General features: G+C 65.2%; 52 protein-coding genes and 1 pseudogene (2 of these 53 running past the window's edge). 26 read left to right on the top strand and 27 right to left on the bottom strand.

From position 1 onward, the window contains the following. From CIT37_RS38955 to CIT37_RS38990, 8 genes are all read right to left on the bottom strand, one after another. Positions 1-119: the start of an AraC family transcriptional regulator gene (locus CIT37_RS38955; protein ID WP_038970764.1), read on the bottom strand. 763 nt of this gene lie to the left of the window's left edge; only the first 119 of its 882 coding nucleotides appear in the window; its start codon is at positions 117-119; the stop codon falls past the left edge of the window. Between the two features lie 138 nt (positions 120-257). Further along, complete coding sequence (locus CIT37_RS38960) at positions 258-971, bottom strand: ABC transporter ATP-binding protein (protein WP_028139757.1); 714 nt, start codon at positions 969-971, stop codon at positions 258-260. Then, positions 964-1,731, bottom strand: a complete 768-nt coding sequence (locus tag CIT37_RS38965; RefSeq protein ID WP_018316880.1) for an ABC transporter ATP-binding protein — start codon at positions 1,729-1,731, stop codon at positions 964-966. The genes CIT37_RS38960 and CIT37_RS38965 overlap by 8 nt, the downstream gene beginning before the upstream one ends. After that, a complete protein-coding gene (locus CIT37_RS38970; protein ID WP_028139756.1) occupies positions 1,724-2,668 on the bottom strand; it encodes a branched-chain amino acid ABC transporter permease in 945 nt (314 codons plus the stop codon). Before CIT37_RS38970 ends, CIT37_RS38965 begins: the two co-directional genes overlap by 8 nt. Further along, on the bottom strand, positions 2,665-3,582 hold the full coding sequence (locus CIT37_RS38975) for a branched-chain amino acid ABC transporter permease (protein ID WP_028139755.1): 918 nt from the start codon (positions 3,580-3,582) through the stop codon (positions 2,665-2,667). Before CIT37_RS38975 ends, CIT37_RS38970 begins: the two co-directional genes overlap by 4 nt. Before the next feature lie 420 nt (positions 3,583-4,002). After that, positions 4,003-4,221, bottom strand: a complete 219-nt coding sequence (locus CIT37_RS38980) for a hypothetical protein (protein WP_038946890.1) — start codon at positions 4,219-4,221, stop codon at positions 4,003-4,005. Between the two features lies 1 nt (position 4,222). Further along, positions 4,223-4,882, bottom strand: a complete 660-nt coding sequence (locus CIT37_RS38985) for an acyl-homoserine-lactone synthase (RefSeq protein WP_161966290.1) — start codon at positions 4,880-4,882, stop codon at positions 4,223-4,225. A gap of 82 nt (positions 4,883-4,964) precedes the next feature. Then, complete coding sequence (locus tag CIT37_RS38990) at positions 4,965-5,693, bottom strand: helix-turn-helix transcriptional regulator (protein WP_028139752.1); 729 nt, start codon at positions 5,691-5,693, stop codon at positions 4,965-4,967. 165 nt (positions 5,694-5,858) lie between these two features. Here CIT37_RS38990 and CIT37_RS38995 point away from each other — a divergent pair, with 165 nt between their 5' ends. From CIT37_RS38995 to CIT37_RS39040, 10 genes and pseudogenes are all read left to right on the top strand, one after another. Then, positions 5,859-6,035 carry a hypothetical protein gene (locus CIT37_RS38995; RefSeq protein ID WP_085968000.1) on the top strand — a complete coding sequence of 59 codons (177 nt, stop codon included), beginning with the start codon at positions 5,859-5,861 and terminating at the stop codon, positions 6,033-6,035. A 381-nt stretch (positions 6,036-6,416) separates the two neighbouring features. Then, positions 6,417-7,355, top strand: a complete 939-nt coding sequence (locus CIT37_RS39000; protein WP_028139751.1) for a LysR family transcriptional regulator — start codon at positions 6,417-6,419, stop codon at positions 7,353-7,355. A 143-nt stretch (positions 7,356-7,498) separates the two neighbouring features. Beyond that, positions 7,499-8,365 (top strand): annotated as a pseudogene (locus CIT37_RS39005) (shikimate dehydrogenase); the annotation flags it as partial. Positions 8,366-8,413: 48 nt separating this feature from the next. Further along, entirely contained in the window at positions 8,414-9,544 is a 1,131-nt protein-coding gene (locus CIT37_RS39010; protein WP_018316871.1) for an ABC transporter substrate-binding protein, read from the top strand. A 188-nt stretch (positions 9,545-9,732) separates the two neighbouring features. Beyond that, positions 9,733-10,608, top strand: a complete 876-nt coding sequence (locus tag CIT37_RS39015; protein ID WP_028139749.1) for a branched-chain amino acid ABC transporter permease — start codon at positions 9,733-9,735, stop codon at positions 10,606-10,608. Then, complete coding sequence (locus CIT37_RS39020) at positions 10,605-11,603, top strand: branched-chain amino acid ABC transporter permease (RefSeq protein WP_095425022.1); 999 nt, start codon at positions 10,605-10,607, stop codon at positions 11,601-11,603. The genes CIT37_RS39015 and CIT37_RS39020 overlap by 4 nt, the downstream gene beginning before the upstream one ends. Further along, the gene (locus CIT37_RS39025) at positions 11,600-12,343 is read left to right on the top strand and encodes an ABC transporter ATP-binding protein (protein ID WP_095425021.1); all 744 of its coding nucleotides are present in this window, start codon (positions 11,600-11,602) and stop codon (positions 12,341-12,343) included. Before CIT37_RS39020 ends, CIT37_RS39025 begins: the two co-directional genes overlap by 4 nt. Positions 12,344-12,354: 11 nt before the next feature. Then, the gene (locus tag CIT37_RS39030; protein WP_038946883.1) at positions 12,355-13,092 is read left to right on the top strand and encodes an ABC transporter ATP-binding protein; all 738 of its coding nucleotides are present in this window, start codon (positions 12,355-12,357) and stop codon (positions 13,090-13,092) included. After that, positions 13,089-14,147, top strand: a complete 1,059-nt coding sequence (locus tag CIT37_RS39035; protein ID WP_095425020.1) for a Gfo/Idh/MocA family protein — start codon at positions 13,089-13,091, stop codon at positions 14,145-14,147. The genes CIT37_RS39030 and CIT37_RS39035 overlap by 4 nt, the downstream gene beginning before the upstream one ends. Continuing rightward, positions 14,144-16,015, top strand: a complete 1,872-nt coding sequence (locus tag CIT37_RS39040; protein ID WP_095425019.1) for a bifunctional sugar phosphate isomerase/epimerase/4-hydroxyphenylpyruvate dioxygenase family protein — start codon at positions 14,144-14,146, stop codon at positions 16,013-16,015. The genes CIT37_RS39035 and CIT37_RS39040 overlap by 4 nt, the downstream gene beginning before the upstream one ends. Before the next feature lie 290 nt (positions 16,016-16,305). Here CIT37_RS39040 and CIT37_RS39045 read toward each other — a convergent pair whose 3' ends face one another. Then, positions 16,306-17,478: an ABC transporter substrate-binding protein gene (locus CIT37_RS39045; RefSeq protein ID WP_026201746.1), complete on the bottom strand. Its 1,173-nt coding sequence runs from the start codon at positions 17,476-17,478 to the stop codon at positions 16,306-16,308. Positions 17,479-17,778: 300 nt separating this feature from the next. Here CIT37_RS39045 and CIT37_RS39050 point away from each other — a divergent pair, with 300 nt between their 5' ends. Next, on the top strand, positions 17,779-19,041 hold the full coding sequence (locus CIT37_RS39050; protein ID WP_028139743.1) for an NAD(P)/FAD-dependent oxidoreductase: 1,263 nt from the start codon (positions 17,779-17,781) through the stop codon (positions 19,039-19,041). A gap of 204 nt (positions 19,042-19,245) precedes the next feature. Here CIT37_RS39050 and CIT37_RS39055 read toward each other — a convergent pair whose 3' ends face one another. From CIT37_RS39055 to CIT37_RS39065, 3 genes are read right to left on the bottom strand one after another with little or no spacing between them, the layout of a single operon-like run. Next, on the bottom strand, positions 19,246-20,457 hold the full coding sequence (locus CIT37_RS39055) for an ABC transporter substrate-binding protein (protein WP_028139742.1): 1,212 nt from the start codon (positions 20,455-20,457) through the stop codon (positions 19,246-19,248). Between the two features lie 56 nt (positions 20,458-20,513). Beyond that, on the bottom strand, positions 20,514-20,837 hold the full coding sequence (locus CIT37_RS39060) for a 2Fe-2S iron-sulfur cluster-binding protein (RefSeq protein ID WP_028139741.1): 324 nt from the start codon (positions 20,835-20,837) through the stop codon (positions 20,514-20,516). Positions 20,838-20,849: 12 nt separating this feature from the next. Continuing rightward, positions 20,850-22,070, bottom strand: coding sequence for a cytochrome P450 (locus CIT37_RS39065; protein ID WP_095425018.1), 1,221 nt, complete (start codon positions 22,068-22,070; stop codon positions 20,850-20,852). Positions 22,071-22,153: 83 nt separating this feature from the next. On the opposite strand from CIT37_RS39065, the gene CIT37_RS39070 reads away from it, so the two are divergent. Beyond that, positions 22,154-22,660, top strand: coding sequence for a MarR family winged helix-turn-helix transcriptional regulator (locus CIT37_RS39070; RefSeq protein WP_028139739.1), 507 nt, complete (start codon positions 22,154-22,156; stop codon positions 22,658-22,660). 342 nt (positions 22,661-23,002) lie between these two features. On the opposite strand, the gene CIT37_RS39075 is transcribed toward CIT37_RS39070, so the two are convergent. Then, positions 23,003-24,853 carry a feruloyl-CoA synthase gene (locus CIT37_RS39075; RefSeq protein WP_095425017.1) on the bottom strand — a complete coding sequence of 617 codons (1,851 nt, stop codon included), beginning with the start codon at positions 24,851-24,853 and terminating at the stop codon, positions 23,003-23,005. 152 nt (positions 24,854-25,005) lie between these two features. On the opposite strand from CIT37_RS39075, the gene CIT37_RS39080 reads away from it, so the two are divergent. Both CIT37_RS39080 and atzF read left to right on the top strand, forming a co-directional pair. Further along, positions 25,006-25,500 (top strand): MarR family winged helix-turn-helix transcriptional regulator, encoded by a 495-nt coding sequence (locus CIT37_RS39080; RefSeq protein WP_028139737.1) that lies wholly within the window; start codon positions 25,006-25,008, stop codon positions 25,498-25,500. 207 nt (positions 25,501-25,707) lie between these two features. Next, a complete protein-coding gene (atzF, locus tag CIT37_RS39085) occupies positions 25,708-27,504 on the top strand; it encodes an allophanate hydrolase (RefSeq protein WP_095425016.1) in 1,797 nt (598 codons plus the stop codon). A gap of 110 nt (positions 27,505-27,614) precedes the next feature. Here atzF and CIT37_RS39090 read toward each other — a convergent pair whose 3' ends face one another. The 10 genes from CIT37_RS39090 to ugpB all read right to left on the bottom strand — a co-directional run bounded on the left by CIT37_RS39090 (position 27,615) and on the right by ugpB (position 39,181). Continuing rightward, positions 27,615-28,337 carry a GntR family transcriptional regulator gene (locus tag CIT37_RS39090; RefSeq protein WP_095425015.1) on the bottom strand — a complete coding sequence of 241 codons (723 nt, stop codon included), beginning with the start codon at positions 28,335-28,337 and terminating at the stop codon, positions 27,615-27,617. Positions 28,338-28,341: 4 nt separating this feature from the next. Continuing rightward, positions 28,342-28,734: an oxalurate catabolism protein HpxZ gene (hpxZ, locus tag CIT37_RS39095; protein WP_095425014.1), complete on the bottom strand. Its 393-nt coding sequence runs from the start codon at positions 28,732-28,734 to the stop codon at positions 28,342-28,344. 1 nt (position 28,735) lies between these two features. Then, the gene (locus tag CIT37_RS39100; RefSeq protein WP_161966292.1) at positions 28,736-30,130 is read right to left on the bottom strand and encodes an AtzE family amidohydrolase; all 1,395 of its coding nucleotides are present in this window, start codon (positions 30,128-30,130) and stop codon (positions 28,736-28,738) included. 7 nt (positions 30,131-30,137) lie between these two features. Beyond that, a complete protein-coding gene (locus CIT37_RS39105) occupies positions 30,138-30,317 on the bottom strand; it encodes a DUF4089 domain-containing protein (RefSeq protein WP_018316853.1) in 180 nt (59 codons plus the stop codon). Between the two features lie 81 nt (positions 30,318-30,398). After that, positions 30,399-32,222, bottom strand: a complete 1,824-nt coding sequence (locus CIT37_RS39110; RefSeq protein ID WP_028139732.1) for a dipeptide ABC transporter ATP-binding protein — start codon at positions 32,220-32,222, stop codon at positions 30,399-30,401. A gap of 289 nt (positions 32,223-32,511) precedes the next feature. After that, entirely contained in the window at positions 32,512-33,411 is a 900-nt protein-coding gene (locus tag CIT37_RS39115) for an ABC transporter permease (RefSeq protein WP_028139731.1), read from the bottom strand. Positions 33,412-33,420: 9 nt separating this feature from the next. Next, on the bottom strand, positions 33,421-34,434 hold the full coding sequence (locus tag CIT37_RS39120; RefSeq protein ID WP_028139730.1) for an ABC transporter permease: 1,014 nt from the start codon (positions 34,432-34,434) through the stop codon (positions 33,421-33,423). A gap of 230 nt (positions 34,435-34,664) precedes the next feature. Next, positions 34,665-36,287, bottom strand: a complete 1,623-nt coding sequence (locus CIT37_RS39125) for an ABC transporter substrate-binding protein (protein ID WP_095425013.1) — start codon at positions 36,285-36,287, stop codon at positions 34,665-34,667. A 359-nt stretch (positions 36,288-36,646) separates the two neighbouring features. Then, positions 36,647-37,606 carry an aminoglycoside phosphotransferase family protein gene (locus tag CIT37_RS39130; protein WP_095425012.1) on the bottom strand — a complete coding sequence of 320 codons (960 nt, stop codon included), beginning with the start codon at positions 37,604-37,606 and terminating at the stop codon, positions 36,647-36,649. Positions 37,607-37,840: 234 nt separating this feature from the next. Then, a complete protein-coding gene (gene ugpB / locus CIT37_RS39135) occupies positions 37,841-39,181 on the bottom strand; it encodes a sn-glycerol-3-phosphate ABC transporter substrate-binding protein UgpB (RefSeq protein WP_095425011.1) in 1,341 nt (446 codons plus the stop codon). Positions 39,182-39,365: 184 nt separating this feature from the next. Between ugpB and CIT37_RS39140 the strand changes: the two genes are divergently transcribed. From CIT37_RS39140 to CIT37_RS39185, 10 genes are all read left to right on the top strand, one after another. Continuing rightward, on the top strand, positions 39,366-40,361 hold the full coding sequence (locus CIT37_RS39140; protein WP_095425010.1) for a TRAP transporter substrate-binding protein: 996 nt from the start codon (positions 39,366-39,368) through the stop codon (positions 40,359-40,361). A 6-nt stretch (positions 40,362-40,367) separates the two neighbouring features. Beyond that, the gene (locus tag CIT37_RS39145; RefSeq protein WP_244611340.1) at positions 40,368-42,446 is read left to right on the top strand and encodes a sensor histidine kinase; all 2,079 of its coding nucleotides are present in this window, start codon (positions 40,368-40,370) and stop codon (positions 42,444-42,446) included. After that, complete coding sequence (locus tag CIT37_RS39150; RefSeq protein ID WP_095425009.1) at positions 42,416-44,161, top strand: ATP-binding response regulator; 1,746 nt, start codon at positions 42,416-42,418, stop codon at positions 44,159-44,161. The genes CIT37_RS39145 and CIT37_RS39150 overlap by 31 nt, the downstream gene beginning before the upstream one ends. A gap of 10 nt (positions 44,162-44,171) precedes the next feature. Then, positions 44,172-44,909: a response regulator gene (locus CIT37_RS39155; RefSeq protein WP_028139723.1), complete on the top strand. Its 738-nt coding sequence runs from the start codon at positions 44,172-44,174 to the stop codon at positions 44,907-44,909. 432 nt (positions 44,910-45,341) lie between these two features. Further along, a complete protein-coding gene (locus CIT37_RS39160; RefSeq protein ID WP_018316842.1) occupies positions 45,342-45,953 on the top strand; it encodes a sigma-70 family RNA polymerase sigma factor in 612 nt (203 codons plus the stop codon). A 433-nt stretch (positions 45,954-46,386) separates the two neighbouring features. Further along, positions 46,387-47,085, top strand: coding sequence for a cytochrome c biogenesis CcdA family protein (locus CIT37_RS39165; RefSeq protein WP_095425008.1), 699 nt, complete (start codon positions 46,387-46,389; stop codon positions 47,083-47,085). A 31-nt stretch (positions 47,086-47,116) separates the two neighbouring features. Continuing rightward, the gene (locus CIT37_RS39170; RefSeq protein WP_095425007.1) at positions 47,117-47,680 is read left to right on the top strand and encodes a thioredoxin family protein; all 564 of its coding nucleotides are present in this window, start codon (positions 47,117-47,119) and stop codon (positions 47,678-47,680) included. Between the two features lie 82 nt (positions 47,681-47,762). Further along, positions 47,763-48,737, top strand: a complete 975-nt coding sequence (locus tag CIT37_RS39175; protein WP_095425006.1) for a hypothetical protein — start codon at positions 47,763-47,765, stop codon at positions 48,735-48,737. Between the two features lie 363 nt (positions 48,738-49,100). Further along, on the top strand, positions 49,101-49,694 hold the full coding sequence (locus CIT37_RS39180; RefSeq protein ID WP_028139719.1) for a L,D-transpeptidase: 594 nt from the start codon (positions 49,101-49,103) through the stop codon (positions 49,692-49,694). Positions 49,695-49,781: 87 nt separating this feature from the next. After that, positions 49,782-50,819 carry an amino acid ABC transporter substrate-binding protein gene (locus tag CIT37_RS39185; protein ID WP_028139718.1) on the top strand — a complete coding sequence of 346 codons (1,038 nt, stop codon included), beginning with the start codon at positions 49,782-49,784 and terminating at the stop codon, positions 50,817-50,819. 196 nt (positions 50,820-51,015) lie between these two features. On the opposite strand, the gene CIT37_RS39190 is transcribed toward CIT37_RS39185, so the two are convergent. After that, positions 51,016-52,155, bottom strand: a complete 1,140-nt coding sequence (locus CIT37_RS39190; RefSeq protein WP_095425004.1) for an acyl-CoA dehydrogenase family protein — start codon at positions 52,153-52,155, stop codon at positions 51,016-51,018. Positions 52,156-52,325: 170 nt separating this feature from the next. After that, a complete protein-coding gene (locus CIT37_RS39195; protein ID WP_095425003.1) occupies positions 52,326-53,540 on the bottom strand; it encodes an acyl-CoA dehydrogenase family protein in 1,215 nt (404 codons plus the stop codon). A 138-nt stretch (positions 53,541-53,678) separates the two neighbouring features. On the opposite strand from CIT37_RS39195, the gene CIT37_RS39200 reads away from it, so the two are divergent. Together CIT37_RS39200 and CIT37_RS39205 are read left to right on the top strand one after the other, a co-directional pair. Beyond that, the gene (locus CIT37_RS39200) at positions 53,679-54,224 is read left to right on the top strand and encodes a carboxymuconolactone decarboxylase family protein (RefSeq protein ID WP_095425085.1); all 546 of its coding nucleotides are present in this window, start codon (positions 53,679-53,681) and stop codon (positions 54,222-54,224) included. A 109-nt stretch (positions 54,225-54,333) separates the two neighbouring features. Beyond that, positions 54,334-54,828: a VOC family protein gene (locus tag CIT37_RS39205; RefSeq protein ID WP_095425002.1), complete on the top strand. Its 495-nt coding sequence runs from the start codon at positions 54,334-54,336 to the stop codon at positions 54,826-54,828. Between the two features lie 79 nt (positions 54,829-54,907). Here the strand turns inward: CIT37_RS39205 and CIT37_RS39210 are convergent, their stop codons facing one another. Both CIT37_RS39210 and CIT37_RS39215 read right to left on the bottom strand, forming a co-directional pair. After that, on the bottom strand, positions 54,908-56,143 hold the full coding sequence (locus CIT37_RS39210) for an MFS transporter (protein ID WP_095425001.1): 1,236 nt from the start codon (positions 56,141-56,143) through the stop codon (positions 54,908-54,910). A gap of 212 nt (positions 56,144-56,355) precedes the next feature. Then, positions 56,356-57,111: the 3' portion of an MFS transporter gene (locus CIT37_RS39215; RefSeq protein ID WP_028139712.1), read on the bottom strand. Its footprint extends 492 nt past the window's final position; only the last 756 of its 1,248 coding nucleotides appear in the window; the start codon falls outside the window, past its right edge; it ends in the stop codon at positions 56,356-56,358.

The raw sequence follows: 57,111 nt of genomic DNA on the forward strand, positions 1-57,111 counted from the left end.
TCGCCTCTGACAAACACGCAGCCCGGAAAATCCAGCCATTGCGCTGTCGAAGCGCCCGGCTGTGCGGAACCGATGTCGTCTTGAGGCCGTCCGACAATTTGATCGTAGAAGTCCCGCATCGAATCCGCTTACGCCGCGGCTTGTTTGACCGCTGGCGGCGGCGCGCTCAAGAGCTCTGCGCGCGGTTTGGAGGGATTCGAAACTGGATTTGCTCGAAGGGAATCTTGTGCGTTACGCGCGGTCGGCAGCAACGCGCGTCAGATGCCGAGATATTTGTGCTGGAGATCCGGTTCCGCCATCAGCTGATCGGAGGTGCCGCTCCACACCGTCCTGCCGCGCTCGATGATGGTGTGGCGGTCGCAGATGCGGGCGAGGTGGTCGACGTTCTTGTCGACGACCAGGATCGACTGTCCGCGGCTCTTGAGCAGCGACAGGCAGTGCCAGATTTCTTCGCGGATCAGCGGCGCGAGGCCCTCGGTCGCTTCGTCCAGGATCAGGAGCTTTGGATTGGTCATCAGCGCGCGGCCGATCGCGAGCATCTGCTGCTCGCCGCCCGAGAGCTGGTTGCCCATGTTGGACGCGCGTTCAGCAAGGCGCGGGAACAGCACGTAGATCGCGGCCAGCGTCCAGGGATTGGGGCTGCTGAAGCGGTCGGCGGCGGCCGCGACCAGATTCTCGCGCACGGTGAGGTTCGGGAAGATCTGGCGTCCCTCAGGAACCAGGCCGACGCCGAGCTTTGCGATCCTGTATGAGGGAAGCTGCCTGACCTCGGCGCCCGCGAAACGAATGCTGCCTGATCGCGCCGGCGTCAGGCCCATGATGGAGCGGATGGTCGTGGTCTTGCCCATGCCGTTGCGGCCCATCAGCGAGACCATCTCGCCGGGCTTGATCGACAGCGACAGGCCGAACAGCACCTGGGAGAGGCCATAGCAGGTCTCGATGCCGTCAACCTCGAGCAGCGTATCAGCCATGATGCGTCACCACGTGCTGGTCCCCGAGATAGGCGCGCTTGACGTCCTCGTTGGCACGGATCGCGGCCGGATCGCCCGAGGCGATGACGCGGCCATAGACCAGCACCGTGATGCGGTCGGCGAGCGCGAACACCGCCGGCATGTCGTGCTCGACCAGAACGATCGAGACCTCCTTGCGCAGCTCCTGGAGCAGCTTCACCATGCGCTGGGATTCGGTGACACCCAAGCCGGCCATCGGCTCGTCGAGCAGCAGGAGCTTCGGCTTGCTCGCGAGCGCGACCGCGAGCTCGAGCTCGCGCCGCTCGCCATGGCTGAGCCTGTTCACCACGACGTCGGCGCGATGCAACAGCCCGACGCGATCGAGCGCCGCATGCGCGGCATCGCGCAAGGATCGCTCCTTGCGCGCATTGGCAAAGAAGCGGAACGAGGTGCCGGCATGGGCTTGTGCCGCCAGCGCGACATTGTCCGCGGCGGTGAAATCGAGCAGCAGCGAGGTGATCTGGAACGAACGCGCAAGACCCAGCGCACAGCGGCGATAGGCCGGCAGGTAGGTGATGTCGCGCCCCGCCAGCGAGACGCTGCCGGAATGCGGCTCGAGATGCCCGGTGAGCTGGCTGATCAGCGTGGTCTTGCCGGCGCCGTTCGGGCCGATGATGGCGTGCAGCTCGCCCGCGGCGACGTCGAGCGAGACGTTATCCGTCGCAACGATGCCGCCGAAGCGACGCACCAGCTTTTCGACGCGAAGCAGGGGTTCAGCCACGGCCGGCCCTCCCCAGCATGCCCATGATGCCGCCACGGCCGAACAGCACGATCAGCAGCAGCAGCGGGCCCATGATCAGAGCCCAATATTCGGTGATCTGCGACAGGAATTCCTCCAGCAGCAGGAACACCACCGCGCCCATGATCGGGCCGAACAGCGTGCCCATGCCGCCGAGAATCACCATCACCATCAGGTCGCCGGAGCGCGTCCAGTACATCACGGCCGGGCTGACGAAATCGGTGTTGTTGGCGAGCAGCGCGCCGGCGAGGCCGCACATGGTCCCTGAAATGACGAAGCAGACGAGCTTGTAGCGCTTTGCCGGGAAGCCGATCGCCTGCATGCGCTGCTCGTTGGAGCGCAGGCCCTGCACGACGAGGCCGAAGCGCGAATTGACGATGCGCCAGATCAGGAAGATGACGCCGAGGAGGCAGGCGAGGCAGAGATAATAGAACTGCGTGCGGTTCGACAGGTTGACCAGCCCGGAGAAGTCGCTGCGCTTGTAGACGGTGAGGCCGTCATCGCCGCCGTAGCGCGCCAGCCCCGAGGCGACGTAATAGGCCATCTGCGCGAAGGCGAGCGTGATCATGATGAAATAGACGCCGCGGGTGCGCAACGAGAGCGCGCCGATCACGAGCGCATAGAGCGCGGACGCCGCGAGCGCGACCGGAAACTGGATGAAGCCGCTGCCGACGCCTTCCTGCGCCAGCATGCCGACGGCATAGCCGCCGATGCCGAGATAGGCGGCATGGCCAAAGCTCATCATGCCGCCAAAACCCATGATGAGGTTGAGGCTCGCGGCCGCCAGCGCCAGGATGATGATGCGGGTGAACAGCGTCAGGATGAAGATGTTGCCGGAGAGCTGCGAATAGAGCGGCAGCAGCAGGAGGCCCGCCAGCATCAGGGCCGTGACGGCCTTGCTCACAGTGAAAGACTTCATCGACGGTTGGCCGGAAACAGCCCCTCCGGCCGTACCACCAGCACGATCGCCATCAGCAGGTAGATCAGCATGGAGGACAGCGCGGGCGCGGCGGTGGAGGCAGCGGCGCCGCTCAGCACCTGTCGCAGCAGATTGGGCAGGAAGGCGCGGCCGAGCGTGTCGATCATGCCGACGAAGATCGCGGCCAGGAACGCACCGCGGATCGAGCCGATGCCGCCGATCACGATGATGACGAAAGCGAGGATCAGGATGTTCTCGCCCATGCCGATCTGCACGGTGAGGATCGGCGCCTGCATCAGGCCGGCAAGGCCGGCGAGCGCGGCGCCCAAGCCGAACACCAGCGTGTAGAGCAGCTTGATGTTGATGCCGAGCGCGCCGATCATCTCACGGTTGGAGGCGCCGGCGCGGATCAGCATGCCGATGCGGGTGCGCATCACGCCGAGATAGAGCAGCAGCGCTACCAGCAGCGCCACCACGATGATGGCGAGCCGATAGGCGGGATAGTGAATACCCGGCAGGATCGGCACCGGCACGGTGAGCCAGGCCGGCAGCGGCAGCGCAAGGCCGGCCGGGCCCCAGATCAGCCGCACGGCTTCGTTGAAGAACAGGATCAGGCCGAAGGTCGCCAGCACGTGGTCGAGATGGTCGCGGCCATAGAGATGCCGTAGCGCGCTCATCTCCAGCACGATGCCGAGCACCAGCGTGGCCCCCAGCGCCATCAGCGCCCCGAGCAGGAAGCTGCCGGTCCACGCCGCGAAGGTCGCGGCGAAATAGGCGCCCATCATGTAGAGCGAGCCGTGCGCCAGGTTGACGAGATCCATGATCCCGAACACCAGCGTCAGGCCGGCGGCGAGCAGGAACAGCAGCAGGCCGAACTGCAATCCGTTCAGGAACTGTTCGACGACGAGCAGCATCAAGACTCTTTCAGGCGCACGCGGTGTCGCGCCGATGTTCGAACACGTTCGCCATCAGTGAAAGAGCTCCCCCTGCCTGTTCAAGGCGGAAAAATGGGTAATGGCAGTATCGTTCCGAGGCAAGAGCGATTCGACACCAAACATGCACTTTGTTGCATGCCGATGCATGTGATCGAGACGCTCCTGCAAGAAAGCTGCCGTGCCGGCCGGGGCAACCTGCCGCAGGTCTGCGTCATGCCCGGGCTTGTCCCGGGCATCCACGTCCTTCGTGCCAGGTGGCTCAACGTGGATGGCCGGGACAAGCCCGGCCATGACGCCGTGGAGGCTTCGGCAATCGAACTCCCTAGCCAAATGCAGTCACCCTCCCCCCGGTGGACCGGAGGGAGGGCGCGGATGTCGTCAGCGATGGAGGATTGCGTCCTAGTGCGACGTCATCTGCTGGGGAAGATCGTCCGGTTCGGCGAGCACGCTGTTGGCCGTCGAGGCCTCCAGCGCCGCCATCCGGAACAGATAGGCGAGCGTCGTCAATCCGGTGTCTTCCGCCATCTGCGCCAGCTCGAGCGCCATGTCCGACATGTAGCCGAGATCATCGTCCCTGATCTGCGCCATGATCTGGCTGTCCCGCATCATGTTCGACATCTCAGGCGCTCTTTCGTTGCGCGGCAGCAGCGCCGCAGAGGTTGGCACGGGCGACGGCGTCCAGACGCGGGCCGTCCTGGCGCACGACCGAGGTCATGCCGATACGATCGTGCAGGGCATCGAGGGTCTCGCGACGAATGTCGATGGTCGCCGCCATGGTCCATGCATTCTCCACCAGAGCGGGCAGGCCCAGCGGGGTCACCATGAAGCCGGCCTCGTGAAAGCGCGGCAGCCACCAGGTCTCCATGATCGCGCTGACCTGCGCGATCCCCTGATTGAGGCAGAACTCCTGCACCGCCGCCATCAGTTGCAGGTTGAGCGCGCCGTCGCGGCGATCACGCACGACGAAGTAGCGCGACCATTCCCAGACCAGCGGATCCGCGGGGCAGCCGCGCACCGACGCCAGATGCGGGAACACCTCGCTCATCATCGAGGGCTTGGTCGTCGGGTAGAGCCGGTGGCCACCGATGACGCGCCGCCCCTCCAGCGCAAGCAGATAGACGGTATCATCGTCGTCATAGGAATCGATCTCGCGGCAATCCGGCCTGCGCAGCGTCTCCCAGCGCCGCTCCTCGACGAAGATATCGTGGCGCAACCGGAAATGCTGCTCGATCACGTCTTCATAAAGGTGACGATTTACCGCAGAAATGGCGTGAATCATGAAAACCCCCAATCATCCTCAATGGGGGCAGACTCTGCCAAAAGAGCCGGATTCGATATTGGGAAATTTCCCAGTACGGCGCTTACGGATTGATGATCTTGTTCCGAATCGCCAGCGCCACCGCATGCGTGCGGTTGACGGCACCGAGCTTGCGCGCGGCAGTTGCAAGATGCTCTTCCGCGGTGCGCTGCGTGATGTGCAGGATCTCACCGATCTCCCAGGCCGACTTGCCCTGCGAGGCCCAGGAGATCACCTCGCGCTCGCGCGGGGTGAGGCGCGTCGAGGGATAAGGCGCCGGCTCGAGCAGACGGCGAATGTGGTCGAAGCCATACATCGCCATCAGATGCAGTGCCGGCTTGCTGCGCGGATTGAGGTCGAGATGAACGCCGCCAAGCGACACCGCGGCTTCATAGCCGGTGAGCCCGTGGATCGGCACGATGAAGCCCCGCGACATCCGAAAATCGGTGGCGCGGTTCATCACCTCGGCCGCGTTCGGCTCGAGTTCGGCGTCATAAGGTGCTTCCGACCATTCGAACGGATTGACCGATTGCCGGCACAGCCGCACCACCGGATCGAAGCGGTCGTAATTGTTCTGCGTGTAGAGGCTGAACCAGCCCGCCGGCCAGCGCTTGGCAAGCACCATCTGCGCAAACCGCTGGTCGGGATTGGGCAATCCCGTCACGATGATGGTTTCGAAGCCGAAGCGACCGAACGCCGTCTCGAGCGCATTCATGGCATCGGGCACCTTGCGATAGGTCCCCAAGCCTTCAATGAAGTCGAGCGCCTCCCGGCCATAATCCACGGCGGACATCAGTGCGTTTCCTGACTCTCGCCGTTCCGTATAGCACGTATTTGGGGACTGCCTCAATTCGCTGCGGCCGTAGTTTCCCGGTGCCCATCCGCCCTGAAGATTTAAACTACTTGTGGCAGAATTGACGTCACGATACACCTGAGCGACCGAAGCGGGAACACCACGATGGAAGACGAGGACATCGCCCTCAACAGCGTGCTCGGCCTGGAATTGAACCGCGTGTTTTTCGCCGTCCGCGAAACGGCCAACAAGCAGAAGATCATCGAGTTCGCGCGCGCGGTGCTGGAAGGCGAGCGCGAGGAGCTGGCCGAGAGCGTATTGCCGGAAGAGCCGGCGAGCTAGAACGCGGCTGCGCTAGACGACGCCGACGAGACAGGTCGCGCAACGATGCAGCCCCTGCCATTCGAATGGGCCGATTTTAGAAAACAGTCTGACAGCGAAGTTACTCTTATTGGAGAAGCTGGCGAGCCCGGCCGGGCTCTCGTGCCCCGGCCGCAGCGCAGCGTCTCCTTGACGATGCGCCGGAGAGGCGGGCCCACCTATCCGCAGCTTACCCTCTGACTTTCCGGGTCCCGGCTCTGCGCAGCAGCGTTTCACGCTGCAGCGCATCCGGGACACGAGAGCGACTTCCCTGCCCATCCACATCCACACACTTGCCGCTGGATGACATCGCGGCTCTCGTGAGATGATCGTCGCCGCGATCCTCTCTCGGGTGCCAAGAACATGATGACGCTGCGCCAGGTTGAAGTGATCCGTGCCGTGATGGTGACGGGCACCATCGGCGGTGCGGCGAAGCTGCTCAACGTCTCTGCGCCGGGGATCAGCCGCCTCGTCAAATACACCGAGCGCTCGCTCGGCATCCGCTTCTTCCAGCGCCAGAACGGGCGTTACTTCCCGACGCCGGAAGCCGAGAACATCTTCGAGCAGATCAACGGCGTCTACAAGAAGGTCGACGATCTCTCCGAGATCATCTCCAAGATCGGCCGCGGCGGCCTGTCGGAGCTGCGCATCGGCTCGGTGCCGAGCATCTCGCAGGTGATGGTGCCGCGCGCGATCGAGCGCGTCCGGCGCCGCTATCCCGATCTCGGCATCGACATCAACATCCTCAAGCTCGAGGAGGCCATCGACTATCTCATGCTCGGCCGCGGCGAGTGCGTGGCGATGAGCTACCGGCTGGAGCATTCCGGGCTCGACTTCATGCCGCTGGCCTCGGGCGAGCTGTACTGCATCGTGCCGCCGGGGCATGAGCTCGCCGGCCGCAAGCAGGTCTCGGCCGCCGAGATCACCCGCTATCCGCTGATCGGCATCGATCCCAACGATCCCTACGGCCGGATCATGGCCGAGATCTTTGCGCGCAACCGTCTCGCCTACAACATCACCATCCGCGCGCGCTTCGGCACCACGGTCTGCGCGCTGGTGAAGGCGGGCCTCGGCATCGCCATCATCGACCAGTTCACGGTGGCTCACGGCGGCTATCCCGGGATCGAGCTTCTGAAGATCACCGAGCCGACGCGGTTCGACACTTACATCGCGGTCAAGCGCGGCGCGCCGCTGTCGCTCCATGCCGAGTCTTTCATCGAGTCGCTGCGCGCCGAGATGCGCGCGGTCGAGCCGTCCCGCGGCAACGGCAAGGCCGGCGGCGCGCGCGGACGGAAGAAATAACATCATGTTAGGTTTGCCGGATAAAAGGGTAATTGTGTTAGGCGAGGGAAAGGCTATCGTCGCACCTGGAACTGCCCTTGGACTTGCGGGATTTCCCCGCTAATGGCCGGGACCGAACGCTCCCTTTGAGACGACAGCGAACCATGTCCAAGCGCGGATACGCCGCCAGCAAGAAGCTCCTCACCGGCCTGATCGGCGCGCCGATCGCACATTCCGCGTCCCCCGCCATGCATGAGCGCGCTGCCGAGGCGCTTGGCCTGCGCGGCCACTACCAGCTCATCGAGGTCGCCGGCGCCGATGCGGCCGGGCTTCGCATGATGCTCGAGGGCGTGCGGCGGCTCGGCTTTGCCGGCGTCAACGTCACCTACCCCTACAAGGAGGCAGTGGTCCCGCTGCTCGACGAGCTGGCGCCGGGCGCAGCCAGCATGGGCGCGGTCAACACCGTCGTCGTCAGGGACGGCCGCCTGACCGGCCACAACACCGACACCACGGGCTTTGCCCGCGCGGTGGCGCCGCTGCTGGCGCCCGCGGGGAATGCCGTTGCGGTGATCGGCGCCGGCGGCGTCGGCAAGGCGATCGCGTTTGCGCTGGCGAGCCTGAAAGTGTCCGACATCCGCGTCTTCGACAGCGAGCCGGCGCGCGCCGCGGCGCTCGTCTCCCTGCTTGCGCCGCGGGGCGGCGCAAGGATCGCCGCAAGCGTCGAGGATGCGCTGGGCGGCGCAACCGGTCTCGTCAACGGCACGCCGGTCGGCATGCTGCCGAACCGGGGCATGCCGGTCACCGCCAATTTGCTGCATGAAAAGCTCTGGGTGGCGGATGCCGTCTATTCGCCCTTGATCACGCCGCTGCTGGCGGCGGCACAAGCCAAGGACGCGCGGATCATGACCGGGCGGGAGCTCGCGATCTACCAGGCGGCCGACGCTTTCGAACTGTTCACGGGCCTTGCCCCATCGACCGAGGTCATGGGAGAGGCATTCGACGAGGTGATGGCGGCACGAAGCTCGGCCTATCCGACACAAGGCCGCGGACAATTTCGACGAAAAATGGGAGGAGAAACCATGAAATCGACCCTGCTGGCAGGCGCCCTGCTTGCCTTCGCGACTGCAACCAGCGTCCACGCCCAGGCCATCAAGCTCGCCAACGTCGCCGAGCTCTCGGGCGGCGGCGCCACCGTCGGCACCAACTGGAAGAATGGCATCGACCTCGCCATCGAGGAGATCAACGCCAAGGGCGGCGTGCTCGGCCGCAAGCTGGAAGTCAGCCATGCCGACTCGCAATCCAACCCCGGCGTCGCCCGCGCCCAGGTGCAGAAGGCGCTCGACGCCGAGCCCTATGTGCTGCTCGGGCCCGGCTACTCCGGCTCGGTCAAGGTCACCGCGCCGCTCGCCGCCGAAGCGGGCATCGCGCAGATCATGGGCGGCGAAGCCGCCGAATTGACGCAGGCCGGAAACAAGTTCCTGTTCCGCACCTCGTTCGGCCAGCAATCCTCGATGCCGAAGGTCGCGAAATACATCCATGACGAGATGAAGGCGAAGACGGTCGCTGTGGTCTGGGTCAACAACGACTTCGGCCGCGGCGGCCGCGACGTCGTCGTCAAGGAGCTCGACCGGCTCGGCTCCAAGGTGGTCGCCGACCTCTCGACCGAGGCGGGCCAGGCCGACTTCGCCGCCGACGTCGGCAAGATCAAGGCTGCCAATCCGGACGCCGTGTTCGTCTACCTGAACGAGGAGGAGAGCGCGCGCATCCTGAAGGAGCTGAAGCGCCAGGGCGTCACCGCGCCGCTGATGGGCGAGACCACGCTGATCGGCCAGAAGGTGATCGAGCTCGCCGGCGACGCCGCCAACGGCGCACGCGGCCATGTCGGCCTCACCACCGATGCCCCGGTCGACCTGATCAAGGCGTTCCGCGAGAAATTTTCCAAGAAGTACAATTACGTGCCCGACCATAACGGCCTGAAGGGCTATCTCGCCGTCTACATGGTGAAAGCCACCACCGAGAAGATGGGCAAGGTCGACCCGAAGAAGTTTGCCGAGACGCTGCACGGTCTCACCATCAAGGCCGCGGACGAGCCGGGCATCCTGATGGACGTCACCTTCAGCGACACCGGCGACATCGACCGCCAGAGTTTTCTGGTCGAGGTGGTCGAAGGCAAGCAGGTGGTGAAGCAGGTGCTGCCCAAGGTGAAGTGAGGAACGTGGTCTTTCACCTCTCCCCGCTTGCGGGGAGAGGTCGGATCGCATCGTAGATGCGATCCGGGTGAGGGGGAGCCTCCGCGAGTCCGACTGTCAGCGACCCCGCGGAGACTCCCCCTCACCCCAACCCTCTCCCCGCAAGCGGGGAGAGGGGGAAGACAGAGCGAGGGACACGAGGGGAGAAAATGTCCAATCTGTTCGATCTTCTGGTCGCGGGACTGGCCACCGGCGCGATCTATGCGCTGGTCGCGGTCGGCTTCACGCTGCTGTGGCAGACCTCGCAGACCATCAATTTCGCGCAAGGCGAGTTCGTGATGCTGCCGGCGTTCCTGATGCTGGCGGCGATGCATGCCGGCGCGCCGTTCTGGCTCGCGATCATCCTCGGCATCCTCTTGTCGATGATCCTGCTCGGACTCGGCTTCAAGCTGCTGCTGGTCGACCCGATGATGCGCCACGGCGTGCTGCCGCTGGCGATTGCGACGATGGCGCTGGCGATCGGCCTCAAGGAGGCCGTCAAACAGTTCTTCAGCGCCGAGGCCTCGCCCTTCCCGTCGATCGTGCCGACCGGTGACATCTCCATCCTCGGCCACGCGGTATCGCTGCAAAGCATCGGCGTGCTCGTCGTCGCCATCGTTGCGGTGTTCGGCCTGACTGCACTGCTCAATCGCACCTCGCTCGGCCACCAGATGCAGGCGGCGGCGCAGAACCCGACGGTGGCACGCATCATCGGCGTGCCGGTCGAGCGCATGATCCTGCTGACCTTCCTGATCAACGCCTTCCTGGTCGCACTGGCTTCGCTTTTGATCACACCAATCTACCTCGCAAAATTCTCGTCCGGCGAGGTGCTGGGCCAGGCCGCCTTCATCGCGGCGATCGTCGGCGGCTTCAACCAGGTCCGCGGCGCGATCGCCGGCGGCCTCTTGATCGGCGTGCTCGACAATCTCGCGGCCGCCTATATCTCGACGCAGTACCGCGCCGCCGTGCCGATGATCTTCCTGATCGCCGTCATCCTGTTCCGGCCGCAAGGACTGCTCGGCCGCGCCGAGGAGCGCACGGTATGATCAGCTTCGGCAAACCCCTGAAGATCGCGCTCGGCCTGATCGTCATCGCCGGCCTGATCATCGTTCCCATGAACTTCAACCGCTACGGCCTGTTCATCCTGAGCCAATGGGCGGTGATGACCATCGCTGCGATGGGCCTCAACCTCACGCTCGGCTATGCCGGCCAGGTCTCGCTGGCGCAGGGCGCCTTCGTCGGCATCGGTGCCTATGCAGCGGCGATCATGACCACCCATGGCTGGCCGCTGCCGGCGGCGATCGTCGTCGCCATCGTGCTCAGCTTCGCGGTCGGCTGGGTGCTCGGCTATCCCGCGCTGCGCGTGCAGCATCACTACCTCGCCTTCGTCACCCTGGCCTTCTCCACCCTCGCCTTCCTGGTGTTCCGCAACGAGAGCTGGCTCACTGGCGGCATCTATGGCATCTCCAACATCCCGCGTCCGCATATCTTCGGTTTCGCGACCAACAAGCCGCTGCCGTTCTACTACGTCTGCCTCGGCTCGCTCGCGATCGTGTCGCTGGCGGTGTGGTGGCTGATTCGCTCGCCCTGGGGCCGCGCCTTCATGGCGCTACGCGAGAACCCGCTGCGCGCACAATCGCTCGGCATCGACACCCGCCGCTACACGCTGATGGCATTCGCGATCGGCTCGGCGCTCGGCGGCATCGCCGGCGCACTCTATGCGCCGCTCACGCAATACATCGATCCCGTGCCCTTCAACCTGTCGCTCTCGCTCGACCTTCTGATGATGGTGATCGTCGGCGGCGCGGGCTTCTATTTCGGCCCGTTCCTCGGCGCGATGATCGCGGTGCTGCTGCCGGAATGGCTGCGCTTCACCGAAGGCTATTATCTGATGCTCTACGCGGTGGCGGTGATGCTGCTCCTGATCTGGTCGCCGACCGGCATTCTGGGAATCCTCGACCGCTATCTCGCCGAGCGCCGCACCAAGGCTGCCTCCGCGCTGCGCGCCGTCGCAAAATCCCGCCTGGAGACGGTGCAATGAGTGCGGTCCTCGAAGTCACCGATATCAAGAAGAACTTTGGCGGTATCAGCGCCGTCGACGGCGTCTCCTTCGACGTGCGAGAGGGCGAGATCCTTGGCCTGATCGGTCCGAACGGCTGCGGCAAGTCCACGCTGTTCAACTGCATCCTCGGCCAGCTCACCCCGTCAGGCGGCGAGGTCAAGCTCGACGGCAAACTCGTCACGGGCCTCCGCCCCTCCGAGCTCAACAAGTTCGGGGTCAGCCGCACTTTCCAGCTGCTGCAGGTGTTTCCAAAGCTCTCGGTGCGCGAGAACCTGATCCTCGCGGGCCAGGAGCACCAGGGCAACATGGCCTCGCGCCTGGTCGGCCGCTCCGATGCCGGGTTGACCGAGACTGCCAACCAGATGATCGGTTTCTTCAAGCTCGATCATCTCGCCGACGAGCCGGCCGGCGGATTGTCCTATGGCCAGCAGAAGCTGCTCGACGCCGCCATGGCCTTCATGGGCGGCCCGCGCCTGGTGCTGCTCGACGAGCCCGCCGGCGGCGTCAACCCGTCGATGCTGGCGGACCTGAAGGACCGCCTGGTCGCAATCAACCGCGAGAAGAACGCCACCTTCGTCGTGATCGAGCACAACATGGAGTTCGTGATGTCGCTGTGCTCGCGCGTGATGGTGATGGCGGAAGGCAAGGTGCTGGCGATGGGGCGGCCGGACGAGGTGCGGAAGAACCCCGCCGTGATCGAAGCCTATTTGGGTCATTGAAGGAGCCGACCATGAGCGAGCCAATCCTCTCGGTTCACAATCTCGTCGGCGGCTACGGCAAGATGACGATCTTGAACGGCACGACCTTTGCCGTGCCGGAGGCCACGATCACCACGATCATCGGTCCCAACGGCGCCGGCAAGTCCACCGTGTTCAAGGCGATCTTCGGCCTGTTGAAGCTGCGCGAGGGCAAGATCAGCTTTGCCGGCCGCGACGTCACCAATTTGAGCCAGCGCGCGCTGCTCAATGCCGGCATCTGCTATGTGCCGCAGGGCCGCAACATCTTCCCCGAGCTGTCGGTGCGCCACAATATCGAGCTCGGCGGCGTCGCCGCCGGCAAGGGCCTCGACCTGCCCGCGCGGATCGAGGCCGCGCTTGACCTGTTCCCGGCGCTGCGGCGGAAGTCGACGCAGCAGGCCTCCACGCTGTCCGGCGGCGAGCAGAAGCAGCTCGAGATCGCCCGCTCGCTGCTGCTCGAGCCAAAACTGGTGCTGATCGACGAGCCCTCGATCGGCCTGTCGCCGCTGATGGTGCAGCAGACCTTCGACATCCTCAAGAGCCTGCGCGACCGCGGCGTCACCATCCTGATGATCGAGCAGAACGCGCGCTCGGCGCTGGAGATCTCCGACATCGGCATCGTGCTCGAGCTCGGTCAGACCCGCATGGTTGACGACGCCAAGCGCATCCTGAACGATCCCCGCATCGGCCAGCTCTTTCTCGGGGGAGCCATGGAGGAGAGCGCGGCATGAGTGCGCGAAGGCGCATCGCCGTCGCCGGCGCCGGCCTGATCGGCCGCCGCCATGCCGAACTGATCGCGACCTCGGCGGACTGCGTGCTGGCCGGCATTGCCGACCCCTCGCCTGCGGCCAAGGAATTCGCGCAAGCACGCAACGCACCCTGGCACGCCGATCATCGCGCATTGCTGGAACAGGAAAAGCCCGACGGCCTGATCATCGCTTCGCCCAACGCGCTGCATCTTCAGATGGCGCTCGACTGCGCAGAGGCCGGCGTGCCCGCGCTTATCGAGAAGCCGGTCACCGACAGCGTCGCAGCGGCGCGTCGGCTCTGCGAGGCGGTGAAGCGCAGCGGCGTGCCCATGCTGGTCGGCCATCATCGCCGCCACAATCCCATCATCAAGGCCGCCCGCGAGGCCATCGCAGCCGGCAAGCTCGGCCAGCTCACGGCCGTGGCCGGGCTGTGGCTGCTGAAGAAGCCCGACGATTACTTCGAGATCGCCTGGCGGCGCGAGCACGGCGGCGGGCCGCTGCTGATCAATCTGATCCACGACATCGACAATCTCCGCTTCATCTGCGGCGAGATCGCCGAGGTGCAGGCACTGACGTCGAACATGGTGCGCGGCTTTGCCGTCGAGGACACCGCCGGGCTGCTGCTGCGCTTCGCCAATGGGGCGCTCGGAACCATGACCGTTTCGGATGCGACGCCGGCGCCGTGGAGCTGGGAGCTGACCTCGGGCGAGAACGCGGCATACCCGAAGCAGGATCAGCCCTGCTACGTCTTCGCCGGCACGCGCGGCTCACTGTCGGTGCCGAATATGGAGCTGTGGTCCTACCCGCAAGATCCCGGCTGGCACGTGCCGCTGGTTCGCGAGCACGTCGCACTCTCCACTTGCGATCCACTCGTTGAACAGCTCCGGCATTTCCTGGCGGCGATCGCAGGCCGCGAACGGCCTCTGATTTCGGTCGAGGATGCGACAGCGACACTCGCCGTCGTCGAAGCCGTCAGCGAAGCGGCACGCACGGGCCGAAAAGTCTCACCGGGGCGGATCATGGAGCAGGCAACATGAACAAGCGCTCGATCGCAACCGTCTCCCTCTCAGGCGCTCTCGACGAGAAGCTCCGCGCCATCGCGTCAGCCGGCTTCGACGGGGTCGAGATCTTCGAGAACGATTTGCTGTCGTTCGGCGCCGGCCCGCGCGACATCGCGAAGCTCTGCAAGGATCTCAATCTTGGGATCTGCGCGTTTCAGCCGTTCCGCGATTTCGAGGGCATGCCGGAGCCGCAGCGCGCACGCAATTTTGCCCGCGCGGAACGCAAGTTCGATCTGATGCAGGAGCTCGGCACCGATTTGCTGCTGATCTGCTCCAACGTCTCGCCCGCCTCGCTCGGCGGCATCGATCGCGCCGCCGACGATTTTCGCGAGCTGGGCGAGCGCGCCGCCAGTCGAGGCTTGCGCGTCGGCTACGAGGCCTTGGCCTGGGGACGTCATGTCAACGACCATCGCGACGCCTGGGAGATCGTGCGCCGCGCCGATCATCCCGCGATCGGAATCATCCTCGACAGCTTCCACGCGCTGGCGCCGGGCCTTCCGACCCGCGCGATGGCCTCGATTCCCGGCGACAAGATTTTTCTGGTGCAGCTTGCCGATGCACCAAAGCTCGAGCTCGATATCCTGTCGTGGAGCCGGCATTTCCGCTCCTTCCCCGGCCAGGGCGATCTGCCGGTCGGTGAGTTCATGGCGGCGATCGCGGCGACCGGCTATGCCGGGCCGCTGTCACTGGAGATCTTCAACGACCAGTTCCGCGCCGGCTCGGCTGCGCAGACCGCGCTCGACGGCCTGCGCTCGCTGATCCTGCTGGAGGACCAGCTTGCGCCGGATTGGCCGAGATTCGCCGCCGAACCGCTGGCACCGAAAGCGAAGAGCCGCGGCACCGGGTTCATCGAGTTTGCCGTCAATGAGAGCAAGGCGGGCGAGCTCGCCCGCCTGTTTTCGCAACTCGGCTTCCGCAAGACCGGCGCGCATCGCAGCAAGGCGGTGGAGCGCTGGTCGCAGGGCAAGGTCGAGCTCGTCATCAACAGCGAAACCGACGGCTTTGCGCATTCGCATTATGTGACGCACGGCCCCGGCGTCTGCGCGATTGCGCTCGATGTCGACAATGCCGGCCTTGCCATGCAGCGTGCGGAGATGTTGAAGGCGCGCACCTTCTACCAGCCGGTCGGGCCGGGCGAGCTCGAAATCCCGGCGATCCACGGCGTCGGCGGCAGCCTGCTGTATTTCCTGGACCAGGCCGGCAAGAACTGGGACACGGATTTCGAGCCTGTTGCGAGCGACAAAGGCGCGGACGCGCTGCTCGCCGTCGATCACATCGCGCAGTCGATGCCCTATGACGAGATGCTGTCCTGGCTGTTGTTCTACACCGGCATCCTCGACCTCAAGCGCCTGCCGCAGATGGAGATCGCCGATCCCCGAGGCCTCGTGCAGAGCCAGGCCATCATCAACGCCGACCAGAGCCTGCGCTTCGTGCTCAACGGCTCCTCCGCCAACCGGACGTTGCCGGCACGCTTCATCTCGGAGTTCTTCGGCTCGGGCGTGCAGCACGTCGCGTTCTCGTGCCGGGACATTTTTGCGACGGTCGCGGAGATGCGCAAGCGCGGCGCGGATTTCCTGGATATCCCCGACAATTACTACGACGACATCGAAGCCAAATACGACCTCGCGCCCGAGCTGATGGCGCAGCTGCGCGCCAACCACATCCTCTACGACCGCGAGGGCGACGGCGAGTTCTTCCAGGTCTACACCCACATTTTCGACGAGCGGTTCTTCTTCGAGATCGTCGAGCGCAGGGATTATCAGGGGTTCGGTGCGGCCAATGCCGGGATCAGGCTCGCAGCCCAGGCCCGCGAAGTGCGGCCCGCGAGCATGCCAAGGGTGTAGGCGCCTTCGCCTCTCCCCGCCTGCGGGGAGAGGCCGACGCGCGCAGCGCGGCGGGTGAGGGGGGGTCTCCGCGAGTCACATGACAATCAGGAGCACCGATCTCTCAACACGTCATTGCGAGCGCAGCGAAGCAATCCAGAATCCCTCCGCGGAAAGATGCTGGATTGCTTCGCTGCGCTCGCAATGACGATGTGGGGACTATTGAGGAATTCGACCAACTCCGTCCCCGCGGAGAGTCCCCCTCACCCTGACCCTCTCCCCGCAAGCGGGGAGAGGGGAAGAGCGAGAGCTCACTTCATCTTGCACTTGTCGTGGAAACGATCCTGGTCGTTCTCCACGATGGTCGCGACCGTCTTCAGCGAGAGCTGGCCTTCGGCGTCCTTCACGACGTCCTGGAGATAGAAGCTCTGCACCGGGATGTGGTTCTTGCCGTATTTGAACGCGCCGCGCAGCGACTTGAAGTTGGCCTTCTCCATCTCGGCCTTCATTGCGTCCTTCTTGCTGGTGTCGCCCTTCACCGCGACCACCGCGCTGTTGATGAGCTGGGCGGCGTCATAGGATTGCGCGCCGTAATAGGTCGGGCGCAGGCCGGGATATTTCTTGCGGTAGTCGGCGACGAAGCGCTTGTTCTGCTCGTTCGGGAGGTCGTTGACCCATTCCTGCGCGCCGGGCACGCCGAGCGCGTTCTCCTTCTGCAGCGGCAGCGAGAGCTCGTCCACCGTGAAGGCGGTGTAGAGCGGCATCGTGCTCTTCAGGCCGGCCTGCGCATATTGATTGAGGAACTGCACGCCGGCGGCGCCCGGATAGAACACGAAGATCGACTCCGCGCCCGAGGCGCGCGCCTTGGAGAGTTCGGCTGAGAAATCGAGCTGGCTCGGCCACACCGTGTATTCCTCGCCCTTGATCTCGCCCTTGAACGTGTTCTTCAGGCCCGCGAGCATGTCCTTGCCGGCCGCGTAGTTCGGCCCGATCAGGAACACGCTCTTGACGCCTTTCTGGTTCATGTAGAGGCCCATAGCCTGCGGCGTCTGGTCGTTCTGCCAGGAGGTCGAGAACACGTAAGGCGAACAGAGTTCGCCGGCGAGCTGCGACGGGCCGGCGTTGGCCGAGATCAGGAAGGTCTGCGAATCGACCGCGGTCTTCAGCGAGGCCAGCAGCACGTTCGACCAGATGTAGCCGACGATGAAATCGACCTTGTCGGACTGCACCAGCTTCTCGGTCTTCTGCTTGCCGACATCGGGCTTCTGCCCGTCATCCTCGTAGATGACCTCGACCGGCTTGCCGTCCATCTTGCGGCCCATGTGATCCAGCGCGAGCTCGAAGGAGTTGCGCATATCGTTGCCGATCACGGCGGTCGGGCCGCTGAAGGTCGAAACGAAACCGATCTTGATGGTGTCGCCGGCGAATGCCGGGCTCGCCAGCACCAGCGCCGCTGCGCCCGCCAGCCAGAATGCCGTCCTCATAACCACTCCCCTCCTTATTATCGGTCCCGGAAAACGGGGTGATCGCCGCCCCGGGCCTGTCTCTATTGAACGCAAAATCTGTCGCGCCGCCAATGGCTCAGCGCCCGCCCCTGCACCATATTTCGCCCCAATCGGCGATGGCAAGAAATATAATTCTACTTACTTAGATCAACCCTGCGGCGCTTTTTCGCGCCCGATCGATACATCCGGCCTATGCGGCGATTGATGACAGCTATTGGACCGCAGCGTCCGATCCGCACTTAAATGGGGATGTGGAGCAGCGAGATTCGAGGGCACATCATGACCACGACACCGCATCGCGTCGTCATCGTCGGCGCCGGCTTCGGCGGGCTGGAGGCGACCTACCGGCTTGCGGGTGCGCCGGTCGAGATCACGCTGATCGACCGCCGCAACCATCATCTGTTCCAGCCGCTGCTCTATCAGGTCGCAACCGCCTCGCTCGCCACCAGTGAGATCGCCTGGCCGATCCGCCACCTGATGCGAGACAGGCCCGAGGTGACGACGCTGTTCGCGACCGTCAGCGGCGTCGACGCGGCAAGGCGCTGTGTGCTGATCGACGACGGCAGCGAGGTGCCCTACGACACGCTGGTGCTCGCCACCGGCGCGCGTCACGCCTATTTCGGCCACGACGAATGGGAGCAGTTCGCGCCGGGCCTGAAGACGCTGGAGGACGGCACCACGCTGCGCCGCCACATCCTGGTGGCGTTCGAGCGCGCCGAGCGCGAGACCGATCCGGCGAAGCGCGCGGCGCGGCTGACCTTCGTCATCGTCGGCGCCGGCCCCACCGGGGTCGAGCTCGCCGGCACCATCGCCGAGATGGCGCGTCACACCTTGCCCGGCGATTTCCGCAACATCGACACGACCAAGGCGCGCGTGGTGCTGATCGAGGCGGGGCCGCGCGTGCTCGCGGGCTTCGCCGACGATCTCTCGGCCTATGCGCAGGCCTCGCTGGAGAAGATCGGCGTCGAGGTCGTGCTGGGGCAGGCCGTCACCGAGATCAATCGTGAGGGCGTGGTGTTCGGCGGCAAGCTGCTCGAGGCAAAGACCCGGATCTGGGCCGCCGGCGTCCGCGCCTCTCCCGCCGCAGAATGGCTGGACGCGCCAGCCGATCGCGCCGGGCGCGTACAGGTCGAAGACGACCTGACGATACCAGGCCATCCCGAGATCTTTGCGATCGGCGATACCGTCAGCATCAACGCCTGGGACGGCAAGCCGGTGCCAGGCATCGCGCCGGCCGCCAAGCAGCAGGGCCGTCACGTCGCCGAAACGATCAAGGCGCGACTGCGAGGCGAGACAAAGGGCGCGTTCCGCTACAAGCATGCCGGCAGCCTCGCCCAGATCGGCAAGCGCCTCGCCGTGATCGACTTCGGCCGCTTCAAGCTGCGCGGCGCGATCGCATGGTGGATCTGGGGCATCGCCCACATCTACTTCCTGATCGGCCTGCGCCACCGGCTCAGTGTTGCGCTGAGCTGGCTCTGGATCTACGCGCGGGACCAGCGGGCAGCGCGGCTGATCACGCAGGGGAGTAGTAAGGTGGTGTAGGGGCTATCGCGGCGCGTTCCTCTTACCCTCCCCTGGAGGGGGAGGGTCGCGAAGCATGCCGCGAAGCGAAATGCGTAGCGGGGTGGGGTGACAGTCTCTCCGCGCAGACACTGCCCGTGTTGAGAGATCACCCCACCCCGCTCGCGCTACGCGCGATCGACCCTCCCCCTCCAGGGGAGGGTGAAAGAGACGGCGCTCGCTCCCTTACTTCACCAATTCACACCCGCCTTCCGCCAGCGGGCGGAACGCCTGGTCGGCCGGAATCGTCGAGACCAGCTTGTAATAGTCGTAGGGATATTTCGACTCCTCCGGCTTCTTCACCTCGAACAGGTACATCGGATGCACGACGCGGCCGTCCTGGCGGATCGTGGTGTCGCCGAACAATTTGTCCTTGCCTCTGAACTTCTTCATCTCGGGCACGGCGTCCTTGGCGTTGTCGCTGCCGGTCGCGGCGACCGCATTGAGATAAGCGAGCGTCGAGGCATAGACGCCGGCCTGGTTGCCGCTCGGCATCTTGCCGTTCATGCCGGGACGGGCGGCGAACCGCTTGGCGAAGGCGCGGGTGTCGTCATTCATGTCCCAGTAGAAGGCTTCCATAAGCTGGAGGCCCTGCGCGACCTTGATGCCCATGCCGTGGACGTCGTTGATGAAGAGCAGGAAGGCGACGAGCCGCTGCCCGTTCTGCTGAATGCCGAACTCGGCGGCCTGCTTCACCGCGTTAATGGTGTCACCGCCGGCATTGGCAAGGCCGATCACCTGAGCCTTCGAGCCCTGCGCCTGCAACAGGAAGGAGGCAAAGTCGGAGGTGCCGAGCGGGTGCTTGGAGGAGCCAAGCACCTTGCCGCCATGCGCCTCGATGTATTTCTGCGCTTCCGATTCGATGCCCTTGCCGAGCGCGAAATCGACTGTGAGGAAATACCAGTCCTTGCCGCCACGCGAGACCATCGCGGCCGCCGTGGTGTTGCCGGTGGCCCAGGTGTCGTTGACCCATTGGATGGTGTTGGGCGAGCAGGCCTTGCCGGTGAGATCGGAGCTTGCGGTCGAGGACGCCAGGAACGTCATGCGGCTGTCGCGCAGCAGCGTGTTGATGGAGAGGCCTACGGCCGAGTTCGGCACGTCGACGATGGCATCGACACCCTCGACGTCGAGCCATTTGCGCGCAATGGCATTGCCGACATCGGCCTTGTTCTGGTGGTCGGCATAGACGATCTCGACCTTGATGTTCTTGCCGCCGCCGTTGAAATCCTCCGCGGCCATGCGCGCGGCTTCCACCGAGCCCATGCCGTTAGTGTCCTGGAAGATGCCGGAGATGTCGTTGAGCACGCCGACGCGCACGACATTGTCCGAGATCTCGGCGCTCGCCGCGCCGGCCACCAGGCTCGCGGCCAACGCAAGCGTCCATTTCAGATGTTTCATGGTTCCCTCCCCTGTTTGATGGTTTGCCGCGCCGGTCGTTGCCGGCGCGTCGAGACTCAGACCTGCCGCTCCGGCAGCTTCACGACGAGCCCGTCGAGCTCCGGCGTGATCTTGATCTGGCAGGACAGCCGGCTGTTGGGCAGCCGCTCGCTCGCGGTGCCGTCAAGCAGCGCATCCTCGTCGTCGGCCATGCCGGGCAGCCGCGCGAGCCAGCCCTCGTCGACATAGACATGGCAAGTCGCGCACATGGCGTTGCCGCCGCATTCGGCCAGAATGCCGTCGAGACCGTGTCGGGTCGCGGTCTGCATGGCGCTCTCCCCGTCCGCGGTCTCGATGCGCTCGGACTTGCCGTCGGGATGGATGAAAGTGATGGCGGGCATCAAAGCTCCTGGTCAGGCCGGGGTGATCGTGACGGGCAGGCTGTCGAGCCCGCGCAGCGTGTTGTTGAAGCGACGCTTCGGCTCGCCCGTGATCTCGATCTTCGCGATGCGCCGGGCCAGCGCCGTCAGCATCACCTCGCCTTCGAGGCGGGCGACGAGCTGGCCGACGCACATGTGGATGCCCGAGCCGAATCCGACGTGACCGGAGGTGCGGCGCGTGATGTCGTAGCTATCAGGCTCGTCCCAGCGTCTGGGATCGCGATTGGCGGCGGCGAGGAACATCAGTACCTTCTCGCCCTCGCCGATCGTCGCGCCTGACAGCTCGACATCGCGAGTGGTGGTCCGGAAGAAAGTCTGCACCGGGCTTTCGAACCGCACGGCCTCCTCGAAGGCGTTGCGTGCCAGCGTCAGATCAGCGCGCAGGCGCTGCCACTGGTCGGGGAAGCGCGCAAGGCAATAGACCGCCGCGCCGATGCCGTTGACGGTGGTGTCGAGACCGGCCGACAGCAGCGAACGCACCAGCAGCGGCGCCTCGGTCGCGGTGATCTCGCCGTCGTCGACCCGGGCGTGGATACAGGCGCCAAAGCCACCGGGCGCGAGGTTGTCGCGCTGGCATTGCTCGGCGACATAGGCCTGGTGCGGCGCCGAGCGCGCGATCGCCTGCTGGCGCAGCTCATTGGGCGGACCGAACGCGTTGAACACGACGCTGGCATAGGGAATCAGATGCTCGCGTCCCTCCGCCTTCAGGCCCAGCGCATCCGGAAAGATCGAGAGCGGATAGGCCTCGGCGAGATCGGTGATCGCGTCGAAGCTGCGCTTGTCCAGCAGCGCATCCACCCGCTCCTCCGCAGCGGCGGCAAAGCGGTCGCGCACCTGCTTCATCACGGTCGGCGACAGCACCTTCGACAGCACGGCGCGGGTGCGGGTGTGCGCGGGCGGATCGGCCTCGAGGATCAGGCTGGGCGGCCGCCACGGTGTCTCCCTCTTGAAGTCGGACAGGCCGACGCCGCGGCTGGAGCAGAACGTCGCGGGATCGTTCAGCACCGCATGGACCTCGGCATAGCGCGCCACGCCATAGACGTTCCATTTGTCGAGATAGACCACCGGCCCTGCCTCTCGCAGCCGCTGGTGTGTCGGATACGGGTCCGCGAAAAAATTCATGTCGAAGGGATCGACGTCGAGATGCGGGACGGCCGCAGAGCCTGTCGATGCAGGGGTGCCGGATGCGGTCATGGGAGACCTCTCTCATTTTGATCTTGTGAAAGCGCGGCGCATGCCTTTAGGTCGGTGGCCTCACCGCGAGACAGAACGCCGACATGCCTGCGCCTTCGACCAGACCCCGCCACAAGCCTGCGCCCGCAGAGGCGGGACCGACGCTCGATCTCGAGCGTTACGTCCCGGCCTTCGTCACCTTCATCGCCAACAAGCTCTCGAACAGCGCGACCGCGTTCTATCAGCGGGAGTTCGGCGTCAACGTCACGGAATGGCGGATCATGTCGCTGCTGGCGATCGAGCCCGGCATTCCGGCCTCGCGCATCTGTCACGTCATCGGCTTCGACAAGGGGCCGGTGAGCCGGACGCTGGCGGGCCTCGAGAAGCGCGGGCTGATCTCGATCCGCACCGATCCCCATGACGGCCGCACCCATTCGATTTCGCTGACGGCGAAGGGCCGCAGCACCCACGACAAGGTGATCGCCGCAGCGCTCGAACGCGAGCGGCGGCTGTTGTCCTGCCTGAGCAAGGACGAGCGCGAGGTGCTGATCGGCCTGCTCCGCCGGCTGCACGAAAATCTCGGCGCGGTCACGGACAGCAGCTACACCTGACGCACCGCACCGCGGCCGCGCCCTGTCGCCACCTCCAGGCATGCGCCCGCGCTTGCCCGCGGCACCCTTCCTGCCGAGCATCGTTTCCTCCGAGATCGGACCCGGCGGTTTCCCCGCCGTCGTCCTGGTCTGGAACGGTTCGCACAGATTAGTTGCTTAGGCAACAAAAGAAACAGCAATATATTGCGGCAGCGGGATTGGCCTATCGGCTCGTCATTCCGGGGCGCGCGTAGCGCGAACCCGGAATCCATCGTGCAACACCACTGCGGTGAATTGGATTCCGGGCTCGCGCCAAGAGGCGCGCCCCGGAATGACAGCGGAATGTGGCTTCGCTACCGGCCTTTACAACCCGATCCACTCGCCCGACGCATCATCGTTCAACCGCGCCACCGCATCGGCGCGGCGGGTCAGCACGGCGCGCTGGTTGATGTAGCCCTTGTCGGTAATCTCGCCGACATCGACCGACGGCGGTTCGGCGAGAAGCAGCGCGCGCGTGGCGTGGCCGGCGGAATTGGGGCCGTCCTGCTTCAGTTTCGCCAGTCCCTGCGCAATGGCGCTCCTGACCTTGTCATGCGCGAGCACCTCGTGCACATCAGCCGTCTCGCCCAGGCCGGCATGAGCACGGCAGGCCGCGACGTTGGGGAACACCAGGAAGCGCACTTCGTCGCCGCCATGACCTGACACCACGATATCCTGCGCCAGCGGCGCCAGCGCGGCGATGCCGGCAACGCGCAGCGTGCCGACGCTGACCCAGGTGCCGGAATTGAGCTTGAAATCCTCGGCGACGCGGCCGTCGAAGAACAGACCGCGCTCCGGCCGCGCGTGATCGGCAAGCTTCACGGCATCGCCGATCAGATAAAAGCCCTCTTCATCAAAAGCCTGCCTGGTCAGCTCCGGCGCCTTCCAATAGCCCGGCGTGACGTTGGGACCACGTACCCGCACCTCCAGCTTGTCGCCGGAGGCGACGAGCTTCAGCTCGGTGCCGGGAATGGGGACACCGATATTGCCGGAACGTTCGGCGAGGAAATGGCAGTCGGTCGCAAGCGGCGACGTTTCGGTCGAACCCCAGGCCGAAACCATCGGCAGCGCGCGGCCGACGGTCCTGATCGAGAGGTCTTCGAGCGCGTCCCAGAGGTTCTGCGGCAACGCGGCACCGGCATAGAAGGCGAATTTCACCTCGCTGAAGAAGCGGTGACGCAGCTCCTCGTCGCCGCGCAGCGCCGCGATCAGCATGTCGAATCCGCGCGGCACATTGAAATAGACCGTCGGCATCACGCTTTTCAGATTGGCGAGCGACGTCGCGAACAGCCCGGGCGCCGGCTTGCCGCCGTCGATATAGAGCGAGCCGCCATTGCGCAGCACGAGATTGAAATTGTGGTTGGCGCCGAAGGTGTGGCTCCAGGGCAACCAGTCGAGAATGACGAGGTCGCGGCCACCCTGCTCCAGAAATGTCCAGGTCTGCGCCTTGGCCTGCTGGCTCGAGGTCAGCATGCGCTGGGTGTTGATGACGGCCTTGGGCCTGCCTGTCGACCCCGAGGTGAACAGGAATTTGGCGATCGTGTCGGGCGTCACCGCGGCGAACGCCGTTGCGACGTCGGGCGTTTCAGGCGTTGTTGCAATGGCGCCGAAGGCCAACGCATCGGCATCGCCGTCGATGCCGCTGATGATCTGGGCCGTGTGAAGCGGTTTGATCGCCGCCAGCGCTGCCGCAAATGGTTTCATGGCGGAGACATAGATCGCGCCCGGCTCGAGCAGTGCGATCATGCTCTTGAGCTTGTCGAAATCTTTCGACATCAACGAATAGGCCGGCGAAATCGCCGCCGAGGGCACGCCGACATGCTGGGCCGCAAGCGCCAGCAGCGCGTGGTCGATGCTGTTGTCGGAGAGGATCGCGAGCGGGCGTTCGGCGCTCAGACCCTGTGCCAGGATCCAGGACGCCGCCGCACGCACCTGGCGCAGCGCCTGCGCATAGCTGACGGTGGTCCATGGCGCCTCGACGTCGCCGCGCTCGGCAAGGAAGGTCGCATCCGGCGTTTGCCGCGCCCATTGCTCCAGCCAGTCGCCGACGCAGCGCGCGCCGTCGCGCAAGGGGTCGGGCGAGCGCAGCACGATGCTGCCGTCGGCGCGATGCTCGGCGACGGTCCGTGGCGTTGCAAACAGGCTTGCGGCATCGCCGCGTGCGGCGGTTGTCATAATTTCCTCCTCCGCCCGGATCCCGGATCGGCCGCAGCCTCGTTCCGGGCTGCTTTGGCCATAATGTTGGGCATGACAATTGTTGTCGTCAACAACAATCTTCCGCCCGCGCTATAATGACGTTACAAGAATAGTCCGGCAGGAGACGCGATTTGACAGCCACCTCAGCCCAGACTTCCGCACGCAGACGCGCCGGCAACGGCGCGGCGCCTCGGGACATGGCCGACGATATTGGCCTCGACGCACTGGTCGGGCACGCCGGCTATGCGGTGCGGCGCTTCCAGATCTGGATCTTTCAGGACTTCATCAGAACGCTCGGCGATGTCGACATCCGGCCGACGCAATATTCGGTGCTGACCGTGATCGGCGCCAATCCGGGCCTGTCGCAGATGGCGGTGGCAAAGCGCCTTGGCATCGAGCGCGCCCGGCTGGTGCACCTGCTCGACAGCCTCGAACAGCGCAAGCTCGTGAAGCGGGTCAAATCGAAGGCGGACCGTCGCTCGCATGCGCTGCATCTCACGACCCAGGGCGAGACGGCGCTGGCGAAATTCAAACGGCTCGCGGCCGAGCACGAGCGGCATGTCGAAGAGAAGATCGGCAAGGAAAACCGGGCGCAGCTGCTGCGGATCCTCGCCGGCTTCACCTGATCTCGACTGCCCATGATTTGGGCAGATGCCCGTCACAGGGCGCTGACGGCACGGCCCGCCCGCCTGCCAAAATATCCCACAAGCCACTGATCCCACGGATCATATCCGCAGCCTCCGTCCTGCCCGGATAATGTACACAATGGCACATCGCTTGCTTCACTCCGGGGGTGAAGCAGTTGCCGGAGTTTTGTCGCCATGGGGGCTGAAATGGGGGCTGAGCAGCCTGAAACGATCGCCGCGATTTTGGCCGCGCATCGCGCGGGCACGCTGACGCCGGCAGAGACGGTCGCGCGGACCTATCAGCGCATCCACGACCACAATGATCCCGCCATCTTCATCAGCCTGCGCGACGAAAAGGATGCGATCGCCGAGGCTGAGAGACTCGCCACGAAGGACGCCGCCAGCCTGCCGCTCTACGGCGTGCCTGTTGCGGTGAAGGACAATATCGACGCGCTGGGCTTTCCGACCACGGCGGCCTGCCCGGCCTTCTCCACTACGGCGGCACACGATTCGACTGCGGTGGCGCGGCTGCGCGCGGCCGGCGCCATCATCATCGGCAAGACCAATCTCGACCAGTTCGCCACCGGCCTCGTCGGCGTGCGCTCGCCCTACGGCGTTCCCAAGAATTCGATCCGCGGGGATCTCATTCCGGGCGGCTCCAGTTCGGGCTCCGCGGTGGCGGTCGGCGCGGGGCTCGTGCCGCTGTCGCTGGGGACTGACACGGCCGGCTCCGGGCGCGTGCCGGCGATGCTCAACAACATCGTCGGGCTGAAGCCGAGCCTCGGCATGGTCTCGAATGCGGGGCTGGTGCCGGCCTGCCGCACGCTCGATTGCATCTCGGTGTTTGCGCTGACCGTGGACGATGCCGCACTGGCGCTCTCCGTGATGGCGGGGCCGGACCCGGCCGATCCGTTCTCGCGCGACCGGCCGCTGGGCGCGCTCACGCCGTTCCCGGCAGGCTTGCGCCTCGGCGTGCCGCGCAACGGACAGCTGATCTTTTTCGGCGACAAGAAGGCGGAAGCCGCCTACGCCGATGCACTGAAGCGCTGGACAGCACTCGGCGCAACGTTGGTGGAATTCGACCTCGAGCCGTTCTACGAGACGGCGCGGCTGCTCTATGAGGGCCCCTGGGTCGCCGAACGCTACCTCGTGATCAAGGATCTGCTGGCGTCCGCGCCCGATTCGATTCATCCGGTGACGCGCGAGATCACCGCGGCCGGCGCGCGGCTCACCGCTGCGGACACGTTCTCGGCGCTCTATCGCCTGCAGGGCCTGCGCAAGATTGCCGAGCGCACGTTTGCCAATATCGACGCGCTGGTGCTGCCGACCGCGCCGACCGCCTATACCACCGCGCAGGTGCTCGCCAATCCGATCGAGCTCAACAGCCGGCTCGGCACCTACACCAATTTCGTCAATCTGCTCGATCTCTGCGGCCTCGCGCTGCCGGCGTCGATGCGCGCCGACGGCATTCCGTTCGGCATCACGCTGCTCGCGCCCGCGGGGCATGATGCGCTGCTCGCGAGCATCGGCCGCGTCTTCCATGCCGATACCAAGCTGAGTCTCGGCGCGAAGGGCGCGGCGCAAGCTCCGCTGTCGCCAAGCAGCGGCGACGAGATCCCGATCGCGGTCGTCGGCGCACATCTGTCCGGCATGGTGCTCAACGGCGAATTGAAGGCACTGAACGGGCGCCTGATCGAGGCAACCAGAACTGCGCCCGACTACAAGCTCTACGCGCTCAAGACCACGCCGCCGAAGCCCGGCATGCTGCGCGTGGAAGCCGGCAAGGGCGCCGCCATCGAGCTGGAGATCTGGTCGCTGTCGCCGTCCGCCTTCGGCAAATTCGTCAATGCGATTCCTTCGCCGATGGCGATCGGCACGGTGCGCCTTGCCGATGGCCGCAGCGTGAAAGGGTTTCTCGTCGAGCCGGAGGTGCTGAGCGATGCGCGAGATATCACCGCGTATGGGGGATGGCGCGCGTATATGAAGGAAGCTGCGACAAAGTAGGTCTCGTAGGGTGGGCAAAGCGAAGCGTGCCCACGATCCCGACCTTCATGAAAAACCGTGGGCACGGCGCTTTGCGCCTTTGCCCACCCTACGGCACCGATCGCGCGGCGCTACACCGACACTGCGTAAATCTCGTACTCCCCGCGCACCAGCTCGATATGCGCACGCATCGCGGCGGCGGCGCCCTGCTTGTCGCCGCGCATGATGGCGACGACGACGCGGTCGTGCTCGGCTTGCGACTTGGCGAGACGGCCGAGGTTGCGGAACTGGGCGCGGCGGAACGGCTGCACGCGCACCCGCGTCGCCAGCGTGATCTCGGCGATGTAGCCGTTCTGCGAGCCCGCATAGATCGCGTTGTGGAAGCGCTCGTTGACCTCGTGAAAGCGATCGGGATTGCCGGTGTAGCTCAACACCCGCAGCTCCTCGTGGATCGCCTCGAGGCCATGGCGCTCGGCGGCGGACATGCGCTCGGCGGCGAGGCCTGCACACAGCGCCTCGAGCTCCGCCATGGCCTCGAACATGCTGGTCAGACGCTCGATCGAGGGCTGCGCCACCACCGCGCCGCGATGAGCACGCGCTTCGACGAGGCCGCTGGCCACGAGCTGACGCAACGCCTCGCGCACCGGCGTGCGCGAGACGCTGAAGCGGCGCGCGATATCGGTCTCGTCCAGGGGCGAGCCGGGGGCCAGGGCGCCGCGCACGATCTCGTCGGCGAGTTGCAGGCGCAGCTCCTCGGCGCGCGTGACCTTCTGCACCGATGGCGAGGCACGGTCGACGCGGGGCACCACCGGCTCGGCCGGCAGTGCTCCCTGCGGAAGATCGTCGAGCGTCATGCGGTCAGGTCTCTTTCGGCTCGTCGATCATGCTGACATGGGCGGCGACGACGCGCCAGCCCTCGGGAAAGCGAATCCAGGTCTGCATCTGCCGGCCGACCTTGCCGGGCGCCGTATCGCGATAGAACAGGGTGGAGGCCACCGCCGTGTCGCGGCCATAGCTGCTGATCACCGTCTTGGCGGTGCTGCGGTTCAGGCCGACCGGCGAGCGCGCGACGCGGAATCCGTTGATCGCGTCATAGCCGTAGAGGTTCTCACCGATGCCGTACCGCAACGTGCGGGGATCGTTGCGGAAGAGCTCGCCGAGCACGGCGACATCGTTACTGACGAGGGCCTGCTCATAACGATCGAATGCGGCTTTGACTTCCGCGATCACCTCGGGGAGATCGATCTCCATGTCAGAGTCCTCTCGGCGCGGGCGCTGCCGCGACGCCCATCTTTTCCAAAGCGTAGGCGACGCGGAGCGCGATGTCCTCGCGCCAGGGCGCAGCGATGATCTGCACGCCGATCGGCAGCGGCTCGAGCGGCACCGGGACGGCCACCACCGGCAGGCCGATGAAGGAGATCGGCTGGGTGTGGACGCCGATATTGGCGCGCACCGGCAGCTCGACGCCGTCGAGGTTGAAATTCACCTGCCCGAGCTTTGGCGCGGTGCAGGGCGTTGCCGGCGCGAGCAGCACGTCGACGGTCTTGAAGATCTCGGCGAGCTGCGCGCGATACCAGCGCCGAAATTTTTGCGCCCGATCGACCATCGGCGCCGGCACCATCGCGCCGGCGATCAGCCGGTCGCGCACCGCAGGATCGAAATCGTTCGGCCGCTTGCGCAGGCGATCGAGATGCAACGAAGCGCCCTCGGTGGTGGTGATGACATAGGCGGCCGCGCGGGCGCGCGCGGCTTCGGGAACGTCGACCACCTTCGTTGCGCCAAGCGCCTTGGCGACGCGGCTGACGGCCTCGACCGCTTCCGGAAACACGTTCTTCTGGAAATACCCGCCGGCGATGGCGATGCGCAGATCCGAGACGGGATTGGCGATCAGCGGCAGCGTCGGCTCCAGACCGCGCGTCGTGCAGGCGCTGTCCTCCGCGTCAGGGCCCTGCATCACGTCATAGGCAAGCGCGAGATCGGTGACGGAGCGCGCGAACGGGCCGAGATGATCGAGGCTCGCGACGAACGGGAACGAGCGCGCGCGCGACAGCCGGCCATAGGTCGGCTTCAAACCAAAAATGCCGCAAAACGAGGACGGCACGCGGATCGAGCCATTGGTGTCCGAGCCGAGCGCGATCGGCACCAGCGCGCCGCCGACCGCGCTGCCGGAGCCGCCCGAGGAGCCGCCGGTCATCCGCGTGGTGTCGTGCGGATTGCGCGAGGGACCGTCATGGACGTTCTCGCCCGTAAAATCATAGGCGTATTCGCCCATGTTGAGCGCGCCGACCAGCACGGCGCCGGCGGCTTCCATCCGCTCGATCAGCGTCGCATCGCGCGCTGCGGGCGCGCGATCGCGGTTGATCTTCGAGCCGGCGCGCGTCGGAAGCCCGGCGACGTCAAACAGGTTCTTCACCGCGAAGGGAACGCCGGCGAGCGGGCCGACTTCCTTGCCGGCGGCGATGTCGGCGTCGATGGCGCGTGCTTTCGCACGGGCGCGATCGGCGGTGACATCAGTGAAGGAATTGAGGACACTGTCGTGCTGCTTGATGCGCGACAGCGCCGCTTCCGTGGCGTCGAGCGCGGACATCCGGCGGCCCGCAACCGCACTCGCGATGTCCGAGGCCGTCATCTCTGGCTTGCTGGTCATGGCAACATCAAGCGGTGAAAATCGGCGCCGGCTCGGTCTCGTCCGGCAGCGCGAATTCGTCGACCAGGCGAGCGAGGCGCAGCGAGACTTCGAGGTTGGCGCGCACCGCGGGCCTCCAGGCCTCCTCGACCGGCAGCGCCAGCGCTTTCGATACGGCGTCGATATAATCGTCCAGCGGCTCGGCCATCACGCTCCCAAACTAGCTCTCTAGGTTGTCATTTGAGCATGATCTTCTCGGAAAACCGCGTCACACTTTTCCGGATCATGCTCAGTGGACCTGCAACGGCGGATGCGGGATCGCCGTCAGCAGCTCCTTGGTGTAGTCGTCCTGCGGATCGCTCAAGACCTGCTCGGAAGAGCCCTCTTCGACGATTCGACCCGTCCGCATCACAATGACACGATCGCACAGCAAGCGCACCACATTCAAATCATGCGAGACGAACAGATAGCTCATACCTAGCCGCGCCTTGAGGTCCTGCAGCAGGTTCAGAACGACAGCCTGCACCGAGACGTCCAGCGCCGCCGTCGGCTCGTCCAGGATGACCAGCTTGGGATGCAGCGCGATGGCGCGGGCGATGCCGACACGGGCCTTCTGGCCGCCGGACAATTGATGCGGGAAACGATCCAGCAGGTTGTGCGGCAGGCCGACCATGGTGGCCAGTTCCTCGCAGCGGGCGCGAAGCGCGTCGCGCCCCCTGATATCTCCCAATTGCATGATCGGGTCGGCAATGGCGCGCGCGGCGGTGAAGCGCGGGTTGAGGCTGTCGGTCGGATCCTGGAACACCATCTGGATGCGGCTGCGCTGTGGCAGCCGGGCGAACGAGGCCGGCGCGATGCCGCCGATGTCCTCGCCGTCGAACTGGATCAGGCCGGAGGTCTGGTCGAGCAGGCGCATCACCATCATCGACGTGGTCGATTTGCCGCAGCCAGACTCGCCGACAAGGCCGACGCTTTCGCCATGGCCGATCGAAAAGCTGATGCCGTCAACGGCGCGGAAGACATCCGGCTCCAGCGGCGGCTTGCGGCCGAACAGCTTTCCGAGCGTGGCGGTGGCGCCCTGGCGCGGGTATTCCTTGACGAGCTTTTCGATGAGGAGGAGCGGCGTCTTCTCCCTCTCCCCGCTTGCGGGGTCGCGACGAGCTTCGCTCGCGCTGAGAGGGTCGGGGTGAGGGGGACTCTCCGCGAGCACGGTGCTGGGAGAGCCCCCCTCACCCGCCGCGCTCCGCGCGTCGGCCTCTCCCCGCACGCGGGGAGAGGCTAGAGTCTCCTCCTCCGGCAGCAGATCCCGCAGGCTCACGCCGAGCCGCGGCGTCGCGCGCATCAGCTTCTTGGTGTAGGGGTGCTGCGGGTTGGCGAAGATGTCGGCGGCTTTCGCGGTTTCGACCACCCGGCCCTTCTCCATCACCACGACGCGGTCGCAATAGGCGGCTGCCAAGCCGAGATCGTGGGTGATCAGGATGGTCGACATCGCGCGGCGCTTGGTCAGCTCTACGATCAGGTCCATCACCGCCTTCTGCGTGGTGACGTCGAGGCCGGTGGTCGGCTCGTCCGCGATCAGCAGCTGCGGATTGCAGGCGAGCGCGAGCGCGATGACGACGCGCTGGCACATGCCGCCCGAGAGCTCGAACGGATAGGCGTGGTAGCGCTCGCGCGGGCGGGCGATCTTGACCTGCTCCAGCGCCTCGATCGCCTTCTCGCCGTGATCCTTGACCTGGGCCTGCTGCACGTGGGTGCGCAAGACGTCCTCGATCTGGTCGCCGACTTTCCGGATCGGGTTGAGTGCGGCGCGCGGGTTCTGAAAGATCATCGAGACTTCGCGGCCGCGCAAATCGCGCATCTGGTCCTCGGTCGCGGCCTTGACGTCGATGCCGGAGAACATCACCGAGCCCTCGGCGATCCGCCCCGCGCGGTCGAGGATGCGCATCACCGCGTAGGACGTCACCGACTTGCCCGAGCCGGACTCGCCGACGATGGCAAGCGTCTCGCCCTTGGCGACGGAGATGTTGACGTGCTGCACGGCTTTGACGATGCCGCGGCGGGTGGAGAATTCGACGGTGAGGTCCTGGACGTCGAGCAGCGGCTGGGCGGTCATGCGGGCCTACGAACCAAAAAACGCGAAAACAACCCCATGCACAGTAGAATGGGATTGAAATCATTGGAGAATTTTGGACGGGTGTTTGCGCGTGAGGCGTGCACGGGCCTCTCGCTCCCTCTCCCCGTTCTTACGGGGAGAGGGTTGGGGTGAGGGGCCTCTCTCCGCGCAAACGGCTGGCAGAGGAGTTCGCGGAGACCCCCCCTCACCCGGTCCGCTAACGCGGCCCGGCCTCTCCCCGCACGCGGGGAGAGGCGAACGGCAGCACCGGCTTCAGACAAAGCAATCATCACGTCCTCCGCTGGGGGTCGACGATGTCGCGCAGGCCGTCGCCGAGGAGGTTGAAGCAGAACACGGCGATCATCAGGGCGAGGCCGGGGAACAGCGCGATCCACCATTCGCCCGACACCATGAAGCCCGCGCCTTCGGCGACCATGATGCCCCATTCGGCGGTGGGCGGGCGGACGCCGAGGCCGATGAAGGAGAGACCGGCGGCATTGAGGATGGCGTAGCCCATGGTCAGCGACATCTGCACGATCATGATCGGCATGATGTTCGGGAGGATGTGCACCAAGAGGATGCGGAATTCGCCGTTGCCGGAGAGACGCGCGGCCTGCACGAAGCCGGCGTTGCGGCGGACGTTGGCCTCGGCGCGCGCGACGCGGGCGTAGAGCGGGAAGTTCACGATGGCTGTAGCGAGGATGATGTTCTGCACGGTGTTGCCGAGCGCTGCGACGATGCCCATCGCCAGCACGAACAGCGGGAAAGCCATGATGGTGTCGGCGATGCGGCCGACGATGCGATCGGTCCAGCCACCGAAATAGCCGGCAGCGATGCCGGCGAGGCCGCCCATCAGGAACACCAGCGCGACAGAGGCGACCGCGATAAAAGTGTCGAGCCGCGTTGCCACGACGACGCGACTGAAGATATCGCGCCCCAATTGGTCGGTACCGAACCAGTGCGCGGCCGACGGCGGCTTCAGTGCTGCGGCGGTGTCGGAGGCGAGCGGATCGTAGGGCACCACGTAGGGACCGAGGATCGCGGCGGCGAGGATCAGGATCAGCAAGGCGAAGGCAAAGCCGGTGACCTTGTTTTCGCCGAGCACGTAGCGGGTCTGTTCGAGGATCGCAGCCAGTCCCGAGGTACGTGCGGGACCGACAGGCTCGACAGCAGGCGCAACAGAACTCATGAATGCCCCCTACCCTTCCAACCGCACGCGCGGATCGATCACGCCGTACAAAATGTCGATCACGAGATTGAGCAGCACGTACATGACCGCCATGGTCAGGACAAAACCTTGCACCGGCGCGAAGTCCGACGAGATCAGCGCTTCCACCGCGTAGGAGCCGATGCCGGGCCATGCGAAGACTTTTTCCACCAGCACGTTGGCGCCGAGCAGGAACGAGAACACCATGCTGAGCGTGGTGATCACGGGCAGCATCGCATTGCGGAAGGCGTAAGTGACGATCACGGTCGACGGTGACAGGCCGCTGGCGCGCGCGGTGCGGACGAATTCGGACGCGAGCACCGCCAGCATCGAGGCGCGTGTCATGCGTGCGATCGGCGCCAGCGAGAAGATCGCCAACGTCGTCGCCGGCAGGATGAGCTGGCTCAGCGCCGAGCGGAACGCTTCGAGATCGCGCGCGATCAAGGTGTCGATCAGATAGAAGCCGGTCACCGTCGGCGGCGCGCTGTAGAACACGTCGAGCCGGCCGAGCGGCGCAGGCGACCAGCCGAGCCGGAAATAGAAGACATAGACCAGCACGAGGCCAGTGAAGAACACCGGCAGCGAGACGCCGGCTGTCGTCGTGATGCGACATAAGTGATCGACCCACGATCCCGGCCGCGTCGCGGCGAGCACGCCGAGCGGAATGGCGATGACGACGGACACGATGAGGCCGAGCAGCGTGAGTTCAGCCGAGGCCGGCAGGCGGTTGCGGATCTCGGCCGCGACCGGCTGTCCTGTCGTCAGCGAGTTGCCGAAATCGCCGTGGGCGAGGTCGTTGGTGTAGCGGAAGAACTGCTCGATCAGCGGCTTGTCGAGGCCGAGTTTTTTCCGGATCTGCTCGACGGCTTCCTTCGTCGCAGCGGGGCCGGCGAAGTAGGCGGCGGGATCGCCCGGCAGCGCGCGCGTCAGCAGGAATGTGACGATGACGACCCCGATCAGCGAGGGAATCGCAAACATCAGGCGCTTGCCGATCATGGTGAGCATGGGGTGCTCCTGCGCTGCGTATGGGAACGAGATCGTGCGGCACGTTCGGCTGCGTTCCCTCCCCCCTTGTGGGGGAGGGCTAGGGAGGGGGGTGGCTCCGGGAGAGGTCTGAGTTTGTGGCTACCCCCCTCCCTGCCCCTCCCCCACAAGGGGGGAGGGAATGAGGGAGCGGTGGCAGCCTCACTCCAAGAGCTGAAAGACACGGCCAGATCGCACGCACGCACGACACCTCACCCCTTCGCCAGCGCGCGATAATCGAGCCTCCGGTGGAACCAGTATTGATAGCCGCTGATGTTCTTCTGCATCGCGACGTTGACGAAGGGCTGGTACAGCGGGATGCGCGGGATGTCGGTGAAGGCGAGATCGACGAAGCCCTTCACGTCGGCATCGTAAGTTGACTTGTCGCCGGCCGCGGCGGCGGTGCGGGCGCCGTCGATCAGTCTGTCCATCTCCGCCGACTTGTAGCTCATGGTGTTGAAGACGGAATTGTTGCCGTGATAGCACCAGTAGAAGAAGTACTCGGGGTAATCGAGCCAGCCCGAGAACACATTGGTGAAGAGCGGCATCTCCTTCTTGTTCAATTCGGTGCGCCAGTTGGCGCCGGGCACCTTGTTGATGGTGGTCTTGATGCCGATCTGCGCGAGGCTCTCCTGCACCAGCACGCAGAGCGGCTCGTTGACGCCGGCAAAATTGAGGTCGAACGAGATCGTGGTCTCGAAGCCGTTCGCATAGCCCGCCTCCGCCAGTAGCGCCTTCGCCTTGTCCATGTCGGTGTTGTATTTATGCGGCTGCGGCCAGGCGACCTCGGTCGCCTTGTCCTTCGGCGCGCCGAACATCGGGTTGGCGAGGCCGAACATCACGGCGTCCATGATCTTCTGATAGGGCAGCGCGTAGGCAACGGCCTGGCGCACCTTCGGATTGTCGAAGGGCGGCTTGGTGACGTTCATGCCGATATACTGGATGCCGTTGGAGAACGGCAGCGACACCACGTTGAGCTTGCCGTTGGCTTTCATCTCCTGAAAGTCCTTGTTCGGCAGCTCATAGGAGATGTCGGCATCGCCGCGCTCCAAGAGCGCGCGGCGGTTGCCGGCCTGCGGCACCATGCGCCAGATCACGCGCTTGATCTTCGGCAAGGGGCCACCGACCCAATCCTCGTTGCGCTCCATGATCACTTCGGTGCCCGCGGTCCACTTCGTCACCTTGTAGGCGCCGGAGCCCGCGGTCTGCTGCTTGGTGAATTCGAGGCCCCAGGGGTCCTTCTCGCTGGCATTCTTCTTCACGAGCTCGGAGTTGACGATGCAGGGCACGATCACGGCGAGATCGGGAATCGTCAGCTTGTCCTTTTTCAGGAAGTCGACGCGCACCGTGTGGTCGTCGATCACGACGAACTGTTCGGGCTTGGTCAGCGAGCCCGCGCTCATCTGGAACGTCGGAAAGCCGCCGACGCTGACGGCGCGATCGAGCGACCACTTCACGTCCTTGGCGGTAACGGGCGCCCCGTCGTGGAATTTGGCGTTCTTCTTCAGCTTGAAGGTGACCGACATGTCGTCGATCCTAAACTCCTCGGCGAGCTCGCCCTTGAACTTGTCGCGGTCGTAATAGGGCACCCCGCCGGGGCCGCTCTTCATCTCGTGGCTGATCAGGCGGTCGTAGCAATTCCAGGACACCTCATAGCCGGGCACGTTGGTGCCGACGCCGTGGATGTCGAGATTGTTGGGGCCGCCTTCCGAGACGATCAGCAGCGTCTCGGAGCGGGCGTCGGCATAGGCTGAGGAAATCACCTGTGGCATCGCCGGAAGCGCCGCTCCGGCGGCCAACCCGGAAACGGACTTGAGGAAATCGCGGCGCTTCATGAAATCGCTCCAACTCAAAGTTCTTGGTTGGAACCGGATTCGCAAAGTTCGTGCCAAGGCTTAACGGGTATTTACAATCAAGTTAATGAACTGATATCGCTTATGAAATGTCGATTTAGGCGCGTCGTGGCCTTCGTCTCGATCTCCCGAGATTGCATACAAAGATACAGATTTGCCTATTCAATGGGCTGAATTTGATTGGCGCCCGCCCGATAAGCACGGCTGTCATTCCAGGGCGATGCGCAGCATCGAGCCCGGAATCCATCGGGCGGCAGCACGCGCAGGATCATGGATTCCGGGCTCGCCGCTCCGCGGCGCCCCGGAATGACGGAGAGAGGCGGGGCCGGCGCTGACCGGCCTCAACCCGCCCAGATCAGCTCCTGCAGCTCGACCAGGTCATCCGCCTGCTCCTGCCAGCCCGCGATGCAGATGTGGCTGTTGAGGTCGCTGGCGCGGTGCAGCAGCATCAGGGCCATCAGCCGGCGCTTCAGCGTATAGTCGAGCTTCGTATAGCCAAAGCCTTCGAGCAGGCTCTTCACCCTCCCCGGCCGGCCCGCCGCCATGAACGCGCCGGGGCCGAGCAGGTCGTAATCGCGCCATCCCGCCAGCACGTCGCCGAAGTCGAACAGGCCTTTGAGCGACCACTGGCCGTCATCGCAGGCGAGCAGGAAGTTCTCCGGGATGTACTCGCCGACCAGAAAGACCGGCGGCGCATCCATCGGAATGAGCTTTTCCGCATCGCGCAGGAGATCGTCGAGGCCTTTGAGGAATTTCGGCGCGAGGCCGAGGCGCGTGTGCCGGGCACGGCAGCCTAGCATCTGCGCACGCATGAAGTCGTCCCAGCGCGGCTCGATGTTCGCCAGCGGTCCGAGCGGGACGCGCTGGACGCTCGCGATGGTCTCGCCGATCTGGCGCAGCAGGCGCTCCTTCTGCGCTTCGGGCAGATGCGGCCAGACCTCCGAGCCGAGCGTGCCGGCAAGACGGGTGATGACGAGATAGGGCCAGCCGTCTCGCGTTCCTTCGGCGACGATCTCGGGGATCGGCAGATCGAGATGGCCTTTGAGCTGCATCAGCGAGCCGCGCTCGGAGACGAATTGTGCGTGCAGCAGCGGCGGGAAGATTTTCAGGATCAGCGTCTCGCCGAGACCAACCACGAGGTTGGTGCCGGTCGCAAACACATGCGGCGCGCTGATGTCGAGATCGTGGCTGCGCGCGATGTCGAGGGCGATCGGCAGCCATTGCGAGGACGCGGAGCGAAAGGCGCGAAAGCTTTCGGAGTCGGTGAAGGCCGGCAGTGTTTGCGATGGAGCGATCGTCATTCAGGTGTTTTTTTGTTGATTCAGTGCGAGCCAAGAAGACGGTGCACCTCTCCCGCTTGCGGGGGAGGTCGGCGCGTTCCGGGCGATGCGAAGCATCGTCCCGCGCCGGGTGGGGGCTCTTTCCTCTAGGGGATTATCCCGTTGTGGAGACACCCCCACCCCAACCCTCCCCCGCAAGCGGGAGAGGGGGCGCACCTCACTCGAGGTCGCAGCGGTGTCCAATCGCAACATGCATTACCGCTCCGGACTTGCCCGCTCGAACTGGCGAAGCAGCTTGTTGCCGCGCTCGACGGCGGAATCCAGCGCGGCTTGCGCGCTCTTCTGGCCGGCGAACGCCTGCTCCAGTTCGTCCTCGATCGCGCCGCGGATCAGGACGAAGGAGCCGAGCCGGATGCCCTTCGAGTTCTCCGTCGGCGGATTGAGCGTGATCTCCTCGAACGAGATCGCCGAGCCCGGATTGCGCTCGTAAAAGCCCTGCGCGCGCGTCAGCTCGGACGCGGCGCGGGTGATCGGCAGATAGCCGGTGTTCTGATGCCAGGCGGCCTGCACGCCGGGCTGCGACAGATAGGCGAAGAACCGCGCCACGCCCTTGTATTCCTCGCGCGGCCGGTCGCGCAGCACCCACAGCGTGGCGCCGCCGATGATCGAGTTCTGCGGCGCGCCCTTCACGTCGGGCCAATACGGCATCATGCCGTAGCCGATCTCGAATTTCGAATTCGCTCTGATGTCGGCGCGCGTCGCCGAGGAGCCGATGAAGATGCCGCATTCGCCCTTCTGAAAGCGCGGCTCGGCCGCTTGGCCGCGGCCGCCATAGTCGAACAGTTTTGTCTTTTGCCATTCGGCGAGCTGGGCGATGTGCATCACCACGACCGGATTGTTGATGGTCAGCTCGGCGTCGAGCCCGGCAAAGCCGTTGCCGCGCGTCGCCAGCGGCAAATTATGGAAAGCGGAGAAATTCTCGACATGGATCCAGGACGGCCAGGACGTGGTGAAGCCGCACGCCGCACCGCGGTCGCGCAGGCGCTTTGCGGCCGCGCCCAATTCCGGCCAGGTCTTCGGCGGCGCCTCCGGATCGAGGCCGGCGTCGCGGAACATAGTTTTGTTGTAGTAGAGGATCGGCGTCGAGGAGTTGAACGGGAACGACAACAGATTGCCGGCCGCGTCGGTGTAATAGCCGGAGACCGCGGGCAGGTAATCGGTCAGCGAGAACGGCTCGTGCATGTCCCGCATCAGGCTGAACACCGGATAGATCGCGCCCCTGGCCGCGGTCATGGTGGCGGTGGCGACCTCGTTGACCTGGACGATGGCGGGCTGGCTGCGCGAGCGGAAGGCGAAGATCGCGGCGGTCACCGTCTCGGTGTAGTTGCCCTTGTAAGCGGGCACGATGCGGTAATCGGACTGCGAGGCGTTGAAGTCCGAGGCGAGCTTTTCCAATTGCCGCCCAAGCTCGCCGGACATGGCGTGCCACCACGCGATGTCGGTGGCGGCGCGCACGGGCGCGGCCAATGAGAGAGCCGCCAGGGCGGCGACGAGCTGCAAAAGGCGCAATGCTGAAGTCACGATGGCGCTTCCCATGCCGCACGACAAAGGCGGCTGCCCTGCTTAAGGCGCGGCATTTGCGGTTTCAACCGGGAATGAACGCCGGCCGCGCCGCACAATTACACGGCCGCGCCGGGCGGGATGGCCTTCCCCCGACCATCTGCTAGATTGCATTGAACCTTTTGCTCCCGCCATAGACTCCACCACTGAGGGGTTGAGTGTGCCAAGGTTGAGCCGTGCCGAACTCTCGCGGACCGGAGTGATCGTCGTCGCGCTTCTGCTTGCCGTCTGTGCGACGGGCGCCGTTGCACGCGAATTTCGCTCCGCCGATACCCAGACCGAGGATTACCCGACCGTCCAGGCGCTGCGCTACATGGGCGCGCTGATCGCCGAGCGCAGCGGCGGCCGCCACGAGATCAAGGTGTTCCACTCCCGCCAGCTCGGCGAGGAAAAGGAGACCATCGAGCAGACCCGGGCCGGCGCGATCGACCTCAACCGGACCAACGTGGCGCTGATCGGCAACTTCGTGCCGGCGATGAACGTGCTCGCCATGCCGTTCCTGTTCCGGTCCATCGAGCACATGCAGAAGGTGCTGGACGGGCCGATTGGCAGCGAGATCCTGAACAGCTTCGAGCCCTATGGCTTCGTCGGGCTCGCCTTCTACGATTCCGGGGCGCGGTCGATCTACAACGGCGCCCGCCCGGTGAAGACCATCGCGGATCTCAAGGGATTGCGGATCCGGGTGCAGCAGTCGGAGTTGATGAGCCAGATGATCCGCTCGCTCGGCGCCGAGCCGGTCGAGATGCCCTATGGGCAGGTGCTCACCGGGCTCGCCAACCATCTGATCGACGGCGCCGAGAACAACTGGCCATCTTTCGTGACGACGGATCATTACACGCACGCCGGGCATTATACGCTCACCGAGCACACGATGAGCCCGGAAGTGCTGGTGATCTCGCTGAAGGCCTGGCAGAGCCTGTCGCCGGACGACCAGAAGATCTTCCGGGAGGCCGCGCAGCGCTCCAGCCGGTTCATGCGCGAGAAATGGCGCGACCTCGAGGAGCAGTCGCAGCGCAAGGCGCAGGAAGCCGGCGTCACCATCATCAGGGAGATCGACCGCAAGCCGTTCGAGGACGCGATGGCCCCGATCTACGCCAAGGCCGGGCGCGATCCCGCCGCGGCCGCGCTGATCGAACGTATTCGCAAGGTGGAGTGAGCCGCGTTGGCTGCACTTGGACATACCGAGCACGCAGACCGGCCGTCCGGCCCGATCGGACGGCTGCGCGCACGGCTGGTCGGCGTGCTTCGGGCGGTGCCGATCCGCTGGCGCATCCTGTCGATCGCCGCGCTGAACTCCGCCGTGGTGGTGGTGCTGGTGGGGATGATCTGGAACGGCGCGCAGGTGCTGGGCTCGGCCTGGGACGACGTGCGCCAGGTGCGCGAATCCGACCGCATCCTGGCGCTGCTCGAAAGCGAGACCGGGCGCCTGCACAATCTGATCCACCGCTACATCAACCAGCCGAGCCCCGACCTGTTCGCCGAGATCCTGCTGCTGCGCGAGGCGGTACTGGGCACGCTGACCAACCGCGCCGCCAAGGACCCGATGCTGTCGGGCTCGGTCGAGGAGCTGGAGCGCACCACCGACCGCTTCCTCAACGGCTTCGGCGAGCTGCGCAGCGTGCAGGCCACCATTGCCAAGACCTATGAGGACCAGGTGCAAGGCCCGGCCAGGGACATGGCCGGCCTCTATTCCATCATCGAAGGCGCCACCGGCCATCGCGACGCCCTGATCTGGCCATCGCTCGGAAAATCCCGCGAGGCCTTCACCGCGATGCTGGTGGCGGCCAATTCCTACTATCTGTCGCTGTCATCGGGCGCGGCCGACGACGCGCGCCGCAACACCGAGACGATCGAGAAGACCATCCCCGTGATGATCGATCTCGCCGACAACGACCTGCAGAAGATGGCCTTGCGGCGGCTCGGGGCCCGCACCGCCGCACTGCGTGAGGGCTTTGCAAAGCTCTCCGAGCAGCTTGCCAGCCGCACCGAGCTGCTCCGCAACACCATCGACGCCAGCCAGGCCGAGGCGATCGGCGCCATCGACGACCTCTCCACCAAGATGCGCAAGCGCGAGCAGAAGGCGCAGGAGACCTTCGACCGCACGCTGGCGGATATTTCCCGCCGTGTCCTTTCCATTGCGGTGATCTTCCTCGGCATCATCCTCACCGCCGGCGTGATGATCGCGCTGTCGATCCGGCTGCCGCTGCAGCAGATCATGGCGGCGATGCGCGCGATCACGCTCGGCGATCTCGACCGCGAGGTGCAGGGCACCAAGGCCCGCGACGAGGTCGGCGCCATGGCGCGCGCGGTGGAGGTGTTCCGCGAGAACGCGATCGCGAAGCGGCAGACCGAGGACGAGCTGCGCGCGTCCAAGGAGAAGGCCGAGAGCGCGCTGCTCGAGCTCAATACCGCACAGCAGAATTTGATCGATGCCGAACGGCTGGCGGCGCTCGGCGGCCTCGTCGCCGGCGTCGCGCACGAGGTCAACAATCCGATCGGCATCAGTCTGACGGTGGCTTCGAGTTTTGCCCGGCGCAGCGAGATCTTCGAGGCCCAGCTCAAGGGCGATGGGGGCCTGCGTCGCTCGCAGCTGGAGGAATTCGTGCAGTCCTCACGCGACGCCTCGCAGCAGCTGGTCGCCAATCTGCAGCGCGCCGGCGAGCTGATCCAGTCGTTCAAGCAGGTCGCGGTCGACCGCTCCCATGCGGAGCGGCGGCAATTCTCGCTCAGCGAGGCCACCGACCAGATCATCGCCAGCCTGCGCCCGGTGCTGAAGCGCTCGCCGATCACGCTCCAGGTCGACGTGCCCGAGGGGCTGCTGCTCGACGGCTATCCCGGCTCCTATGGCCAGATCCTGACCAACCTCTTCCTCAACGCCGCCAACCACGCCTTCGCCGACGGGCGCGCCGGCACGATCATCATCTCGGCGCGGCCGCGCGGGGCCGACGACGTCGAGCTCATCTTCACCGACGACGGGGCCGGCATGACCTCCGACGTGCAGCGCCAGGCCTTTGACCCTTTCTTTACCACCCGGCGCAATGAAGGCGGCACGGGACTCGGGCTTCATATCGTCTATAACCTCGTCACCCAGCAGCTCGGCGGGCGCATGATGCTGGAATCCAAGCTGGGACAAGGCACCACTTTTCGCATTATCATGCCCCGGGTCGCCAAGGGCGGCGCGCAAAGCACAGAAAGTGACGGGACTTCTCAATGGCCGAACAGGACGATGTCCTCCACCTGATCGACGATACCGGTACCGCGTCGGAGGATGCCAACGCCCGGAAATGGAAGATCGCCGTCATCGACGACGATCCGGCCGTGCATGACGGCACCCGCTTTGCGTTGTCCGACTACAGCCTCAACGGCCAGAGCCTGGAGATCCTGTCGGCCTATTCCGCGGCGGAAGGCCGCAAGCTGATGGCCGAGCACAGCGACATCGCCGCCGTGCTGCTCGACGTCATCATGGAGACCGACGTCGCCGGCCTCGAGCTGGTCGAGTTCATCCGCAACGAGATCCGGAACGAGACGGTGCGCATCATCCTGCGCACGGGACAGCCCGGCCAGGCGCCCGAGCGGCGCGTGATCGTGCAGTACGACATCAACGACTACAAGGCCAAGACCGAGCTCACCGCCGACAAGCTGTTCACCTCGCTGACCGCGGCGCTGCGCTCCTATCAGCAGCTCGAGCGCATGGTGCAGACACGGCGCGGGCTCGAGATCATCATCGACGCGGCCTCGACGCTGTACGACTTCAAGTCGATGCAGCGGCTCGCCGAGGGCGTGCTGACCCAGCTGGCCTCGCTGCTCAACGTCGATTGCGCCGGTATACTGGTCTTGCGCGACAATGGCGGCATCGACCCCGAACTCTCGGTCCTCGCCGGCAGCGGCTGCTATAGCCGCTTCATCGGCACCACGACGTCGAAGGCGCTCGACCCCGAACTGCGCGAGATGGTGGAGGCCGCGTTTCAGCGCCGCAAGAACGAATTCGCCGACCACCGCAGCGTGATCTATTTGCGCACCGGGTCCGGCCGCGAGGTGGTAGTGCTGCTGCAGGCCGAGCGCGAATTGTCCGAGACCGACCGCTCGCTGGTCGAGATTTTCTCCTCGAGGCTCTCGATCGCCTTCGACAACGTCATCCTCTATCAGCAGCTTCAAGCCGCCAATACCCAGCTGGAGGACCGCGTCGCCCAGCGCACCCGCGCGCTGATGCAGGCCAACCGCCGCCTCTCCGCGCAATGGCTGCGGCTGCAGCGCGCCAACGGCTTCAAGAACGAGATTTTGGGCACGGTCGCGCACGATCTGAAGAACCCGCTCGGCGTCATCCTCGGCCGCACCGAGATGCTGAAGGAGCTGATCTCGACCTGCGCCTCGGAAAACGGCGTGGTCGCCCAGGTCGACCACATCCGCGACGCCACCAAGCGCCTGACCACGATGGTCGACCATCTGATCTCGGACGCGATGGCCGATGCCTTCGACATCACCATCCGCCGCGAGCCGGTCGACGTCGCCGCCCTGGTCAAGGAGGTCGCCGAGGCCAACCAGCCGCTCGCCGTCAACAAGCAGCAGGCGATCAGCGTCGCCGCGCCGGCCAACATCGTCACCATGTGCGACACCGACCGCATCCGCGAGGCGATCGACAATCTCATCAGCAACGCCATCAAATACTCACCGATCGGCGGCAAGATCGACGTGGTCGTCAGCCACGAGGGCGGCGACACCGTCGTCCGCGTCAGCGACGAGGGCGCCGGCCTGTCGCCGGAAGATCTCGGCCGCCTGTTCGGCCGGTTCCAGCGGCTGTCGGCCAAACCGACCGCCGGCGAGAGCTCGACGGGACTTGGGCTCTCCATCGTCAAGCGTATCGTCGACATGCATGGCGGCGAGGTGACCGCCGACAGCGAAGGGCCCGGCAAGGGCTCGACCTTCACCATCACCCTTCCCCCGACCGAAATGCCGTGACGTAGAGACCATGACCCAAAGCCAGCACATCATGATCGTCGACGATGAAGCCCCGGCCCGGGAGATGGTCGGCGATTATCTCAAGATGCACGGCTTCACCGTGACGCTGTGCGACGGCGGCAAGTCCTTGCGCGCCGCGATCCAGGGCAGCATGCCCGATCTCGTCGTGCTCGATCTCAACATGCCCGAGGAAGACGGCCTCTCGATCATCCGCGACCTCAAGAGCCGCATCAACGTGCCCGTCATCATGCTGACGGCAACCGCGAGCCCGATCGACCGCGTGGTGGGCCTCGAGCTCGGCGCCGACGATTACGTGGCCAAGCCCTGCGAGCTGCGCGAGCTGATGGCGCGCATCCGCTCGGTGCTGCGGCGGAGCGTGCCGGCCAAGGCCGCAGCGCCTGATGCGGCGGCGGCGAAATCCGACAAGGAGCAATTGGTACGGTTCGGGACAAAGTGGCTCGATCTCGAAGCCCAAGCCCTGCGCGACGACGAGGGCAACGAGCATCCGCTGACCGCCTCCGAGTTCGGGCTGTTGAAGGTGTTCGCGGCCAATCCGAAGCGCGTGCTGTCGCGCGAGCGCTTGCTGGAATTGGCTAACGCGCGCGACGCCGAAGCCTTCGACCGCGCCGTCGACCTGCGCATCATGCGCATCCGCCGCAAGATCGAGCCCGATCCGGCCAAGCCCGCCGTGATCCGCACCATCCGCGGCGGCGGCTATCTGTTCTCGCCGGCGGGCGAGAAGGCGTAAGCCTCACACTCCGCCGTCGTCCCGGACAAGCGCGCCCTTGGGCGCGCGCAGATCCGGGACCCATAACCCCAGGCCGTGGTTTGGCGTGAAAGCGCCCACTCCGAGTCCCCGGAACCACTCCTCCCTTTGGGTATGGGTCCCGGGTTCGCTTCGCGCCCCGGGACGACAGTCTGGCGCGACCGAACGCAAGTCACCAAGATTCGTTCCGTGGCGCCCCCGTCCGCCTCAACACCCCTATCCCCGTATTTTCCGTACATTGAAATTCCACGACTTTTCGTCCCGAATGTTTCGTCGCCATCCCTCCGACGAAACAATTTGGCGGCGCACGAAACCATTTTCCCCTTTTCGTGCAGACGTCCCGAAACGTTGGCTCATTAACACTTTGGTCCAAGGAAACGCCGCTCGGTTGCGGCGCTACGGGGAGCCAAGTCAATGCGGAACGTCATCGCCATCAACGCCCAGGCCAGCCAGAGCATCATCGCCGCTCAGGCGACTTCGGACGACATGCTTCTCGAGAGCATTGCCGACGGCAACCGGACGTCGATGCATATCCTTTATTGTCGGCACAGCGTGCGGGTGTACCGCTTCATCCTGCGCATCGTGCGTGACGCCACCGCGGCGGAAGACCTCGTCAGCCAGGTGTTCCTGGACGTGTGGCGGACCGCCGGCCAATTCCAGGGCCGATCCCAGGTTTCGACCTGGCTGCTCTCGATCGCCCGCTTCAAGGCGCTGACTGCGATGCGCCAGCGCCGCTTCGAGGACATCGACCAGGAGGACGTGCGGCAGATCCCCGACGATTCCGATACGCCGGAGACCTCGCTCGACCGCAGCGACACCAGCGCCATCCTGCGCGCCTGCGTGCAGAAGCTGTCGCCCGCGCATCGCGAGATCATCACCCTCGTCTACTACCACGAGAAGTCGGTGGAGGAGGTCGGGCAGATCATCGGCATCCCCCAGAGCACGGTGAAGACGCGGATGTTCTACGCCCGCAAGCAGCTGGCCGAATTGCTTAAGGGCTGCGGCGTCGAGCGCTTCGCTGCCTGAGGCCAAGGATTTCAAAGGGATAGGGCCGCCGATCTGGCCCTCTCCCGGGACACGGAAGTGTTACCGCCGACGAAACAATTGAAACAAAGCACAACATCAGGCGGAAAAACTTCCCCCTATAAAGCTCACATACGGTTTCGTTAAACCTCCCAAGGACTCCACGACCCGGACGGGATGCCCCCCTCCGGGTCGTTTTGTGTTTGGCGAGCCGTGACGTGGGCATTGCGACCCCCGCTGGGTCCTCCATCGTCATGGCCGGGCTTGACCCGGCCATCCACGCCTTCGGCGCGGCACCAAGAACGTGGATGCCCGGGACAAACCCGGGCATGACGACCTGAGGTGAAAATTGCCCCCCGTCACGAAGCCGTGACGCTCTGTAACGATCCACGCATCCCGCCCGAACTGCCCTCGTGACCTCCTTCACGAGTGCCCCATGCTCGAACTCTCCTTCGCCGTTCTTGCCGGCATCCTCACCATCGCCGCGCCCTGCACGCTGCCGATGCTGCCGATCCTGCTCGGCGCCTCGATCGGGCGCGCGGGACATCTGCGCCCGGCGATGATCGCGCTCGGCTTCGTCGTTTCCTTCTCCGCGGTCGCGCTGCTGCTCGGTGCGCTGACGCGGCTGTTCGATTTCGATCCGAACGTGCTGCGTGAAGCCGCCGCGATCCTGCTGCTCGGCTTCGGCCTCTTGATGCTGTGGCCGGCGCCGTTCGAATGGCTGTCGAGCCGGCTCAATGGCTGGCTCGATCTCGGCAATTCCGGCGCTACCCAGCGCGAGGGCGCGCTCGGCGGGCTCATCCTCGGCACCACGCTCGGCCTGGTCTGGACGCCCTGCGCCGGCCCGGTGCTCGGCTCGATCCTGACGCTGGTCGCGACCTCGAAGAATCTTGCGTGGGCCGGCACGCTGCTGATCGCCTATGCCATCGGCGCCGCGATCCCGATGCTGGCGATAGCCTATGGCGGGCAGGCCGCGACCACACGGGTGCGCAGCCTTTCGCGGATCTCGCCGCGGCTGCAGCAGGGCTTTGGCATCGTCGTGATCGCCTTCGCGGTCGCCGCCTATTTCCAATACGACACGCTGATCGTGGCGTGGCTCACCGGCTTCTATCCCACCGGCCAGATCGGCCTGTGATCATCCCTCATCGTCACCGGAGGACGCTTCCATGACTTTCAGACTGCTCGCCGTCTCCGCCGCCCTGATCGGCTTCACCGTCACCGGCGCCGTCATTCCCGGCATCTGCGACGAGGCTGCGCGCGCGACCCCCGTCGTCACCGCCGCCGCAAGCCAGCAGACCGCGCCGGATTTCGTCGGCCTCACCAACTGGTTCAACTCGAAACCACTGAACATGGCCGACCTCCGCGGCAAGGTCGTGCTGGTCGATTTCTGGACCTATGGCTGCGTCAACTGCGTCAACACGCTGCCGCACGTCACCGAGCTCTATGCGAAATACCGGGATAAGGGCCTCGTCGTGGTCGGCGTCCACACGCCGGAATTCCCGTTCGAGCGCTCGGCCTCCAACGTGCAGGCGGCGCTGAAGCGCCACGGCATCACCTATCCGGTGGCGCAGGATAACGATTCGAAGACCTGGAACGCCTACCGCAACCAGTATTGGCCGGCGCAATACATCATCGACCAGACCGGCAAGATCGTGTTCCAGCACGCCGGCGAAGGCCGCTACGACGAGATCGACCGCACCGTGGCCAAGCTGCTGAACGTCAATGGCTGAGTGCGGCACGCGCGGCTCCCTTGTTGCTTGACTCCACGGACCCGTCCGTGGAGTTTCGCGACAACGCAATCAGCCGCCCGCAATGGACGACACGCCCCTCAACAACGACATCCGCCTTCGTGAAGGCGCCTCGATCGCACAGCGGCTGGTGATGTCCGCTTTTGCGGCCGCCGTCGCGCTGTGCTTCACGCCGGGCCTGTTCACGCACGACACTCTGGAAATCGTCATATCGGTGGTCGCGCTGCTGGTGGGCGCGGGGTTCGTCGTCGGCATCATGATGGCGCCGGCGGTGGTGTGGATCATCACGGCGAACGAGATCCTGATCGGGCGGCAAAGCCCGTTTGGGAAGCTGCGCACACGCATCGTCGCGAAGGACGACATCACGGCATTGCAGGTTCCCGGCAACAAGCGGGTGAAGGCCCGCTTTCAACTCGTTTTCACGCTGACCTCGGGGGAACGGCTGACGTCGCCGCCGATCTCCGACGTCACGCATGTTCATGACACCGTGGCCCGGATCGCCACGCAATTCGACGTTACCAATGTCGAGGAACCCGTCAATCCGCTCGATGCCAGCAATCCCGAGATGCATCTTGGCGACCCTCTCGAGGCGTTTCCCGCACGGGACATCCGCATCGTCGCGTTGATCGCCGTCGCGTTGTCCGCTGTGCCCTACGCCTACAAGCTCTGGCGCGGATGGCCGCCCAGCCATGTCGATATCCTGCTGCTGCCGCTCGGCGCGCTCGCGGCGTTCGCCGTGCATCGCTATGCGAACCTCGTCACCGGCGCGTTCTGGATCATTCGCGAGCACGATATCCGCATCGAACGCCTGTGGGGCGACGGCACGCCGCGCGCGGACCAGATCGAAGGGCACGACGTGAAGACGATCACCGTCGAGCGCCGCGGCCGGTCCGAGGACGAGCACTGCATCGTCACGATCCGGTTGCACTCGGGGCGAAGGTTTCGCAGCCCGCGGATCGGCTCGCGGGTGGAGGCGCGCGCGGTGGGGACGGAGATCGTGCGGCGGCTGGGGATCGCTGCGGAGAGCAATAAGATCTAGCCGGCGTCTAGCGCCAGTTGTCGAATTTGATCTCACCGCGAGTTCGGTCTGAGCCTCTCCCGCTTGCGGGAGAGATCGCGCCGAAGGCGCGGGTGAGGGCTCTCTCCTCTGAGGGAGTCTCCCTGGAGGCGAAACCCTCTCCCCAGCCCTCTCCCGCAAGCGGGAGAGGGAGCTCACCTCCCGAGCGGTGACAAACTATGCTTTTCGCGCCATCCCCTGTTTGTGGCATTGCGAGGACCCCGTCAAAAAACCAAAGCATTCTCGTGACATATCAGGGTGGCGCGCCATCAACTTGCCATGAACATGCCCCTCAGGTTTGATGGTTCCGAATGATTTGCGCCGTGGCAGTGGGGAGAGCTTGAAATGACGGATTTTCGTCGCCTGACCGGGACGTTCGTGGCCGCGATCGGCCTGATCCTGTCCGCACCACATGCCATCGCGCAGCAGCCTGATCGCGGCGACGAGCCGGGTCTGGTCGCCGACGATGGCTACCAGCTCGAGCCGGAATGGCAGAAGCAGGTGGTCTATTTCCGCACCACCGAGACGCCGGGCACCATCATCATCTCCACGGCCGAGCGCCACCTTTACCTGGTGCAGCCGGGCGGGCGCGCGATCCGCTACGGCATCGGTGTCGGCCGCGACGGTTTCCAGTGGCAGGGGCTGGTGAACATCACCAACAAGAAGGAGTGGCCGGACTGGACGCCGCCGCCGGAGATGATCCAGCGCCAGCCCTATCTGCCGCGCTTCATGGCAGGCGGCCCCGGCAATCCGCTCGGGGCACGCGCCATGTATCTCGGCACCACCGTCTACCGCATCCACGGCACCAACCGTCCTGACACGATCGGCACCAAGGTGTCCTCGGGCTGCTTCCGCCTCGTCAACAACGACGTCGCCGATCTCTACGACCGCGTTCCTGTCGGCACCAAGGTGGTGATCCGGCAGAAGCCCGAGCTCTGAGGTTTTTGATCCGGGCATGGTCCTCCGGACCATGCTCGTCGCCTTCCCTCCCAATTCCTTTTCCCGATTTTTCGAGAGAGCAACATGATGCGCACTTTTCGTGGCGGCCTGCTGATCGGGCTCGCGGTCGCCGTGCTAGTCGCCGTTCTGGCCATCATCTATGAATTCTACGACACCCGCACGCTGAAGCGCACCGTGCGCCGCGGCGAGGTGCTGTGCGGCGTCAACAAGGGGCTGCCGGGCTTCTCGTACTCGGAAGACAACAAGAACTGGGCCGGCTTCGACGTCGATTTCTGCCGCGCGGTGGCCGCGGCGATCTTCAACGACCCGGGCAAGGCGAAGTTCATTCCGCTCGATGCCAGCGAGCGCTTCAAGGAATTGCAGAGCCGCAAGGTGGACATCCTCTCGCGCAACTCGACCTGGAGCATGGCGCGCGAGCTCGACTACGACCTCTATTTCCCCGCGGTCGCCTATTACGATGGCGCCGGCTTCATGCTGCCGCGTTCGCGCAACAAGGAGACCTCGCTGGACCTGACCGGCAGCAAGGTCTGTGTCCAGGCCGGCACCACGACGGCGCTCAACGTCGCCGATTACTTCCGTGCCAACAACATGAAGTATGACGAGGTGAAGTTCGACAAGCTCGACGAGGTCGTGAAGGCCTACGACACCGGCAAGTGCGACACGTTCTCCGCCGACGTCTCCCAGCTCTACGCGCTCAGGCTGAACCTGGCGAAGCCGGCCGATCACATGATCCTGCCGGACATGATCTCCAAGGAGCCGCTCGCCCCCGTGGTGCGCCAGCGCGACGACGACTGGATGATGATCGTGAAGTGGACGCTCTATGCGATGATCAACGCCGAAGAGCTGGGCGTCACCTCGGAGAACATCGACGAGGCCCTGAAGTCGAAGAAGCCGGAAGTGATGCGCCTCGTCGGCACCGAAGGCAATTACGGCGAGCAGCTCGGCCTCACCAAGGACTGGGCCGTCCGCATCATCCGCCACGTCGGCAATTACGGCGAGATGTACGAGCGCAACATCGGCGAGAAGTCGAAGCTGAAGATCCCGCGCGGCATGAACCAGCTGTGGAACGCGGGTGGCGTGCAGTACGCGCCGCCGATGCGGTAGGCCTCACGCGTGTCGTCCCGGCGAACGCCGGGACCCATACCGCGTGATTTATCGACAAGCGCAGGTGACCGTACCGCGGGAAGGCTCTTTAACCACGAGCCTTCGCCAAACTACTCCCTGGGGGTTATGGGTCCCGGCTTTCGCCGGGACGACATCGAGATTGAGGCGACGCTGCACGCTTTTACTCGCCCTCGCCTCAATACCCCCGCGCCCGCGCCAGCTGCTCAGTGTGGTAGTTGGCATCCCCAAACAGCTCCTCGCAGACCCGCGCGCGCTTCATGAAGAAGCCGATGTCGAACTGGTCGGTCATGCCCATGCCGCCATGCATCTGTACGCCTTCCTGGACCGCGCGGGTGGCGGTGGTGCCGGCGCGGGCTTTTGCCACCGCGACGGCTGACGTTGCCTTGGCAACATCGGTATCCAGCGCCTGAAGCGCCTTCATGGTGGCGGCGCGGGTGATCTCGATGTCGACATAGAGCTCGGCGGCGCGATGCTGCAGCGCCTGGAATTCGCCAATCAGCTTGCCGAACTGCTTTCTGTTCTTGAGATACTCGACGGTGCGGTTGAAAACCTCTTCGCTGAGGCCGACCATTTCAGCTGCGACCGCGCCACGGCCGATGTCGAGCACGCCGTCGAGCAGCGCGGCGCCCTGATCGACCTCGCCGAGCACGCTGTCGGCATTGACCTCCACATTGGCGAGCTCGATCCGCGCCGCATTGTGCGAATCGACCATGATGGTGCGCTCGATCGCGACGCCCTTGGCCTTGGGGTTGACCAGGAACAGCGTCAAGCCTTCGCGCTCGCCGGCGATGCCGGCAGTGCGCGCGGCGACGATGAGCAAATCGGCAACGTGGCCATCGACGACCAGCGCCTTGGCGCCGGAGAGCTTGAACCCGTTGCCGGAGCGCACGGCCTGCAGGTTGGTCTGGAGCGGACGATGCTTTGCGCCTTCGTCGATCGCGAGCGTCGCGAGCAGCGACCCGCTCGCGATCTTCGGCAGATATTCCGACTTCTGCGCAGCATTGCCGCCGCGGTTCAGCGCCGAGGCCGCAACCACGCTGGTGGCAAGGAAGGGCGACGGCATCAAGGTGCGGCCGATCTCCTCCATCACGACGCCGGCCTCGACATAGCCGAGCCCGCTGCCGCCGAATTCTTCCGGCACCAAAAGGCCGGCGAAGCCCATCTCGGCGAAGGAATGCCAAAACTCCTTGGAGAAGCCGGTGGGGTCTTTGCTGTCGCGCAAATGGCGCAGATGCGACACCGGCGCCTTGTCGCTGATCAGCCCGCGCGCGCTATCGCGGAGCATCGATTGTTCTTCGGTGAGGACGAGGGCCATGTGCGTGTTTCCGATTCGAAAATCTATCTGTCGTCGTCATTCCGGGATGGCCCGAAGGGCCAGGCCCGGAATCCATAATCCCGATCGGGAGTATGGATTCTCAGATGCGCAATTGCGCATCTTAGCTCGCGCTCCGCGCGCCCCGGAATGACGGGTGGTGAGAGTGCGCCTCACGCCCCCGGCAAATCCAGGATGCGCTTGGCGACGATGCCGAGCATCACCTCGCTCGTGCCGCCTTCGATCGAGTTGGCCTTGGTGCGCAGCCAGGCGCGCGGGCGGGCGCCCTGCTTGGAGCGCTCGCTCTCCCATTCCAGCGCATCGGCGCCGCCGGCCGACATCAGGATCTCGTAGCGGCGCTTGTTGAGCTCGGTGCCGTAATATTTCATCGCGGAGGAGAACGCCGGATGCGCCTGTCCCGCCTTGGCGAGATCGACGGCGCGCTCGGCGCACGCCGCAAGCGCGGCTTCATCGACGTCGAAGCTGGCGATCTTGCCGCGCAGCATGGAATCATCGAGCCGCCCCTGCGCATCGGTGCCGACGGAATCGGCCGCGATCTGACCGAGCGGACGGCCGACGCCGCGCTCGCCCATGCCCGAGATCATCGCGCGCTCATGCTGCAGCAGGTATTTCGCAACGTCCCAGCCGCGGTTGACGGTGCCGACCACATGCGATTTCGGCACGCGGACGCCGTCGAAGAAGGTCTCGCAGAACGGCGAGTAGCCGGAGATCAACAGGATCGGCTTGGTCGTCACGCCTTTCGAGGTCATGTCGAACAGGATGAAGCTGATGCCGTCATGCTTCTTCGCAGCGGGATCGGTACGCACCAGGCAGAAGATCCAGTCGGCGTAGTTGGCGTAGGAGGTCCAGATCTTCGAACCCGTGATGACGAAATCGTCGCCGTCGCTCTCGGCGCGGGTCTGCAGCGAAGCAAGGTCGGAGCCGGCGTTCGGCTCGGAATAGCCCTGGCACCAGCGGATCTCGCCCGCGGCGATCTTGGGCAGATGCTCCTGCTTCTGCGCGTCGTTGCCGTATTTCAGCAGCGCCGGCCCGAGCATCCAGATGCCGAAGCTCGACAGCGGCGGACGCGCGCCGATTTTTCCCATCTCCGCGCGCAGCACCTTGTGCTCGGCGGCGCTCAAACCGCCGCCGCCATATTCCCTGGGCCAGTCAGGCACGGTCCAGCCCTTGTCGCGCATACGTTCGAACCAGATGCGCTGCGGCTCGGACGAGAACTTGGCGTTGCGTCCGCCCCAGAACACGTCGGCATCCGACGTCGCGGGCTTGCGCATTTCCGGCGGGCAATTGGCTTCCAGCCAGGCGCGCGTCTCAGCGCGGAATGTTTCGAGATCGGCGGTCTCAGAATCGCTGGTTTTGGATTCAGACATTGGTCGTTTCCATCAATCAAAATCGACTTGTTGGGCGCGACTCTGGGCCAAGCTCCCGCGGAATTCAACCACTTCCGCGAGCCGCATTCCGCTATAGTCGCGACCAAGACGGTGCTTGAAAACAAAGAGGAAACGACGATGCGCCTGAAACTTCTTTCGCCTGGCGAAATGAACGAGAGCCAGCGGCAGACCTACGACGAGTCGATTGCCGGCAAGCGCGGCAAGCCGCCGGCGCCGATGATGGCCTGGCTGAGCAGCCCCGACATGGCGCGCCACGCCACGCGGCTCGGCGAGGTGCTGCGCTACGACACGATATTTCCCGCAAAGCTTTCGGAGATTGCGATCCTGGTGACGGCGCGGCACTGGACCGCGCACTACGAATGGTACGCGCATAAACGGCTGGCACTGGCGGGCGGCATGGATCCTGAGATCATCGACGCGATCCGCGACCGCCGCACGCCCGAGTTCGACGATCCCAGGGGCAGGATGATCTACGACGTGGCCAAATCGCTGCACGAGGGCCACGGCGTCGAGAAGGGCCTCTATGATGAGGCGGTGAAGCTGCTCGGCGAACGCGGCGTGGTCGAGGTGATCGGCCTGTGCGGTTACTACACGATGGTGTCGATGACGCTGAACACGTTCGAGTTCGGCCTGCCGGAGGGCGAGGTGTCGGAACTGGCTTAATTTCCGTTCCTGATGCGCAATTGCGCATCAGGAAACGCTGGGTTTCGGGATCGGCCGTAGCAGAGCCCCGCAGCCCGCCTTATGTGCATGCTTTCAACGGAGCATTCCCATGTCGCAAAGCCCAGCCGTCGCCGCCGGCACCAGGATCGGCCACGTTCACCTCAAGGTCGCCGATCTCGATCGCGCGCTCGGCTTCTATTGCGGCGTGCTCGGCTTCGAGCTGATGCAGCGCATGGGTTCGGGCGCGGCCTTCATCTCGGCCGGCGGCTATCATCACCACATCGGGCTCAACACCTGGGAAAGCAAGGGCGGCTCGCCGCCGCCGCCCGGCACGACCGGTCTCTATCACACCGCCATCCTCTATCCGACGCGCGCCGCGCTCGCCGATGCGCTGCACCGCGTGCGCTCGGCCGGCATTGCGCTGGATGGCGCCAGCGATCACGGCGTCAGCGAGGCGCTGTATCTGCGCGATCCGGATGAAAATGGCGTCGAGCTGTATAGGGACAAGCCGAGGGAGCAATGGCCGTTCGGGCCGGATGGCAAGCTCGCGATGGTGACGAAGCGGCTGGATGTGGAGGGGTTGTTGAGGGATCGGGAAACGTGATGCCTTAGGGTGGGTTAGGCGAAGCCGTAACCCACCATGTCTCAGCGAATGCGGGGCGAAGTTGGCGGATTACGCTTCGCTAATCCGCCCTACGAAACCTGTTTCCCCGCACCATGATCAACGCCGCGGCCGCCACTTCCAGCGCGATGCAGAGATAGAACGGCAGCGCATAACCGCCGGACCAATCGCGCAGAAAGCCGACGATTCCCGGACCGAACGCGTAGGTCACCTGGTTGATCGCGGTGTTGAGGCTGATCAGCACGCCGAACGACGACGAATCGAACTCCTGCTGCACGATCAGCGACGGCAGCGTGATGAGGTTGCCGACGGAGAAGCCGAACACCGCGCAGGCCGCGATCAGCACGTAGTCGTTGTGGAGGTTGATGACGACCAGAAGCGCCGCGGCCTGGCTGAGGAACGACAGCGCGGAGGCCAGCCGCTGGTTGAGACGATCGATCACCAGCGAGAACAGCACGCGGCCGACCACCGCCATCGCAGTCAGCACCGCGACGGCGACAGCGGCGCGCTCGCGGCCGATCACGGGATCGAGGAACGAGATCAGATGCACGATGAAGCCGACCTGCGCGAACAGCACCAGCGCAAACGCAATCGTCACCGTGAGGAAGCCGACGTCGCGCAGCGCCCATGCGCGGATCTGCGTCGATGATTGCGGGTTCGCCTTGGCCGCCGCGTGCCAGCCGTGGTGATCGGGCGGGCGGCCGACGAGAACAAGGATCACTGGCAGCAGCAGCACCAGCATGGCGCCGGCGGCGGCATACATCGCACTGGCAAAGCCGACATGGCCGATCAGGGTCACCAGCAGCGGCACGCCGACGATGCCGCCGAAGCTGGCGCCGTTCAGCGCCAGGCTGATCGCCATGCCGCGCTTGTGGTCGAACCACAGGCTGATCGTGTTGGTGATCATGGCGAGGCTGGTGCCGGCCCAGCCGAAGGCGAGCACGGCATCGGCGAGATAAAGCTGCCAGGGCTCGCGCACGGCGCCGATCGCAACGCTAGCTGCCGCCATCGCCAGCGTGCCGGCGATCAGGCAGAGGCGCGGGCCGTATCTCCTCACGGCTTCGCCGACGAACACGACGAGCAGCGCGCCGAACAGATAGAAGAACGTGGTGCCCGATGAGATCAGCGTGGTCGGCCAGCCCCGCGCGCGCTGCAGCTCGGCGACATAGACGCTCTGGCCGTAGAAGCCGAGCCCCCAGCCGAAGGTCGCAAGCAGGAAGCAGACCGCAACGATGCGCCAGCCTTCGTAACGCAGGGAGGATTCGTCGATCGCTGGCTGTTGAGGATTGTCGAGCATGCCGCCTACTCCCGTCATGCCCGGGCATAGCCGTCTGAAGGACGGCGTCGCTTCCGCTCGCCTATGCCCGGGCATACACGTTCTTCGATCCGCGTCCCTAAGACGTGGATGGCCGGGACAAGCCCGGCCATGACGAACATCTAAATAGCCCTCGCCAAAAAATCACTTCGACCTGGATCGAAGTATCAACATTGCTGACAATCTCCTGCCAGTCAAATCGCGTCCGGGAACTCGCCCATCGCCGCCTCCAGCCGCGCCTTGCGACGGCGGGCCCAGGAAACCAGCGAGAGCACGGCAAGACCGAGAACGACCGGCGGAAACACCACCAGGTTCACCGCCGACCAGCCGTAATTGGCGAGCAATTGCCCGGAGGAGAACGAGCCGATCGCCATCATGCCGAACACCAGGAAATCGTTGAAGGCCTGCACCTTGTTGCGCTCCTGCGGCCGGTGCGTCTCCAGCACCAGCGCGGAGGCGCCGATGAAGGAGAAATTCCAGCCGACGCCGAGCACGATCAGCGTGGCCCAGAAATGCATCGCGGTGAGCCCGGAGAGGCCGATGCCTGCAGCGCCGGCCTCCAGCAGCAGGCCTGCTGCCACGATCTTCGGCGCACCAAAGCGGGCGATCAGCGCGCCCGTGAAGAAGCTCGGCCCGTACATCGCGACGATGTGCCATTGAATGCCGAAATTGGAATCGGACACGGACAGGCCGCACATCTTCATGGCGAGCGGCGCCGAGGTCATCACCAGATTCATCATGGGATAGGAGATGATGCCGCACAGCGCCGCCGCGACGAAGCGCGGCTGCGTCACGATCGTGAGCAGCGGCCGGCCGCCATGCAGATCGGCCGGCGCGGGCTTGGGCATGTCGACGCCGGCGACGATGCCCATCGCGATCAGCGCCACGGCGGCCTGCACCAGGAAGCTGAAGGCGAACAGATAGGGCTGCCAGACGTCCATGGTCCATTG

The sequence above is a fragment of the Bradyrhizobium ottawaense genome, from assembly GCF_002278135.3.
Classification (GTDB): domain Bacteria; phylum Pseudomonadota; class Alphaproteobacteria; order Rhizobiales; family Xanthobacteraceae; genus Bradyrhizobium; species Bradyrhizobium ottawaense.

Excerpts from the sequence above, each read along its gene's own strand:
- CIT37_RS38960 (WP_028139757.1), bottom strand. The coding sequence starts at position 971 with ATGGCTGATACGCTGCTCGAGGTTGACGGCATCGAGACCTGCTATGGC.
- CIT37_RS39155 (WP_028139723.1), top strand. The coding sequence starts at position 44,172 with ATGACCCAAAGCCAGCACATCATGATCGTCGACGATGAAGCCCCGGCC.
- CIT37_RS38995 (WP_085968000.1), top strand. The coding sequence starts at position 5,859 with ATGGAAGACGAGGACATCGCCCTCAACAGCGTGCTCGGCCTGGAATTG.
- CIT37_RS39165 (WP_095425008.1), top strand. The coding sequence starts at position 46,387 with ATGCTCGAACTCTCCTTCGCCGTTCTTGCCGGCATCCTCACCATCGCC.
- CIT37_RS39100 (WP_161966292.1), bottom strand. The coding sequence starts at position 30,130 with ATGACCAGCAAGCCAGAGATGACGGCCTCGGACATCGCGAGTGCGGTT.
- CIT37_RS39075 (WP_095425017.1), bottom strand. The coding sequence starts at position 24,853 with ATGACAACCGCCGCACGCGGCGATGCCGCAAGCCTGTTTGCAACGCCA.
- CIT37_RS39170 (WP_095425007.1), top strand. The coding sequence starts at position 47,117 with ATGACTTTCAGACTGCTCGCCGTCTCCGCCGCCCTGATCGGCTTCACC.
- atzF (WP_095425016.1), top strand. The coding sequence starts at position 25,708 with ATGGGGGCTGAGCAGCCTGAAACGATCGCCGCGATTTTGGCCGCGCAT.
- CIT37_RS39200 (WP_095425085.1), top strand. The coding sequence starts at position 53,679 with ATGCGCCTGAAACTTCTTTCGCCTGGCGAAATGAACGAGAGCCAGCGG.
- CIT37_RS39065 (WP_095425018.1), bottom strand. The coding sequence starts at position 22,070 with ATGACCGCATCCGGCACCCCTGCATCGACAGGCTCTGCGGCCGTCCCG.
- CIT37_RS39050 (WP_028139743.1), top strand. The coding sequence starts at position 17,779 with ATGACCACGACACCGCATCGCGTCGTCATCGTCGGCGCCGGCTTCGGC.
- CIT37_RS39070 (WP_028139739.1), top strand. The coding sequence starts at position 22,154 with ATGCCTGCGCCTTCGACCAGACCCCGCCACAAGCCTGCGCCCGCAGAG.
- CIT37_RS39055 (WP_028139742.1), bottom strand. The coding sequence starts at position 20,457 with ATGAAACATCTGAAATGGACGCTTGCGTTGGCCGCGAGCCTGGTGGCC.
- CIT37_RS39185 (WP_028139718.1), top strand. The coding sequence starts at position 49,782 with ATGCGCACTTTTCGTGGCGGCCTGCTGATCGGGCTCGCGGTCGCCGTG.
- hpxZ (WP_095425014.1), bottom strand. The coding sequence starts at position 28,734 with ATGGAGATCGATCTCCCCGAGGTGATCGCGGAAGTCAAAGCCGCATTC.
- CIT37_RS39160 (WP_018316842.1), top strand. The coding sequence starts at position 45,342 with ATGCGGAACGTCATCGCCATCAACGCCCAGGCCAGCCAGAGCATCATC.
- CIT37_RS39000 (WP_028139751.1), top strand. The coding sequence starts at position 6,417 with ATGATGACGCTGCGCCAGGTTGAAGTGATCCGTGCCGTGATGGTGACG.
- CIT37_RS39125 (WP_095425013.1), bottom strand. The coding sequence starts at position 36,287 with ATGAAGCGCCGCGATTTCCTCAAGTCCGTTTCCGGGTTGGCCGCCGGA.
- CIT37_RS39190 (WP_095425004.1), bottom strand. The coding sequence starts at position 52,155 with ATGGCCCTCGTCCTCACCGAAGAACAATCGATGCTCCGCGATAGCGCG.
- CIT37_RS39060 (WP_028139741.1), bottom strand. The coding sequence starts at position 20,837 with ATGCCCGCCATCACTTTCATCCATCCCGACGGCAAGTCCGAGCGCATC.
- CIT37_RS39010 (WP_018316871.1), top strand. The coding sequence starts at position 8,414 with ATGAAATCGACCCTGCTGGCAGGCGCCCTGCTTGCCTTCGCGACTGCA.
- CIT37_RS38975 (WP_028139755.1), bottom strand. The coding sequence starts at position 3,582 with ATGCTGCTCGTCGTCGAACAGTTCCTGAACGGATTGCAGTTCGGCCTG.
- ugpB (WP_095425011.1), bottom strand. The coding sequence starts at position 39,181 with ATGGGAAGCGCCATCGTGACTTCAGCATTGCGCCTTTTGCAGCTCGTC.
- CIT37_RS39150 (WP_095425009.1), top strand. The coding sequence starts at position 42,416 with ATGGCCGAACAGGACGATGTCCTCCACCTGATCGACGATACCGGTACC.
- CIT37_RS38970 (WP_028139756.1), bottom strand. The coding sequence starts at position 2,668 with ATGAAGTCTTTCACTGTGAGCAAGGCCGTCACGGCCCTGATGCTGGCG.
- CIT37_RS39180 (WP_028139719.1), top strand. The coding sequence starts at position 49,101 with ATGACGGATTTTCGTCGCCTGACCGGGACGTTCGTGGCCGCGATCGGC.
- CIT37_RS39020 (WP_095425022.1), top strand. The coding sequence starts at position 10,605 with ATGATCAGCTTCGGCAAACCCCTGAAGATCGCGCTCGGCCTGATCGTC.
- CIT37_RS39110 (WP_028139732.1), bottom strand. The coding sequence starts at position 32,222 with ATGACCGCCCAGCCGCTGCTCGACGTCCAGGACCTCACCGTCGAATTC.
- CIT37_RS39045 (WP_026201746.1), bottom strand. The coding sequence starts at position 17,478 with ATGAGGACGGCATTCTGGCTGGCGGGCGCAGCGGCGCTGGTGCTGGCG.
- CIT37_RS39015 (WP_028139749.1), top strand. The coding sequence starts at position 9,733 with ATGTCCAATCTGTTCGATCTTCTGGTCGCGGGACTGGCCACCGGCGCG.
- CIT37_RS38980 (WP_038946890.1), bottom strand. The coding sequence starts at position 4,221 with ATGTCGAACATGATGCGGGACAGCCAGATCATGGCGCAGATCAGGGAC.
- CIT37_RS39115 (WP_028139731.1), bottom strand. The coding sequence starts at position 33,411 with ATGAGTTCTGTTGCGCCTGCTGTCGAGCCTGTCGGTCCCGCACGTACC.
- CIT37_RS39210 (WP_095425001.1), bottom strand. The coding sequence starts at position 56,143 with ATGCTCGACAATCCTCAACAGCCAGCGATCGACGAATCCTCCCTGCGT.
- CIT37_RS39195 (WP_095425003.1), bottom strand. The coding sequence starts at position 53,540 with ATGTCTGAATCCAAAACCAGCGATTCTGAGACCGCCGATCTCGAAACA.
- CIT37_RS38990 (WP_028139752.1), bottom strand. The coding sequence starts at position 5,693 with ATGTCCGCCGTGGATTATGGCCGGGAGGCGCTCGACTTCATTGAAGGC.
- CIT37_RS39035 (WP_095425020.1), top strand. The coding sequence starts at position 13,089 with ATGAGTGCGCGAAGGCGCATCGCCGTCGCCGGCGCCGGCCTGATCGGC.
- CIT37_RS39105 (WP_018316853.1), bottom strand. The coding sequence starts at position 30,317 with ATGGCCGAGCCGCTGGACGATTATATCGACGCCGTATCGAAAGCGCTG.
- CIT37_RS39030 (WP_038946883.1), top strand. The coding sequence starts at position 12,355 with ATGAGCGAGCCAATCCTCTCGGTTCACAATCTCGTCGGCGGCTACGGC.
- CIT37_RS39040 (WP_095425019.1), top strand. The coding sequence starts at position 14,144 with ATGAACAAGCGCTCGATCGCAACCGTCTCCCTCTCAGGCGCTCTCGAC.
- CIT37_RS39090 (WP_095425015.1), bottom strand. The coding sequence starts at position 28,337 with ATGACGCTCGACGATCTTCCGCAGGGAGCACTGCCGGCCGAGCCGGTG.
- CIT37_RS38985 (WP_161966290.1), bottom strand. The coding sequence starts at position 4,882 with ATGATTCACGCCATTTCTGCGGTAAATCGTCACCTTTATGAAGACGTG.
- CIT37_RS39175 (WP_095425006.1), top strand. The coding sequence starts at position 47,763 with ATGGACGACACGCCCCTCAACAACGACATCCGCCTTCGTGAAGGCGCC.
- CIT37_RS39130 (WP_095425012.1), bottom strand. The coding sequence starts at position 37,606 with ATGACGATCGCTCCATCGCAAACACTGCCGGCCTTCACCGACTCCGAA.
- CIT37_RS39120 (WP_028139730.1), bottom strand. The coding sequence starts at position 34,434 with ATGCTCACCATGATCGGCAAGCGCCTGATGTTTGCGATTCCCTCGCTG.
- CIT37_RS39025 (WP_095425021.1), top strand. The coding sequence starts at position 11,600 with ATGAGTGCGGTCCTCGAAGTCACCGATATCAAGAAGAACTTTGGCGGT.
- CIT37_RS39205 (WP_095425002.1), top strand. The coding sequence starts at position 54,334 with ATGTCGCAAAGCCCAGCCGTCGCCGCCGGCACCAGGATCGGCCACGTT.